Here is a 57,671-nt window from a genome sequence, read left to right as displayed (position 1 = left end):
CTTGCGCGCCACCTTGTTGATAACCTTTTAGTGCACATTGGTCAATCAACCAACCCGCGGCTAATTTTATATCACCACCTGCTGGATAATGCGGGATATTGGGATGCAGGGCGGCAATTGCGTTAAATTGTGTTTTATTGATGATCGGGTTCTTAAAGAAACTACCCGCATTACCCAGTTTATTGGGGTCGGGTAGTTTTTGTTGGCGAGTCAGGCAAACCTGTTTAAAGATCGCTAATGCCGAGGTTTTATCCCCTAAACTCGCTAACGGGCCATAATTTATTTTGGCAATCCAAGGTTTGTGCAATTTAATTCCGACCGCGGTGATCACTGCGCTGTCTTTAAGTTCACCTTTAAAAATACTGTCACGATAGCCAAATCGACATTCCGCTGGTGTATAACGACGTACCATTAAGGTGTCCGTATCTAGTACATCAACATAATCGCAGACATCCTTCAATTCAACGCCATAAGCACCAATATTTTGTACTGGCGCGGCACCGACGACACCGGGGATCAACGCTAGATTTTCTAATCCATCATAACCTTGAGCCAATGTCCATTGCACAAATTCATGCCAATTTTCACCGGCCGCCACGTGTAAGTACACCGCATCCTCAGCCGCTTCATTCACTGTAATACCCGTTAAGCAAATACGAATAACGAGTCCATCAAAGTCATCACAAAATAACAAATTACTGCCGCCACCCAGAATTAACCGCTGGGGCGCGGGAAGCTGCAGCGCTAACTTAAGCTCACTTAACGTCGTCACGGTGACGAACTGTGAGGCATAAGCATCAACTCCAAAACTGGTATAGGGTTTTAAATTGTGATTTTTTAGTATTTGCATGAAATAATTAACACTCATAAGGCATAATCCCTGCAGATAGTAACGTATCTGTAGGCAAAACCGAATAATAAAAGGTCACGAGATGCAGTTTCAATGGTTAAAGAAAATAGAGAACCCGCTAGTTAAGCCCTTCTATAAGCAATACCTACCCTATTCAAGACCCAATAAAGCCGAGCATATTGCCGTTTTAAAAGATAATAGAAAAGAGGGCAATACCATTATCGCCTGCGCGAGACTGCGCCCTATCGGTGAGTTATCTTTATTAACAGGGATGTTGGTATCGCCCGACTACCGTGGTCAACAACTCGGTCATCAATTATTACGCGATATGCGCCCGCACTTTGAGAATAATAAGACCTTTACTTTTGCCCTGCCTCATCTTGAACACTTTTATCGTCAGCATGATTTTTATCCCACAGTGCAAGCGCCAAACGATATCCAACAGCGTTTTTTAGCATATCAAAAACAAGGAAAAACACTGCTGTTATTAGGCTTTGATGATTCTAATCAAGCTGACATCTGATTATCTTTATAATAATATGAAATTACGTTAAGCTGATCACAGCCCATAATTAGACTAATAGACATCATGACAATTAAAACAGACGAACTTAGAACTACCTATATCGACCAGGTGATCACTCCAAGTCAACTGGTTAAAGAGTTTCCATTATCTGATAATGCCGCACAGCAGATCATCAACAGTCGTCGTGAAATCGAAGCGATTATTGCAGGCAAAGATAAACGCCTGCTGGTTATCATTGGCCCTTGCTCAATTCATGATACTAGCGCCGCTTTAGATTACGCTCGCCGTCTAAAACCATTGCAAGCGCAGTATAAAGACAGCTTAGTGATTGCAATGCGTGTGTACTTTGAAAAACCACGTACCATTGTGGGCTGGAAGGGTTTGATCAGCGACCCTGATTTAAACGGTAAATACCAAGCGAATAAAGGCTTACGTTTAGCTCGTAAACTGTTAGTTGATATCAGTGAAATAGGCTTACCAATCGCTACCGAATTTTTAGACATGGTCAACGGTCAATACATTGCAGACTTAATCAGTTGGGGTGCCATTGGCGCGAGAACCACCGAAAGCCAAGTGCACCGTGAAATGGCATCCGCGTTATCTTGTCCTGTGGGTTTCAAAAACGGTACTGATGGTAATACCAAAATTGCCATTGATGCAGTACGTGCAGCACAAGTACCACACATCTTCTACTCACCCGATAAAGATGGTTTCATGACGGTATACCAAACCCACGGTAATCCATTTGGTCATGTGATCTTACGTGGTGGTAAAGAGCCTAACTATGACAAATCACACATCGACGTGGCGACCAAAGCATTAATTGATGCAGGTTTAACACCGTCTGTCGTAGTTGATTTTAGTCACGGTAATAGCCAAAAGCTCCACACCAATCAGCTACTTGTTGCTGAAGATGTGATGGCGCAGATGCGTACCGGTAGTATGCAAATTTCAGGTATTATGGCTGAAAGTTTTATCGAAGAAGGCAACCAAGCCGTTGTTGCTGGCAAACCGCTTGTTTATGGTAAGAGCATTACCGATGCTTGCCTCCATTGGCAAGATACTGAAAAGTTACTGGCAGACCTTGCCCAAGCATCAAGTGATCGGATCGCCATCGTATAAGCTCAGAACTATAGTATAGAATCAGTATTACCTATAGAAAATGCTAAAAAGCCGCGTTCATCACGCGGCTTTTTATTGTCTAATCAATCACGCTTCTAATTTTATAAAATGATGCTTTGTAAATCTGCACTTTTGCGGTTAAGCATATGCGTTGATTGAATACGACGAATGGTGCCCGACTTACCACTAATAACCAAAGTTTCCGTCGTGGCAATATTACCTTTACGTTGCACACCTTCAACCAGATCGCCTTTCGTGATACCTGTTGCGGCAAAAATCACATTATCGGTTTTCGCTAATCTATCCAATGGTAAGATCTCACCCACAACCAAACCTAGCGCCTGACAACGCGAAATTTCAATTTCACCTGCCGCGCGGTTTTCAGGAGTATCTCCTTTGACATCATGGCGTGCTAATAATCGCGCCTGCATGTTACCGCCCATCGCCCGAATAGCTGCGGCTGAAATTACCCCTTCAGGCGCACCACCGATGCAATACATCATATCGACGTCACTGTCTGGCATACAGCACAAGATAGACGCGGCAACATCACCATCAGCTAATGCAAATACCCGTACGCCCATGGCTTGCATGGCTTTAATTTTATCATCGTGACGAGGTTTGGCTAACGTAACAACGGTTAACTCACGAATATCTTTATTCAATGCTTTCGCAACATTACGAATATTGTCTTCCAGCGATAAACTTAAATCAATGGCGTCTTTAGCGCCAGGGCCAACGACTAATTTTTCCATATACATGTCAGGTGCTTTTAGAAATGCGCCTTGTTCACCGACAGCTAATACGGCCACAGCATTGGATTGACCCATTGCCGTCATTCGCGTGCCTTCAATCGGATCAACGGCAATATCAACTGCGTCAGCACCGGCTATTTTGGTACCGACTTTCTCGCCGATATACAGCATCGGTGCTTCATCGATTTCGCCTTCACCAATAACAATTTCACCATCAATGTCTATTTTATTTAGCATCAAACGCATGGCTTCAACAGCAGCACCATCAGCAATATTCTTATCACCGCGGCCTAACCATTTATAACCAGCAAGAGCAGCGGCTTCAACAACACGCGAAAATTCAATGGCAAGTGTACGATTCATCTCTTAACTCCTATATATAAGTAGGTACATGTTAAAGTACCACCTACTTAATTACAATTTGAGAGTACTCATATTTAAAGCTAATATTAAAACTATTATCTAAAACCATAATTTAAAATTTGGCACTCCCAATACAACAGCATCATCATTATGCGCTAATCACCACATCCGTTTGTGGAATGCAGCTACACGCTAATATCTTCTTCGCCTTTTTACCATCATCCGTCAATGCATGGTCGGCAAGCACGCGCACTTCACCCGACTCTAACGTCACCCGGCAAACGCCACAGTAACCAGCACGGCAGTTATAGGGAATGTTGACGCCATTTTTTTCGGCTTGTTCTAATAACGTGGTTTTGTTATCACCAACAAAACTGGTATCCCAACTATCCAATAAGATATTCACGGGTTTACCCGGGGTATCAGAATGTTTATGATCGCCAAAACTTTCTTGGAACTGCTGGTCAGCAGGCACATTCAATGCAGTGAGTGCAGTCGCCATTGTCGTCATAAAGGCTTCTGGGCCACAGACATACGCAGAGCGCTCACTTATATCACGCACCACATCGGCCAACATTTGCTGATCAATACGTCCTCTTAAACCACTCCAATCGCTGTGGGTACTTTCAGCCGTCAGAGTCAGTATCAAGCGCATATTGGTATGTTGACGAGTCAGTAACTGTAACTCATCAAGGGCAATCAAATCCGCGGAGGTTTTAGCACTGTAGAAGAACACGATGTCTTTATCACATTCCGTATCCGCATAATAACGCGCCATCGATAACATCGGGGTGATGCCACTCCCGGCCGACAGCAGTAATAACTTTTGCGTTGTGGCAGTAAACGCATGGAAAGCGCCACGTGGTGATGACGCACCTAATCGACTGCCAACCGTTAAATTATCATTCAACCAATTTGATGCTTTACCTTCAGGTACGCGTTTTACCGTGATAGCTAATAGGTCCGGTCTGCTTGGTGAAGATGACAAGGTATAGTTGCGCATCACCAGATCCTGACCAATTTTTAAATTAAGGGTAATAAATTGACCGGGTTTATAATTTAATAGCGCGGCGGGTTCGACACGAAAGCGAAAGGTTTTAGTATCTGGCGTTTCATCAATAACCGCGACACAACATAGCTGTCGGGTTTCACCTTTACCCCATAAGGTTTTAGCTTGTTCCACCGCAGGGTGCTTCACTATCGCTTTCGGTGCTGACACCACGGATTTCTGTTTCGGACGATTGTCGGCATAAAACTTAGGCTGGTGATACTCCAAAACTTCGATACTGTCGCCAAGCTTAATCTCTGCCGTATTATGACTAATTAAATTTTGGCCGAAATCAATCCGACCATCGTTATCTTTGCGGAATAAATTTAATGTTTTAAGCGGTTCTTTATCGTCAGCAAAACGGGTTTGACCAGGACTCAAGGTCGTAAAGATACAGCGCTCACAAGCTTTGACTAATTCAAATTCAGCATCACCAATTTTGATCCGCTTCCAAGTATCTTCAGCAAAAGGCTCACAACCCGTTACGACCAAATTAGTCCGAAATTGACGCATATCTATTGGTCGTGAGGTGCTGCGGTTCAGTTCATCGAGGGAGGCTTGCGAAATTAATAACAGCGGGTAACCATCAGCAAAACCGACTTGTTTATCAACATTAGCAACTTGCCGAGACGATTTTTCGCCAAAATAAAGTAACTGGCAGTCAACACCCAAAAACTTAGTTAACCATCGATTCATGTCATCACTGCAGCGTTGCCCTTGAATAGCAGTCCCCCAAACAGTGACATCTGTATAATCTTGTTGCAGCTCTTTAAAGATAAAAGCAATCGGAGGCATGTGTGGCGCAGAAAGCATAATACCTTGTGCAGAAACTTCAATCTTGATGGTCGATATTTTAGGTTCAGTTCGACCAGTAATAAATTGTCCTTGCATGTCACTAATAATAAAGCGGCGATCATGCTCTAAGCCCATTTCACTGACTTGAGAATGCGTTAAGTTAATTGCTTTTGCCGATTTTAATGGATATATAGCAAGTGCTGATAAATTTATTTTAGCCACGAATTAATTCCCTTACTGTAACGACGTTAACACCTTCAGATAACTGTTCATATAACTGGTCATATAACTGAGAGCGCAATAAAATACTGAGCAAGATAATAGCTTACAATAATAACGCCATAAGCACTATGGAACTGTTTTTTAAATCTATCGAATGCCAGGGTCGCATCTGAACACAAGAATACTAGCGCACCAATAAAAGCATAAAAACTGGCGGTACTATCCAAGCTAAAGTAACGTTCGCCACTGATCCAAGCCATGATCACGATGATACTCATGTACACAAAAACAGGCGCTTTCATTGCCGCTAACGATGGCCATAGTATGGTTAAATACACCATTCCTATGAGGGTTAAGGGCAAGATAAGCGCCCAAGAATAACTCAGCTCAAGGTTCATCGAGAAAGCAATAATATACGCAATGTGGGCCACTAAAAAACTCAATAATCCGGGGATGAATCTGTCTTTGGGTAGCATAAGAAAGATATCGCCCATGGTTGAGAGCAATAAACCCAGTAAGATCAGCCAGACATAATCATTAAGTTCAGGCGCTAGATACCAACACAGCGCGGTAATGGCAAGCGTCGTGACGGGCTTGAATACATAGAATAACCATTTTCGGTCTTGGTAAGCACCATGCAGATGCAGTAATGCACACACAGAAATAATTACAGTGCTGATCATTAACGTCGTTGTAAGTTCCATTTAGACTCTTCCATTGTATCGAATAAATACTCGATTCTGAGTCATTCCCATCATGATACACAAGTATTAAAGTGCGATATATGTGCGCGGGTTAACACTTATAAACATAACAACCTGTAATATTACTGAAATGGTAGACAGAAATTAGCGAACTAGTCTAATTTATTCACTCATAAAACTTCGCATAAACATTTATGGAGATTATCATCATGGAACAGCAACAAGCATTACACAATCATCTTATCGCGATTGAAATGTATATTTGCCATTTAGGTAAAACATTTGAAGAAGCTTGTGAAGAACTGGATCTTGATATTACGGATCAGCTAGCCCTGAAAAGCATGATGGTGGCATAAGTAAGCTGTCAGTCGCTGAAAATACATGGATAACTCTATTCTTCTGAACCGGTTTTAATTTTTTTATTGATCGGTAATACTACATCGGAGAGTGGCATTTCAAAACCGAGTACACGTACAGTCTCGTCAATTAAGGCTTGTTTGGATATCGGTTTATTAATACAGCCTTGCATATCTACATGTTTGCACTTCACTAAATCAAACTTAACAGTATCTTCAGCCAGTGCAATGATAGGGGTGTTATTATTATCACTGCTACCAGAGCGCAGCACTTTCGAGGTCGCAATTCCATCCGTCCCCGGTATCTGCATATAAATAATATCAAACTTATACTTCGGAATAAGTTCGAGTGCTTCTAAACCTGTATTTGCGGTAAATACCTGCATGTGTAGTTGCATCATCATTTGCTGAGACACAATCTGATTAATCTTATTATCCTCTATCAGTAATACTTTTAAACCCGCTAATTTATCGACGGCGAGATCATTGCTGCCGACAATATGCTGGGTTCGTAATTGATAAGCTCGAGGTAATCTTAAATTTATTTTAAACTGTGCGCCGTCCCCTAATGTGCTATCGACTTGTAAACACCCTTGCATCAGATTAATGAGACGTGAACAAGTAGGTAAGCTTAGCCCCCCGCTTGGCAAATTATTTGATTTATGATGATAAGCCTGTTGCTTGCTATCAAATAAATCCGCCAGTTTAGTCACCGGTATGCCAATGCCAGTATCACTGATAGTAAATACCAGTTCCGCCATTTCATCCAGCTCATTCGTGCCATCAACATTTGTACAATCAACTTTAAGCTCAACAAATCCTCGATCAGTAAATTTCAACGCATTGGCAACTAAATTTACTAATACTTGCTGAAGACGAACAGGATCACCAATATAGAAACGATGCAAATTTTCGTTATAATTCAAGCTAAAGCGTACGCGTAAGTTATGACTGATTAATGGACGAAGCGAGGTATAAACTTGATCAAGTATGGCTAGCAAGTCAAAACGTACTTTTCCTAACTCTAAATTACCTGACTCTATTTTAGAATAATCAGCAACATCGTTAAGCACCATCTGCATGTGATTGGCAGAGTGTTTCATTAATTTCAAATATTCCATCGACTTCATGCCTTGCGACATTTCACACAATAACTCTGCAGTGCCCAAAATACTATTCATGGGAGTACGAATGTCATTCGTTAAACTCTCCACAAACTGCTGTTTAGACTTAGCTAAAAGCAATTTATTTACCTTAGGTTCAGTCATGGTTTGCAGCTGCGAATTTAATAAATCCACCACCCCATCTAACTCAATATAAGGCGAACTAAATGGTTCATAATGACGGTCATTATTCGTCGTTACAGCTTGGCATTTTTGTTGCAGAACCGCCAACGGATGAGAAACTAATTTTTGTAGTACGATCTTGGTGATAACCAGTGCGGCAAGTAATAGCGGTAATACCACAAGCAGTATATTGACTTTAAGCGTAGTCAATAACTCGGCGTGTAGCGGCGCGACTTGTTGACTCAGCACTTCAATAGTAATAAATATGCCGGCAATAACCGCTGCTAGCATAACGAGCAGTAGTGTTCGTATTTTGTTAAATAACGAAGATTGTAAAATGACTTTACCTGAATCAACCTTGTTTGCCCGCATAGCATATATCCTTCTATTCCCTATTTAATAAATTTAGCCAATATTGTCAAAATTGCTGCAATAACGCCTATTTTTTCACGAATAGCAAATCTGCAATGCGCTTTTAAAAGGGATAATCATTTATTTCTGCGAGCATGTTCCGTTTATACTGTACAATAGAACTAGTGACTAGAAAATAGGCTTGGAATTTGAGCTGTGCTCCTATATAGTTCTCGCCCCTAAATAATTTCTAGCAATTATTTTTATTCTATTTTAAGAGGTAGCTTCTTTGCGCTTTCAAGATTTCGGTATCGATCCACGTTTAATCAGTTCAATCGAGCATTTAGGATTTGAACAAGCAACAGAGGTGCAGGAAGCAGCTATCCCACTTATTTTAGGTGGCTGTGACATCATGGCTACATCGCAAACGGGTAGTGGTAAAACCATTGCTTATGGTCTGCCAATATTACAACGTATGTTAAAGCAACGTCGTTTCGAACACCGCGCAGTACGTGCAGTGATCTTAGCGCCAACGCGTGAGCTTGCGATCCAAGTACATGCAAACATGAAACATTTAGGCATGAGCCTAGATTATCAAATCCAATTGATTATTGGTCGTGAATCATTTCAGCACCAAGAAAAATTACTGCGTAAAAACCCAGAAGTATTAATTGCGACACCAGGCCGTCTGCTTGATCATATCCGTGAAAAATCAATTTCACTGGAGCACTTAGAATTCTTAGTGCTGGATGAAGCTGACCGTATGTTAGACATGGGTTTCCGTGATGACGTATCTGCTATTTCAAACAGCGCGCCAAACGTAAAACGTCAAACGATGTTGTTCTCGGCAACACTCGAGCACGTTGATGTCGCTAATATTTGTAACCAAGTATTACGTGCACCAGAACGTATCGAGATTAACCGCTCGAACGATCAACACGAGAAAATTGAGCAACGTCTATTTTTCTCTGACAACCTGACGCACAAAGAAGAACAGCTAGTTCATCTGGTTAAAAGTGAGGACTATCGCCAACTGCTTATCTTCACCGCAACAAAGTTAGATACAGAACGTCTGGCAAAACTATTAATGGATAACGATATCGATGCCACTTCAATTCACGGTGACATGTTACAAAATCAACGTAAGCGTACGTTAGAAGATTTCCGTCGTGGACGTGTTGGAGTATTAGTAGCAACAGACGTTGCTGCGCGTGGTCTTGATATTCGTACATTAAGCCATGTTATCAACTTTGATTTACCGATTAACCCTGAAGACTTTATCCACCGTACTGGTCGTACTGGTCGTGCAGGCGCAACAGGTATTGCAATCTCACTCGTAAGTCCAAAAGATTGGACTTCATTTGGGAAGATCCAAAGCTACTTGAAAGTTAAACTGCCTTGCACTATGTTAGAAGGTTTTGAAGCTAAATTTAAAGGCTTTAAACCAAAACCAGCGAAGAAACGTTTACCAGTAAGTAATAAAGGTCGTCCGGCTAAACTGGCGCGTAAAGGTGATAAAAACGCACCGAAACAAAAGCAGAATACAGCACCGAAACAAGATAAGAAACAAGGGATGCGCGATTCAATGGCAAGTGCCGTGGATGGTGGTTTCGCACCGATGAAGAGAAAGCCAAGAGCTGAAATCATCGACGATGGTCACGAAGAAGATTAATCCTAAAAACCTGCTCCCGAGCAGGTTTTTTTATTTATACTGGTTGTCTCTTTTTGTTTATTCCGTTTTATAAGACTTGTTATGAAACTGATTAACTCAATCAACAGTAATCATGAGTAACGATAGTGATCCATATACCGCCGCTACTCATTGACTCAAGCTAAATTAACACCAAACTTCAGGTTTGATAGCAATACTCATGTCGCCAGATAGCACTTGAATATCACCGTCTTGGATCATCAATTGTAATTCCATATTACGGCTATATAGCTGTGCCATTTGCTCTGCAGTTTCATCATTAATAAATTGAATGGATAAGTTATCTGCGCTGTATTTTAGCTTCTTAAACCATATTGCTGCACTGCGATCGCCATAGGTATAAATCGTCGCTTTCTGTGCTTGATTGCTGGCTTTTTTCAGCCGTTTTTCTGATGGCTGACCTAAATCAATCCAATGCTCAATCACACCAATATCAGATTTAAACCAGATATCCGGTTCTTCGTCTTCACCTAAGCCCTTAGTAAAGCTTAAACGCGCTTCAGCATCAACATTCAGCATCCAAGCAAGTAGACGTAACATCAGACGGTTATCCGTCTCAGATGGATGCTGAGCCAGCGTCAAGGGAATATCATTAAGGTAAACATGATTATCAAGATCAACGATTGATACTTTTGCTTTTAAAATTGTTGCTGTTAATGCCATGGAAGTCACTAATAAAGGGAATATGACAGGCATGATACACCAGTCTTTAGAGCAAGAAAGCGTAAGCCAAAAAAAAAGCCTAATAATCGCTGCTGCTTACACAACCTGCCGACTATTAGGCTTACTCAAACCATGTTAATTAATGTTTTACCACAGTATTAAACGATTTCGATTGGACCACCGAATGCATTAACCGCCGGTGCTTTACCTTTGAATTTCTCAAACTCTACCTGACAAGTATTGGCCGAGGTTGCTTGTGCCAGTTCAGAAGTACCCACATCCATGGTTAAATTGTTTGGATCGCCGTAAGTACACAGTGAACCGATGCTTTCATCTTCAGGGCTATACCAAGCACCCTCTTCAATACGGATCACATCCACCGGGTAGTTATCATCAATGACCGCACCCGCGAGTAACTGACCACGGTCGTTAAATACGCGCACGATATCACCATCTTTAATGCCACGTTTCTTGGCATCAGCCGAGTTCATGTAAACGGGCTCACGACCTTGCACTGTGTATGTGGCACGGAACGCTTCTGATTCACACATTTGTGAATGCAGGCGTTTGTCTGGGTGACAAGATTGCATCCACACCGGGAATTTATCCGACAATGGACCACCATGTGAACGTTCGTCTTTCTCGAACCACATCGGGTGACCTTTACAGTGCTCATAACCAAATCGGGCGATCTTACGGCTGTAAATTTCAATGAAACCAGATGGCGTACCCAGCGCATTAACTTCAGGATCTTCACGGAAGTCGGCGTGACGCGTCCAGTTTTCACCGTCACCAAAGTGGAAGTAACCTTCTTTCCAGAATTCGTGGAAGTCAGGCATATCCCATTTACCCGCATTGGCATCTTTAGACTCGTTATAAAGCTGCTCTAACCACTGCACCTCACTCTTACCTTGGGTATAGTCTTTACTCTTGCCCCAACGTTTCGTTAATTCAGTAAAGATCTCAAAGTCGGTTTTAGATTGGAATAGTGGGTCGACGAGTTTCTTCATACCCAACAAACCTTTGGCGCGGTATGAGCCATAGATATCGAGATCGTTACGTTCGTACTGCGTACAAGCCGGTAACACGATATCAGAGAAACGACACGTTGCTGTCCAGTTGTAATCAATCGCGATCACCGTTTCCAGTTTCTGGAATGCGGCTTTCATCTTGTTACGATCTTGATGACGGTGCCAAGGGTTACAACCCGTGAATACCATCATGCGAATATCAGGGAAAGTAATTTTCGAACCATTGGCATCGATCACTTTACCCGGGTTTAGCAAGGCATCAACAAAACGCGCGACCGGCAAGGTACTGCTTGCACCTCTAAAATCTTTACTTTCGTGACGAATTGGCTTGCTTGAATCAGGGTTACGTGGGAATGCACCCGCGCCAACGGCACCTGAGCTAGGCACACCAATCGAGCTATAGTGATGACCATAACTGATACCGCCACCAGGCAGACCGATTTGACCGATCATTGTCGCTAATACCGCGCCCATCCAATAAGGTTGTTCACCGTGTTGCTGACGTTGAATTGACCAACCAAATAATAATTGGGTACGACCATTGGTGATCAAACGAGCAAAGTCACGGATGTAATCCGCTGGCACACCACAAATTGCACTTGCCCATTCCGGGGTTTTCTCTACTTTGTCTTCCGTCTCACCTTGCACGTACTGCAAGAACTTATCGAAACCAAGTGCATAAGTATCAATGAATTTCTGATCATGCAGATCTTCTTTTACCATCGTATGGGCGACAGCAAGCATGAAGGGTACATCGGTGTGTGGGTTGATGTAACGGTGTTCATTGCCTAAGAAGTTTTGCGTTTTGTTCTTCACGGGATCAACACTGATCACTCGAATTTTGTTTTGTGCAACTTTGTCTTTTAGCTCATCCATGTACTGCATGGCATCATGGGTTTCACAGTTCCAACCTACTTGTAGGTTTTTCACTGGATCCGTTGCCCATAAGATAATGGTTTTACTGTTATCTAAGATCAACGGCCATGATGTGCCGGGAGCATATACTTCTGTCGAACCAAGTACGTAAGGTAGAATAGTTTGACCAGCACCGGTTGAGTAATCACCCACGTCTTTTACTGAGCTACCGTGCATGGCGATGGCACGTGCCATGTGGCTACCACAGCTGTGTAGTTGACCCGTTGCACGCCAACCGTTAGCACCAGTATGCAGACCTGATGGACCATAGGTATTTTGTACACGCTCTAACTCTTCATAGAACATGTCTAATGCTTGATCCCAAGTAACCCGGATGAAACGATTATCACCACGCTGTGAGGTATCACTCTTCTCACGCTTTAGATACCAATCTAAACGTACCATGGGGTAACGTACGCGTGATGGGCTATAGATAATACCTTCAATGCCTTTGAGCATATCAGTTGGGTGTTTATCTAATTCAAAGGCTTTAATTTCTGTCACTTTACCGCCATGGATCTTGGCACGGAACGCACCCCAGTGCGACCCCGTTAATTTCCATTCAGCACGCTCAGCCATTGTCGTGGCGTTAGCCATTTTTGGTACTAATAAGCTAGGACCAATAACCGCGACTGCAGATGTCGCCATCACGCCCTTTAAAAAAGCGCGACGACTGACCGATACATTTTCATTATTAGACTTTTTGTCTTTATTAAACATAGTCATAGTTCTCTTTGAATTAGTGAGCATCTTTGCTGTAATCAGATGAATGATTTTGTAAGTACTTCAAGATAACGTCATGTGTATCGCCATCTAAGTTTACAAAACCTTGCATGCCGGCAAACATACCAACCCACGTATTTGCATCGAAATGAGCTTCTGCTGGTTGGGTATGACAAACACTACAAGTTGTTTGGTAAGCGTCTTTCGCATAATCCCAAATGTTTTGTAGGTTTTCTTCATAACCTTTCTTATCAACCCATAATGTGAACGTTACTTGCTCCCACGGTAGGCCAGTTAAATCATCTTCTTTCTTATCACCACGAATGAATAGAGATTCATCTTGTGATGCTTCTTTTGATAATGTTGCTTGCACAATATTTTTAGCAAAATCAAAATACAGTACGCGACCGTAACCTTTGGCTTTGTGCCAAGTCACTAATTCAATTTCCAGACGTTTCCCTGATTCAGAAATCACTTTAAACTTAGTCGCAGGCGTTAACACACCTAGGTATTCAGGTTCTTTGTCGTCTTTGTAAAGTGGTGTTTGTACCAGCGAGTAGTACTCTTTACCAATTTCAAATGAGTGACCTTCTAGGTTTCTCGCCATTTTACCCAGTTCACTGATTGCAGACGTATCCATTTCTGGAAGCTGATGGGCAATACCTTTATGACAATCAAGGCAAGATTGATCACGCTCTGCCGCTTTACGCATTTGTACTTGCGCACGTTCAGACATTTTAGTGAAATCCATGCTCTTATAGTCATGACAGTTACGACATTCGAGTGACCCATTGGCCTTGAATCGAGCCCATTCGTTTTGCGCTAAATGTAAACGCTTAGATTCGAATTTTTCTTTCGTATTAACAGTACCTAACAACCAACCAAATACATCTTTACTGGCACGGGCTTTAGCTGCCATTTTGTCAGACCATTTGTGTGGAACGTGACAATCAGGACACGTTGCACGTACACCACTACGGTTAGACCAGTGAATGGTACTTTGAATTTCTTGATAGTTATTTTCTTTCATACTGTGGCAAGAAATACAAAATGCTTCGGTATTTGTTGCTTCTAACGCAGTATTGAAACCACCCCAGAAAATGATACCAGCAAGGAAAGCACCACAAGTAATAATACCTAAAGAGATATGCTTGCTCGGTTTGTTAAACACACGCCAAGAGCGCGCGATCATGGAAAATAATTTTTTCATTTGAGTGTTACCTGAATAGAATGTAATTGGTTAAATTTATGAATGACCAGGCAGGCCAAAAAGAATGTTACTCATCCACATAATAAAGCCATAACCAAATACACTAACGGTGGCTAGGATTGGAAATAAAAATACGGTTAAGAAGAGAAATAACTTCCACTCACCTTTTTTTTCTGCACCTGTACTGCTTGTTTGTTGTTTCATTTTAATTCCTGCAACAATGATGATCTACAAATAAGGGGTAATTATAGCGTTTAGAACAGTGTAAAGTAAGGTCAAGAAGAAAAAGATGTAACAGATCAAAGAAAACTTAATTTCACAAATGATTCATAAAACGATATAAAATTGCTTTAAATTACGTCAAATAGACATTAAATTGCGTCATGTTATGACAACTTATACTGACTTGTTACAATTTGCGTCAAGTTGTAACAAGTTGCGTCAAATGAACACAGGCGATCTCATCTCATGATAATTAATCACCACTTCCTTTTCGCATAGAGTAATAAAAATCTGTTGTTTGGGATGTGAAGAGAGCATGACGCATAAAATTAATAATGTTCTCATGCGAAAAAAGAGTACTGATATAACTACATTAGTTGCAAAACGCCCAAATATCTATGAGTTGGATGGTAATATTGTTTTTCTGAGAAGAAGCCTGTGCTTTTTGTTTTTGACTAAGTAAATTATAGAGTTTAGAGTGCTGTCATCTAGGTAAGGAAGATTAATCACTGTGGATTAGGCAAGTATCATCGCGTAATTTTCATCACTATTTTCTTCTTTGTGACAGCAAGAACACCACTAATAGGGCGTATATGATAGGTTCTATCCAGCCGGATTTGACTGAAAGATAGTAATGAACAGGGGTTAAAATAGCGGCGAGATAAATGAAGTTGTGTAATTTCTGCCAATTTCGTTTCATTTTACGACGCACCCACATTGGCGAGGTTAACGCTAATAACAGTAAAATTATAAACGCGATCATGCCGAGCCAAATATACGGTCTTTTTACTAATTCTTCGAGTAGTAAACCAATATCCCAGCCCAAATCGAGCCAAGCAAACGCCACTAAATGTAAACTTGCATAAAAGAAACAATATAAGCCAACAACACGGCGCGTCGAAATTAACAAGCCTTCTTTATAACGCTTTGCTAAAGGTGAAATAACCAAGGTGGCAAGTAATAAATTTAACGCGCCTTTACCTAAAAAGTGGATCACCGCTTGCACAGGGTCGCCACCCAATGCATCAGCATCAATGGCTAACCCTAAATATACTAACGGCATAATGGCCAGTACATGAATATAGGCCTTAAAGTAAGGCAACCGTTTATAGGTTAGCATTGGCATAATTAAATGTACCTCTTCAGATCCATACCTTGATATAAACCCGCCACGTCTTCAGCGTAACCATTGAAGGGTAATGTTTTTATTCGTTTAGAACTGAAAATACTGCCACTACCGATGCGACGTTCAGATGCTTGACTCCAACGCGGGTGATCGACTGCAGGATTAACATTGGCATAAAATCCATATTCACGAGCAGCAAGACGATTCCACGTCGTTGGTGGCTCTTTTTCTAACAAGTGAATTTTAACGATTGATTTGATGCCTTTAAAACCATACTTCCACGGCACAACCAAGCGGATAGGCGCGCCATTTTGCGGCGCTAGGGTTTTACCAAACGTACCCACAGACAACATAGTTAACGGATGCATCGCTTCATCCATACGCAGACCTTCGACATAGGGCCAATCCAGACTGCCACCGAGATAAGAAGACGCTTGACCCGGCATTTGTTTCGGATCGTATAAGGTTTCAAAAGCGACATATTTGGCTTTCGAGGTGGGTTTGGCTTTTTTAATAATTTCAGCTAGCGAGAAGCCTGTCCACGGGATCACCATCGACCATGCTTCCACACAACGCATCCGGTAAATACGCTCTTCCAGATCCGCGACTTTAAATAAGTCGTCGTAGCCTAAGGTAATTTCTTTTTCTACCGCGCCAGTGATGGTGAGCGTCCACGGTTCAACCTTAAAGTTCTGAGCATTTTTTTGTGGATCGGTTTTCGACGTACCGAACTCATAAAAATTATTATGTGAGAGTACTTTTCTCTCTGGTGTCCAAATCTCACCATTAGCGTAATCTTTACTGCTCGCGAGTGTCAGTGGTGATTGCACAAAGGCGTTCTTGCTGGTTTTGTTCTTATCACCAGAAAAAATATCAAAGATGCTGGCTTGCACTGGACTTGCCGCAGCTAAACCCACACCGGCTAAACCTAATTGCTTGAGGAATTGTCGACGTTGCTGATAGACCGGTTCCGCAACAACATCATTTTCACTCGCTTGAGATTTGTTTTTACACTTAATAATCATTCCGTTACCTGCTTGGTTAACTTTCCATATAGTAATCATGGCCTATTTAAGAAAATTGTTCATCACAGAATTATCACAAACTCGGCACAATTTGATCTAAATGCAACACAACCTTATATAAACACAGTATGAGTTCTCAGTTTTCGATTATGACTTTTTATAAGTCCGTTTTTTGGCTGGTTTTTTCTTAAACCGACCACCAGCTGGTTTACAGCTTGAAAGACCACGTAAACCATCCGGTAGCGTTGCTTTAGCCTGCTCAATCATGCCTGATAACTGTTGTAATAAGCCGCCCATGAAATGCTGATAACTCGCTTCTTTTTTACTGATGCCATCAAGAACCGATTCCCACTGCGCCGTCATATCCGGCAAAGTTGCTGATTCTGGCAACGCATTAATCAAGCCTTTGCCCGCGTCCGTGGATAAAATCAGTTTGTTATTACGTACCAGGAAGTTACGTCTAAATAACAATTCAATAATGCCTGCACGCGTGGCTTCGGTGCCGAGCCCATCGGTGTCTTTTAAGATCTTACGGATCTCACTGTCTTTGACATAACGGGAGATCCCGGTCATCGCCGCAAGTAAAGTAGCATCACTAAAATGTTTCGGGGGTTGAGTTTGTTTTTCAACACATTCAGCACGTTGACACAATACCTGCTCATCTTTTTTAATGGTCGGTAATTGCGCGGCTAATTCTTTTTCGGCTTCAGTTTGCTTAGCATTACTGGCAGCTGATTTCGGAAATAATATTTTCCAGCCTTGCTTTAAAGTCATTTTGGCTTTGGCGATAAATAAACCACCAGCGATAGTTATTTCTGCGACCGTGTCTGCGTATTCATAAGGCGGGTAAAACTGACACAGATATTGCCTTGCGACTAATTCATAAATATTTTTTTCACTGCTGTTAAGACGCTCGACGTGGCTACTTTTTTCAGTAGGGATAATGGCATGATGGGCCTCAATTTTACTGTCATTCCAGGCTTTGCTACGTAAACTTTGATCGGCATTTAAGGCCGCTTGCTGCAATGATGCACTGGTTTTGGCTATTGCGTTAATCACCCCACCACGATGATTGTAATGTTCCTTGGGTAAATAACGACTGTCAGAACGCGGATAAGTAATGAGTTTATGGCGTTCATATAAGGCTTGGCAGGTATCTAATACTTGCTGTGCACTCATACCAAAACGTTTAGCACCATCAATTTGCAGAGAGGATAAATTATATGGCAGTGGCGCGGCTTGTTGTTTATTTTTCTTTTCCAACTTAGTCACTTCGCCCATTTTACCCTGGACGCGACTGACTACATTCTCAGCCAGTTTTTTGACCAGTACCCGACCATCTTCATCCATATACGGACGACAAGCTTCACTCGGTTTCCACTTAGCGGTGAACATCTCTTGCTGCTGGGTTTGTAAATGCACCAACACTTCATAAAAAGGTTTACTGACAAAATTAGCGATCTCGATATCACGTCTCACCACTAAACCCAAAATCGGGGTTTGTACGCGCCCTACTGATAATACCCCTTGGTAACCCACTTTTTGACCTTGCAAAGTATAAGCGCGGGTCATGTTCATGCCATATAACCAATCGGCACGTGAGCGCGCCAATGCCGACACCGATAAAGGAATAAAGTCACTGTTAGGTTGCAGATTATTCAGCGCTTTTGTTACTGCCGCGGGGTTAAGATCGCTGATCAATAATCGTTGAGTGGTATTTTTCTTTTTCGCCGGGGTTTTCAGAAATTCAATCACCTCATCCACCAGCAATTGCCCTTCACGATCTGGATCTCCAGCATGCACAAGACTGGTGGCTTTTTTTACCAATCCTCTTAATACGGTCAGTTGTTTACTGGTATTGGGTTTTTTCTTCAGTTGCCAGGTTTCAGGCACGATAGGCAGGTGCTCTAAACGCCATTTTTTAAACGCGTCATCATAGGCATCGGGTTCTGCTTGTTCAAGCAAATGGCCAATACACCAAGACACCACATCACCGTTACCAACTTCAATATAACCTTGTTGTTTCTTGTGTGGTTTAGGTAATACGTCGGCAATAGCACGGCCAAGGCTGGGTTTTTCGGCAATATAAAGTTTCATAATGTGAGTAATTACGGACTGTATGAATAAACAGTTAATGTAGCGAATTTTGCTATCTAAGTCTATGGGGACGCTAGCTAATAGAGAAAATATGCAGACACTAAACCCTACAAGTTTAGATGGTAAAGCCACTAAACGGCGTTTTACACGCTTAATTTTCATGTCTACACTTAAAAATGTTATTTAAAGCGTAATGCACAACTCTTAATAACGCCTGCTTACAGTCACCTATTTTTAAACATTGAACGGAGTAACATCATGCTACTAAGTAAGGTGCGAACCACTATACCAAGCAAGATTAGCTTGTTATCAATTATGTTCTTATTATATCTGTTCGCGGCCAGTGCCAGCGCCACGCCAATTGTACAATTGAAACTACTGGTCATTACCACTGGATCTGCCGAGCAAGATCAGGGACTTGATTTAATCGATGATATGCTCGATGAAATGGGCGTGCCCTACGATGTCCTTGATGCAACACAGACAACGCTAACAACCGATTTGTTAGTGACAAATAGCCAAGGTAACTACAACGGTATTATTTTAACCGATAGCTCGTTATATAATTGGGGCACTGGCAGTGTCAATGGCTCTGCATTTACATTAGCCGAATGGAAAATATTACACGCTTACGAACGCGACTATCAGGTACGTGAATCAGTATTATCAGGCTACCCGATGTCGGGAGAATATTTCCGCGTCACTTATGATTTAGATTATGGTATGGATATGAGCTCTATGGCAGCTGGTTTCTCCTTTACCGGGGTTTGGCAACTCACCAATAACAATGACATATTTGAATACGTCAATCAGACCCACAATCTCCCAATTACCGATTACACCATAACGACACATCCAAACTTTGACCCAGATGGTCCCGTTGTCACCCCGCTACTCACCGATAAAACATCAGGTAAGATCATGGTATCGAAACTGGTATATGCTGACGGCCGTGAAGTATTGTATTCAAGTATCGCCAATGCCTGGTATTTGCTTTATTCACAAGTATTAAACTACGAATTTTTAAACTTTGCCACACAGGGGGTATTTATTGGTTCGAGGTATATTTATCTTGCCGCCCACATAGATGATGTTTTCATCCATGACGAATTATGGGATCCAGAAACAAATACCACAACAGGCGAGAAACGTTACCGTAATAGTGCCCACGATATCGACAATATTGTCAGTGCAAATAGTCAGTTTACGGATCAATACACCAACGTCAATAGCTTCAAGCTCGACCTCGCCTTCAATGGTGTCGGAGCAGCCCAAGCCTCACCAAGCCCTGTCAGCCTTATTTCAACAACAGCACTGTCGATTAACTCGGTAGACCAAGATAGTAATCAAACTGACGGTAATAAAATCAATGTCGGTACATCGTCCTCGATGCGAGAACGTGGGCTATTACAATTCGAATTACCGGATGAGATCAGCAATAATGCCGCAACAGCAACCCTAAAATTAACCACCAAGAAAGTAGCAGGTGGTACCGAAGAAAGTACCGGTAGTATCTGCCTAATGACAGAAACATGGACCAATGAAGCAACATGGAATGCAAGAAATACAGTGAATGCTTGGTTATCATCAGGCGGCTCTTTCGATCCCAATTATTGTATTGCTTATACCGTTAACAGAAATCGAATTAAACTTAATATTACCAGCTTAATTAATCACTGGAGAACCACGAATTTACCTACATTTGACTTACTTATTATGGCTGACAGTGGCACCCTCATTAAAGTATTTAACAGCGAGGCCAATAAAGAACGCAAACATCCTAACTTAAAAATCAGCTTCGCCGCGAGTGAGCCACTCACAGATGCGATAGTGACCAATAGAGACGAATTTCGATTTTTAAACCATACCTTTACACACCGTGATATGTATAAAAGTTCAGGAGCAACTTATGATATTGCGTTTCAAGAAATTAATGACAATATCGGCGTATGGCAACGGTTAGGCTTTCCGGAATTCACCGCCGAGATTCAAACGCTGGTGACAGGTAATCATTCCGGCTTAGAGGATTCAGAGGGGTCCAACCAAGCATCATCGATATCTGTTGATTACCCTGAAGGGCGTAATCCGGCATTATTTGAGAGTATGATGGACCTCGGTATTCGTTATATGGCATCAGATATCTCCCGTCCAAATCAAGATATACCTTCTTATGTCCCAGAGACAGATATTTTACTACTGCCGCGTTATCCAACCTCTTTATTTTATAACGTCACTACACCAGAGGAGTTAACAGACGAATATAATTATATCTTCTATGAACGCCACATTGAGGCGGGTGATAACCCCTGCACAATTTCGGGTGCGATTTGTCAACCTCGCAGCTACAGCGAGATCTTAGCGGCAGAAGCACAAACAACCTTCAGACATATGCTGACCTTCCGCCCTTGGCCCCATTACTTCCATGCGACGAATCTACACGATTATGGTAACGGAAATAGTCTGCAATATGATTGGTTATATGCAGTAACAGATTACTTTAATCAGTTACTCAACTTACCGATCATAAATATGGATTATTACAGCATAGGTGTTATGGTCGAAGAAAAGTTAGCCGCACAAAAAGCAAACCTGCGAGGCACTTGGGATCGTAATAATAATACCGTCTCCTTAATCGCCGATGATGCCATCAAAGGCAGAATAACAGGGATTGCCGGCGGTGATTTTTACGGTGGACAACATCTCATCACGACCGATATCGATAGTCTCGGCCGGACTTTTATTGTTGATCAAGCTAATGAGTAAACCATGAAAAACTTTCTTCTATATCTGCTAGCGGCCTTAATGCTGATCGGCTTCGGTAGCTGTTCCAGTGATGATAAGTCAGCAGATAATCTTCAGGGGTCAGAAATACCAGCACCCAAACCGGATCCGGTGCCAGATCCCGAACCTGAACCCGAACCCGAACCCGAGCCCGAGCCAGATCCCGAACCTGAGCCAGAGCCAGAGCCAGAACCCGATCTTCCCTCATGGTATCAGCCAGCAGTAATGTCCACTTGGCAATGGCAGTTACAAGGTAGTATTAATACTAGTTATAATGTTGATATTTATGATATTGATTTGTTTGATACCAGTATGCAGCAGATCGCAGAACTACACAGTCAAAACAAAAAGGTCATTTGCTATTTCTCTGCAGGCACCTACGAAGATTGGCGTGATGATGCGAGTCAATTCACCTCGTCCGATCTCGGCAACCCACTTGATGAATGGGAGGGGGAACGCTGGGTCGATGTTCGCTCTGAAAATGTCAGGAATATTATGAAAGAACGGCTAATCTTAGCGCAAAATAAAGGCTGTGATGGTGTTGAGCCAGACAATGTCGATGGCTATACTAACAATCCGGGCCTTGACTTCAGCGCCGTAGATCAACTCGACTATAACATCTGGATGGCAAGCGAAGCCCACCGACAAGCATTATCTATCGGTCTTAAAAATGATTTAGACCAAGTCAACGATCTGGTATCACATTATGATTTTGCTGTTAATGAACAATGCTTTCAATATAACGAATGCACAGTTCTCAGCCCTTTCATCGACGCCGGAAAACCTGTTTTAAATGCTGAATATAAGAAAATATATAGAGAGGATCCAGATGCGCGTGATGAATTATGCTTAGATGCCAACAATATGCAATTCAGCACCTTAATATTGCGCCTTGCGCTTGATGATAGTTATAGAGATAGTTGTTTATGAACGCTGTAACATAAAGGTTTGATATTCTAAGTCAGCAAATTGTTTATCTAATACAATAAAACCAATGATCGTGGTTAACAGCATGGTCAATGTAAAGCCATAACCATAAAATAGCGGTCCTAATTCAATACTTATGTGAGCCAAAATAAAATTACTCAACGCCATAAACACAGTTAATGCCAAGGCGGCATAACGTTTATCAAGGTAATACATAATATTTAGGATCGCCATGACTAATACTTGAAAGCTAACTCCAATCAGATCAACATAAAGTAAATGTAGATAGGCAAGATTAATATTCAGAGCAATAAGGATATCTTCAGCCCAGAGCACTAACAGAACAAGCGTCATGCCTTGTACTTTAAATATTTCATAAATACTGTGTCGACATGCCAATACCATTTTATCTTTTAATCGATAAATATCACTTAACGTGCCCCCATCCCGCACCGCATCATAAAATTTCAAACACGCTTGTGAAAAATCAGTTTCCATTCGCATAATAAACACTGCCATGCCAGGCACAATCGCCAGGTAAGCAATAAAAATGGGCAAGTCATAAATATAAGACGCATTAAAAATACTAAATACTTTATGTGATGTTTCTTCTCGACTCCAAAATACAAATTTATCTAGCCATACCCCTAAATTATAAAAGAAACCACAAAATAGCAGTGAATAAAATACCTTACCAGGTTGTAAAAAATCGAATGAAATTAATTGCTTGGCTGGATAATTCCGCACTATATGATAAAGAAAAATAAATGTCAGTAATGCCTGACATAACGTAAAAATACTAATTAACCCCGTCAGGCCATAAGCAGGCACTGTCATACATAACCCAATCATCAAGCCATAACACATCAGCATCGTCATAAATACACGGTAATACTCTTTGGTACCGCTCAATAAAATCAGTATAAGCCACTGGTTGCAAAGAATAATAAAGGCTGAAAATATAATAACTTTAGTCAACGGATTAATCTCTGAGGCCATCGCTAAAACAGCGCCAGCAAGCACTGCCGACAATAAAGTCATCACTAACATAGCACCTAATAAATTAGGAATAATACGATTTTCTTGCTTAAGGTAAATCAAATCAGAAATGAAACGTGTTAATAACAATTGAAACAAACCACTAACAATCAACGATCCCGCCATTAAATAGGTGACAAGTATCAAAAATTGCCTGAGCACATAAGATTGAAACTCGCCCAAACTCACAATGCCAATCATCAATAATGCCAAAATAGATAATACCCAAGGACCTGAACTGATCAAACCTGCGAGGCCATAGGCTTCAACAATGGATAATAACGTCTTTTTTTTCAGTATTTTTCTTAACTCAAAGCCGATACCCGCCATCAACAGCTCCTCTATATAAGCGTCGATACGAATCGTACATCAACGTCTGATCATAATATTTTGCCACCCTTACCTTGCCAATATCACCCGTTTTTCGCCATATATCTGCATCTGAGAGTAAATTAACGATCGCATTGGAGCCTTCTGAAGGGTTCGCAATGGGAATTATTGCACCACACGAGCCCAAACTCGCATCTTCACCTGCAACACCATCAAGGATCTCACGACAAGCGCCTACTTCAGTCGCAATACAAGGGATACCTGATGCCATGGCTTCAAGCAACACCAGAGGTTGCGCTTCACTAATCGAGGTCAGCATCATAATGCCAAGCTCAGGCATTATCTCAGCAACATCTTTACTGCCTAACATTTTAACTTTGCCTTCCAACCCTAAACTTTCAATTAATAGTTGGCACTCATGGGCATAAGCTTCATTCTCTTCCGCCGGACCAATAATCCAACCTTCAATCGTGGGGATTTTTTTGGCTGCACCACAGATAGTGCGTATAAACGTTTTAATATCTTTAATTGGTACCACCCGACCAACTAAACCAACAACCATAGGCGGAGAGCTAGGACGACGAACGTAGGCCTTGGCAAAGCGCTCCATATCAATACCATTGGCAATGACTTGCGTTTTATCATTATCCGCACCATCTTCATGCTGCCGCTGTCGGTTTCCTTCAAACAGCGCAACAATACGATCTGCTTGATGATAGGCAGATACACCAAGCTGTTCAAAAAAACGTATCCAGGTTTGTCTGGTGGCATCCATATCCTTATGCATACTGACATCAATCAAGTTATGTTTATCTTTTATCCAACTGGCTTGTGATAAATCTATTTTTCGCTCTTTAGTATAAATACCATGCTCAGTAAGCAAAAATGGACGATTACTTTTCTGGCGACAGAGTGCACCTAAAAACCCTGCGTATCCTGTTGATACACTGTGATAGACCTGCGCATTAGGCAATGACTGAGAGATACTTGCTAACACAAATAGGGGCTGATAAATATTTCGATAAGTCCAAAAATAATCGACAAAAGATTGGTTAGCATCCTGTTGAAAATAATGATTAGTAAGCACTTCCCATGATGCACGACTATTAAGAAAATCGGTCAAGGTTAGTCTATTTTTTTGGCCTATAAAATCAGCGATATTACTTAATAATTCACTCGGTATCGGTTCTCCACGTTGATCAAAAAAAGATAAAAAATGCTGCCATGATTGAAATAGATTGGGTGAGCCAGCGGTTGGTGTTGGCATCACTTTATCGTCAGCCGCTAATAAATAATGCATTTCAAAACCGACAACATTATCGGGAAGTTCATATGCAGGCTCGTCATATAATTCAGGCGAACTGCCAAGAAAAATAATATGAAAAGAAAATTCAGGTAACCCCTTAATGATCTGATGCATCCAGGTTGATACCCCACCACGTACATAAGGATAAGTACCTTCCAACAATAAACAAATATCAACCTCTTTGGTCATAGCCAGTACTCCCTCAGTTGCTGTAACCGGCCTTTTTCGAATGCAGGTAATTGCGCCATGTAATATTTGGTTAACTCATAATTTCCAAGTGCAAAACTTGCCTCTGCTAAATAAGGGATAACTTGTTCTTTTAATAAACCAGCATCAAATGCTTGAGTTAAATATATCAACGCTTGTTTCGGATCTGATTGCGCCAACATAATACGTCCAAGTAACAGATTACTTGCTGCATTTTCAACAAGTTGATTAGAACGCATAAGATAAATAGAGGCTTGTTCGAGGTAATGTGCGCACAACACACTTTCAGCTAAACCGAGGTAACATAACTCCCAGTATTGCTGAGCAATATTAAATGCGAGACTAGGCTCTTGATAATGTGTGAACTGCGCCTTTAGCAATGAAATCGAAAGATTAATTTTAGCTTCTATCGTTTCTAATGACGAATAAGAAAATAATCGTACATCGTCTGATAAATCTTTTAACGCCAATTGTAACAGCGGTATAGCCTGCTGCTGAGGTAAATAACAAACAGCATTCACCGCTTGTAACCGCCGAACAGGATCGAGATCATGCGTTAATATTTCACGTAATCCACCAATACTGGTTCGCGAAGGTCTAAACTCATCAGATTCTTTCACGAGTGAGGGCCGCTCACATTCAACCCAGGTAACCTCTGCAGGTGTATTTAATCGATATAAGCCCAACAATAATGAAAAGATCCCCCCGATCATGCCAAAAAGCGGGATACAAAACGAAAAACAAAATAGAAATAAACCAGTATGTATTATCGGAAACTTATAACGATGTGGTAACAGTAACCATGTCCCACACGTAAAAATAATGCTCGCGGCTCCATGCACAGCGATATAATAGGCCCAGTTAAACCACGAAAAATCAGCACCAAGTAAGATATGAAAACTGAATAACTCAGCTGTTAGCACAACTAGGAACAAGCATGCGATCATTATTTGGCCCCCATATTTTAATTATGCTATCAATATCATGCTTACTGTCTTCAAAAGAAAAAGGGCCAATAATATCAATATCATTGCAGTGTTCGCCCAAGGCATTAAATAATATTTGTTGCATTCGGGTGATAAATAGCTGGCTATCAGTGGCCGTTGTTAATGGTAACAACACCATCAAGCATAATTTTTTATTCGGCGGTTGATATGTCCAGTAGACGTCACTGCCTCGACGGTGATTGGTCAATGCATCGAGTTCGTGCGAGTTCTCCCCCGTGTGATCATGAAAAATAATTAAACTACTGTCGATGGCATATTCGCGACTATTGTAATGTGCTCGTTGCACATAACGCATAAATAAATCATCTTGATGCGTCGCTAATACCGGTGTTAATAACTCATCACTTAATAAATCAGCCGCATTATCCGCAATAAGAGACAGCAACACGACATTAGCGGGGGTTAATAAAAAGAATTTAACACTCTCAGCTAATACCACTGCCTGCAATACGCCGGCTGTATCTACCAGTGGAATACATAACTGATAGCATGATTCATGCTGAGCATGAAATGTGACAGGTGAAAGCAGTTTTTTGTTCACCAGCATATCTTGTAACATACAATCATTAATATTAAGCGTATGACTATCGCCTAATACGGCATAAGGTTGCGCCTCAACTTCATTGTTCGTCACCTTATAAATACCAGCAACATGTATGCCGCCAACATGGGCGAACAAGGCTAACAAGGGTTCGCCAATATGCGCGAGACGTCGCTCGCTATATTGTAGGGCGATACGCTGCAATGAATTTATTTCTGCGCGCAGACTAGCAGGCTGCCCCGCGTTACGTAATTCCAATTGATCATGGGAAACTTTGAGCAGATGATAATTTTTAGTAAAACTAGTCAATTCCTGCTGCATATGTTTATGCTCAATGCCATATTTATCAATGCTACGCTGCCAGTGGTCGCGAAATTCCCCAGCGATCATGACAGAAAAAAAAGTACCGACAATTAACGAAAAAGGAAATAATGGCAACATGCCACCGTCTTTCATTATCGATACTAATACTGCCGTCATACCAAGCGTACAGATGAAACCTTTAGCAAACCCGTAGCGCAATGCAATAAGAAGTGGTCCTAATAGCGGCCAAAAAAAATGATTCGCCTCCACCCCTACTGGTAATGAATAAAAATAGAGCCAACTAGTTGCAGAAATAGCCGTGATAATAATGATTTCTATCCAAACAAAGTTATCACCTTGAAAAGGTTTTATAAAAATATCCAGTAATTTATTCATAGGCAAGTCCGACTACTCTGTAGTGGCAGCAGGGGCAAAATTGAGCCCATTCACTAACGTTTCAACAACGACGATGCCGGCGCCACTGACGCTTTCTCTCCCCCAACCGACACGACTACCGCTCGCTCGCCACAAGGGCTGGTTATTGGTTGCGTTTTTAATTTCTAGCGTCAATCCGACTGCAGGCTCTGCATCTAAGCCATTTTTATAATGCCACTCTTCGACAGAACCGGTAATAATATAATCGGCGGGGTATGTGGCTAACCATGCTTCAGCATGTTTATACTTCGAGGTCTGATCGAGAATATCGGTTAAACTCTTGAGTGGGGTTTTTGGATAGATCACCGCATTAATGCCTTTACGATATAACTGAGAACTTAATATCTGCTCCGCTTTTTCTGCTGCGAGTGGGGTACTCGAGTTATTTTGTAACGGCATAATAACCCAAACAGCAGAGGCATTTAGTGGCGGACTATCAGGTGCGTTATAAGTTGAACACGCCGATAGCGCTAATATCATGGTGAAAATTAATGTCAACTTCATTCAAATCCCCTTTATTAAAAAGAATAAAAGTAACCAACAGATATTTCCAATGACTGCTCGCCGTTACGATCATGGCTTTGCCAATCAACATGAAAATAGAGTTCATCGTTGCCAATAACAGGCCACCCAAGTCCCAGACCTAACAAGAGTTCAGGGTCTGAAGTAACAAAATTATAACCAACGGCAGTATCTAACCAGTAACGGGGTTGAGCTAAGCCATTGAACTGTCTGAGCTGTTCAGGTACACCTGTCGCCCCTCTATATAACCGCTGGCCTATCGCTAAGCGTTGATAACTTGAACTAATAAAATCATTACTGGTTATTGGCTGCGTGCCTTGCAACCAGTCCGAAATACCAAGCAGTGGCCCTGAATTTAAGTCCGTGTCATGCATACTATAATCAGCATATATCTGCCATGCAGGTGAACTAAAAAACAACTGCTCAGCGACACGTAATGAGCCACTCCAGCCAGTGCCTATCTCATCATCAAAACGTGTCGACATTTGGTGGTAGCCTAACGTTAATGCCATATTAGTACGATTGCTGGGCTGATAATAAAATCCAGCGTTAACCACATCATCACTGCCTGCAAGTGCCAATGCTTGACTTGCACGAATATCATTGTTTAACCCTGCGCCTAATTCTACCCGCCACATCCGATCAAACTGATGAATATAATTTACATTAAAACCAAGACGTTGATCGCCCAAACCGTCTGCAATATCCACCCCAAATAACCATTCATTACGGTTAAATTGATAGCGAATCAGCCCACTTAAACGAAACTCATCATCAATGCTGCTATCAGAAAAAATGCCTGATGGCTCTGCCGTTTGATAATAACTACTGAGTTGCCAATCTCCGTGTTTAAGAAGTTGATAATAATCGAGTTGTAAGGTATTTATATCCCACGTGGTATTGGCTATGTATTGGCCTCGCCATGCAGAGCGACCATGCATCACGGTAATATAGCCATCTTTACCACTATCATCTTGATTGCCCCGGGAAGGCTGGGATAGTGAGGCGTACTCCTCACCATATTGATAATGGCGCGCCGATATTGATGCTGTCGTTAATGTGTCAAGCTGCAACTGACCTTGATCATTCGTCGCATTTGCCAAAAAGTAATCCGCTAATGAAGTACGCTGCTGCCAAAATCGCATCGCATCGCTATTACCGGAAAGCTGCTGATATTGAAAAAATTGCGCGACTGAATTTACACTTGGGTTTAACAATGCCCGTGATGTGGTCAGCACAGCGGCGGCGGCATCACCCGCAACCAACTCTAATAACGAGTATTCGGGTACATAATCACTTGGTAACGTATCAAGTGTCTGTGACAGATTTTCTGCAAAATAACGACGTAGTTTATAAGCATGTTCGTATAACTTTAACTCTTCTAGTAATGAAGCATAGTGGATCAATACCGTAATATCCGTCTTATCCGTTTTATCATTGGTGATTAAATATTTTCGATACCACATATCAGCATGTTGGCGATTAGCGAGCTGTTGTGTTAGCACCGCAAAGGTCAGCTCAAATTCCGGATTATCCCTTAATACCACACCGTATGTATCATACAGTTCACGCATCGTATTAATGTCTTGGATCTCAATAGCCCACCATATATAGCTGTTTATCGTGGGGGTAAATAAATGCTCTGAGTTCAGTGATAACCGAAAGAAATGATGCGCATCTTTATATTGCTGTTGCTGAACAGCATACATAGCACGGTAATAATAAACATCAGCTCGATCTTTCATCGCGTCATTTTGTAATGCCAGCTCCATCAACGCTTTCAAACCAAAATCACGTTTCACCGTGCGACCAAAACGAGAACCAGCCGAAACCTCAGACTGATAGGCAATATTGATCGCCTCCAACAGCAACGCTTGATTTTCAGTTTTGGCATATAACTGCACGAGTGTGGGGATATCTTGTTCGGTAAAAGGGCTGTGCAACTGGATATAACGATATACATCTATATTGTGATCCGAGCGCTTCATCAATGCTTCCTGACTTGCTAATGCCAACGGTTTTTGACTCAACTCCCATGATAAAAATGCCACCATGCGTAAATATGCGTCATCCGCCTTCAACCAATTAACAGGCTCAACGAGCACTTTCAGCGCATCCTCCGGTTGATTAAGCATAATATAAGCTTCAGCAAACCGGACAGCATCAGAGGAGCCTAACGAACGCTGTTTTTTGAGTTGCTGATAAAGTTTGATCACGCGAGAATATTCATTGGTATAGCTATACAAACGGGCAAGTTCAATTATCAAGGCCGTATCATCAGGGTGTTTACGCATTAACTTTTTGACACTTAATACCGTTTCGGCTGTGCCTTGTGATTTTTCTAATGCGTTTAACCAATCTGCATATTCATCAGGTAATAATAGGTCTATGTCGGCAAGTTCATCATAAAATCGTCCTTCATGATAGATATCACAAAACGCTTTAGCCTGTTGGCTTGCATCACGAAATTGTGGTTCCGAAGGATATTTGTCAACCAGCAATAAACTTATTTCAAATGCTTTCGTTATGTGTCCCTGCCAGCGATAAATTTTATTTAGGCTGAGTAAGTCATCTTTGATTTGTTGTTTATTGTGCGGGCTATTGACCTTAACATTCGCCGCTATACCACTTTTATCATACGTCAAACCCAGGCTTTCAGAGAGCAGCGCTAACGCTGTCGTATAATCAGAAATTTGTAATGCCAACGAGATCAACTCGTCATAACTAATTTCATCACTACCTAAGTGTGGCTTCAATATAGTTAATGCGTATATCGGCATATTCAATGAGAGGGCAAGATCAGCAAACCTGCGGGCTAACATCACGTTGGGAATGTGGTTGGTATTATCAAACAACAGCTCAACTTTACTAATTGCATAGGCATTTAACAGGGGCTTTTCCGAGTATGCACCAGCCATCACAGCATCTAAATAAAGCGCATGTGCATGCCAGTCTTTGTTACTTTCAGAGCCGTTCAGCAGCGGTTCAATGACATCAATGGCCCCTCGAATATTCCCTAATTGATGAATATTTTTCGCTATCAGCAATTTTATTTGTCGATTATCAGGCTCCCTATCTAACATCACAGTCAAAAATGACAAGGATATTTCAGGGGATGTCGATCGCGAAATGAGTGTCAGTAATGTCGCTTTCGTCGGGGCAATTAACCATAACGCATAGACTGCGGATAGCACGAGCAAAGTAAGCGGGCCAAGTGCTAAGATCCGAATACGTGTTCTGGTTTTTTTGGGGTTTACTTCGTTAGAACTACTTTTCATAATAGACCTTATTTATCTAACATCTGTTATTTATCTAACATCCCTTACTGAGTTAACGTCCCTTATTTACAATATATTGAGCCAGAGAATTGCCCTGACTGTGACGATTTTAAAACCAATGTTTTATCCGCCAGTCGTGATAATTTTAATGGTTTATTCGCCTGAACTGTACAGTGGCTGGCATTGGCAATTTCCAACTGAAATGGTACATAACTGTGAAATGCCCAGTTAATATGATCACTATTTTCAACCCATTTAGTCAGTATTCCGTTGGCACTGGATAATCGCACTTGTTGATGATTTTTGTCTGAAAGTGTCAGCTGTGTTCGAGGTGATATTAAGGTAATGTATTTACCATCAGGTCCATTTGCCCAACCTGCTATATTGCTCTGATTTATAACCGGAAAACCGAGTTGATTGGCTAATCTAATACTCCGTACGCCAGTGGAGTTAACCAACCAACGACCATCTAAGGTTTTCGCCAAACTGGTTTCGTACAGTTGTCTTGCTCTTGCAGAATACTCGCTGATATATAAAGGGTTCACTTTTTGGGCCAGTGCCCAATCATATACTTTAATCAGACTATTTAATGACGCGGGGTAAGCGCCTGAATACATATGATAATAAATACTAATGGATTTTAAGCGACGTGGATGACCTAACAAATCAAACGTTTCAATTGTTCTCTCGTAACCATCATGGTTTTCACTCCATAAATTGGTATACAAATTTTCATTTAATACCGGCGCATAGACCTGCACACTAGAAGGATACCAAACGATCGTGGGAGACACGCTTGACCAATCATTATCACCGGCCACTGCAAAGGTATTACCGCCGTTTAAATTAAATAATCCCGCATTATCAGCCATGGCGAGAGTCGCTTCATCAGGGTCTGCTTTCCCTGACCATAAGATAACGTTCACTTTTTTGCCTTTAGGTGCTAGCGTCTCCCTAATGTAACGAATTGAACCCAGTACTTCTTGTTCATAATCAAGCTCGTAATTTGGGATCGGTAAATGTTCACCGTATTTTTTAGTGACCTCTTTATGACTGTTATCCCAAAAAAATGGATGACTAAAGGTATGTGACGCAATTTCTATGTGTGGTAATTTAAAAATATCACGGGCGATTGCTTCAAGTTTCGGGCTTTGTTTTGGATGTAAGCCACGCATGCCAACCTCCCCTTCAATTACCGACACGGTTTGCGGAAAGGTATAAGGCTTAAACACATGATCACGCAATACTTCGGCGGTATAAGGGTTACCCGGAAACCAACCTTTAGATAAAAAACCATCGCCATCAACATGGCTGGTTAAAATCCGCCGACCCGATTCGGTCGTTACATCTGGCGCAGGAATAATAGGTAATTTCAGCGTTAATTTAAGTAGCTTAAAAGGATCAAGCAGCCACTTTTCTTTATGGTTAGCTAAGTTAGATACCGGTAATGGTGCCATAATCGCCCCACCCCAGTCGGCACTGAAAAATAAGGTCGATGTGTTATTATGCGCATCAGCAACCGTAACATACTGCTTCAGCCCATCACTCTCAACTTGCCAGCGAGGATGCGCATCAAATTCACTGAACGACAGTGGATAACGATCTTCAAGCCATTTCTTGCCCTTGGTTATCCTTATTTTACCCTCAAGCAGCCCGTTTAACCGTATGCCTAATTTAGCCAGTAATGCTTTATCCGTTGGTAATGAACTGATAAATAAGATTGGCCAACGATATAATTCTTGCATTAACCACTGCGATAGTTTGGGATATTGATTATAGACAGCTTGATCTAACCAAATAACGGCACCGGCATATTTACTGGTATCAATATGACTAAAATCAAGTGTATTAATATCTTTACAGTCAAGCACATAACCTTGATATTCAATTGGCATCGAGACTAAACGATGACAATATGAATCAACTTTACGTTCGTTTTTCCCATTATATAAACCAAATATCCGCTTAGGTATAGGTTCAATCGTACTCACCCCAAACTCATACAATAAACCATCACTGACGTAAGGTGTGTAGCCAGCACGAATCAATCGCTTAGCAAGTTTAATTTGTGCTTTACGTGAACGCGTCGGTAAATAATCAATAACGATGGCTTCAATGCCTTGCGCTTTGACCGCATCGAGTTGGTCTTGTAACCAGCGACTGTCACTCTCCTCGACAGGATGATATATACCTTTTATCGGGTCATAACTCTGCCACAATGATTCTGCTACAACCGCTTCAATCGGCTTTTCAAGTTGCGGTACGATGGCAAAACCACGATTAAGGATCAGCCGAGATTGCGGCGTTAACTGCTGAAAACGTCGAACAATATTAATTAAGGCATCTTGCTGTTCTTGCTGCGCAACACCCTGCGCAAATAACATGTAGCTATCGAGTGTATCTAAAAATAAGCCATCAAAACCTTTATCTAAATACGCTTGTGCTTGCTGGAGCAAATGGGATTGCCAAATGGGATCGGTGAGATCCATGGCGTAACTCTGCCAGGTGGTATTTTCAGTCATGACAGCATCACGTAATGATGCGGGCAATTGAGCATTGGCAAATTCACCAACGCTGATATAAGCAAATACCCTCGTTTGTACAAGATGCAGGGTTTTAAGTTGTTTTTCGCTGATAAGACGGGGGTTAACCACGACACGGTCATAGCTCATCAATTCACGAACAGAATCAATGGCATTGTAGTAAAAAGCGATAGATTTAGGTTGCTCAACGGCGTTAGAAAATGTGACGACATCAGCAAGTGAATTAGCGTGAGAGTTTGCGCTTAAAAAACACCACATAATAAATGGTTTTATATACCTTATTAATCGCATAGATAACCTTAATTGTAACCAATACACAAGTTCACAATTAGCTGCGAGTACCGTTTTGGCAGATAATAATGTGGTTAAACTGTATTTTTTGATGTTATATTTCGGTTATCCATGACCAAAAAGCATATTTGATTAAATGATAGACACAAATTGTATATCTGCCAACGACGCAGAAGCAGAATCAGCCAATTCTATAAATATGCACTTTTAAGCGCTTGAATTACTTATTTGGAGAGGGTTAAAAAAAAATATATAAATATTGGACGGCGCTGAGATAACGAGGCAGGAGGTATCAATGTGCGCCTTTATTTTTACGACACACAACATCTATACCCAAGCTACTGCAAGATGCTCGCCTCCCGTAGGGCAAACCGAATGAAGGTAGCTTGGGTCTATAATTTACTTATACGATTGCGCGGCCTAAATATTCAACTAAGGCCTCAGAAAGCTCTGACCATTCATCTTCAGGCACATATGCACTTGGATCATCTTCATCATACTCACCAAATTCTTCCCAATACACTTCACGTACTGCACACGCAAAGTCATTGTTTAATTCAGCCATGTCGCCAATGCTGCCAAACCAAATAATATGGCGTAAATCGATCGTTAACTCATTCACGTTTTCGATCCATTCCGCATCTGAGTACGCTTGCTGTTGCAGTACTTTAAAACGCTGTTTCGCCGCATGCACTAACGCGCCATCCATCTCGCCGGTGTCGGCCAAAATATCCAGATACTCATCATAAATAAACTCAATGGCCTGTGCACGGCTATTACACCAGTGTAGCTTAGTGCCTCTGCTGCCTAATACTGATGCATTGTAAGAATCATCAATATGCACGATAGCCCAGCTATCTGTAGATCTACTCATGGTTTTCTCTTTAGTTTATGTAACGACAGATTATCAATCGCTATTATAACCAAAAATCGTTACGCTTGTATCTAACTAGATAATACAGGCAACTGATATGAGCACAAATAAACAACCGAAAATTGCAATCATAGGCGCGGGCTGGTTAGGTAAACCGCTAGCACGACAGTTATTATCGCAAGACTATCCGCTTACAGTCAGTTGCAGCCATACAGAAAAAGCAGCAAGTTTAGTTGCTCAAGGTATCCCAGCAGTAAGCGCCACCCTTAGCGATGAACCACAAGGGGATTGGGCAAGCTTGTTAAGCAATAAAGATATTGCCATTTGCCTGCTGCCTGCCAGTAGAGGCAATCATGCCAGTGCACCATTAGCGGTGCAAATTGCACTGTTGTTAGCGCTACTTAAAAAATACCAAGTGGACAAATTTATTTTTATTAGTTCCACCAGCATTTATCACAAAACAGACCAAGCATTGACCGAAACATCACCCTTAAATTCAAGCAGTACTGTGTATGCGGCAGAACAGTTAATTCAGCAACAACAGGATATTGATTGCACCATTATCCGCTTTGCCGGGCTGATTAGCGCAGATAGAAATCCAACGCGAAGCTTATCGAAAAAGAGTAGCGACGGACATATCTTTGATGCGGGAGAATCACCGATAAACCTAATTCATCAACAGGATGCGGTTGGAGTCATTGAGCAAGTGATCAAACAACAATGTTGGGGAGAAATTTTCAATGCCTGTTGCGATCACCATGCCAGCAGACAAGATTTCTATCAGCAAGCGGCCAAACAACTCGGTATTACCATGCCAAGCTTTACAGCTAAGAACAGTAAACCACATTGCATCATTGCCAACGAGAAGTTAAAGCAACGATTAAACTACCAATTTAGCCATCAGTCAGCTACAGATTTAGTAACTTAGGCTTTGGCATTTGACTTGGTTTCAGACTATCAAAACAATATAACGACATGAGGATAGGATGACGAAACCAAATGCGCAGGCGGCCCCAACGAGAAATAGTCTTTACTTGTTTGGAGACAACTGGGGTATAACATACAGCAGTGCAGGTTGCACAGGTGGGTTTTTCGATACCGCTTTCACAAAATGCCAATTTACGTGCGGTCATTTGTTGTAAACGCTCGCACTCACGACACACCTTGCCTTGGTAAACATGATGCTGCTTACAATACATAGTGATCATTGCATTTTGTAGGCGCATTTCACGGTTTAAACGTGGCTGCGCTAAAATTTCAGTAACTGTTTTCATCGTATATCTATTTTATCTGTTCGCCAATTTAACGATTTAATACATTCGTCAATCACTTGGTTCAACAATAAAATGAGTCTTGTATAAATTCAGAAGAGCGCAATTAGAACAGCAAAATAATCGAACTGCAAGACAAAAAGCCAGGCGTTTAATTTCCATTCGCTTTTGCCTTGCTCCGCTTATCACGCTGCAATAACGCTGCAATAACGCAACAATGTGTCTGAATTACTGCCCTGCCTGCAGCAACCCGATAGTAACGATATCTTTGGTTAATAACTCCGGTAATAACTTGCCTTGTGGTAATGCCGGACCAAACACCTGATTAAATGGGATCGCATAACGGCCATGACGTTTGAGATAAGCTTCAATTTGACTATCCGGTTTAGTCCAGTCTCCTTTCATCGCCACCACATTATCCGCATTTAGACGGGCGATAATATCACTACGTTGCAACACTGCACGTTCATTCACCACACAGGTAATGCACCAGTCAGCGGTAATATCGATGAACACGGTTTTTCCTTCCGCTACATAACCCGCAATTTTTTCTGGCTCAAATACCTGCCAATGAATTTCTGATCCAGACTGAATATCATTACGCTGTAATAACGTCTCTGATTCAGGCGACCAAATGATTGTATTCGCCAACAGCAGATATATTGCAAATGTCGTGACCAGTGATTTAGGCCCAGGTTTCACGATCAAGAGTATCACCATGGCACAAATGATGATGCTAAAAACAACCCACAACATCATGCTTAAATGTGCTTGCAGTAGCCAAATCAGCCACACTAACGTCGCGCACAATAAGGCGGCTAAAAACTGACGAAAGCGTACCATCCACAACCCTGGTTTTGGCATTACTTTCACGCTATTCGGCCACATCGCGATAAGTAAATATGGCAGTGATAAACCCAAGGCTAAACCACTGAATATCACCATGATTTGCCAACTTGAACCCGCCAGTGCAAAGGCCACCGCGGTACCTAAAAAAGGCGCAGAGCAAGGCGTTGCTAATAACACCGCAAAGATGCCTTGATAAAAATGGCCTTTATTAGAACCGGATAATTTATCCATTAAACTTTGTGGTAATTGCACATCAAATTTATCCAGGAGATTTAATGCGAATAGCAGCAGCACTGGGATCATAATCAATAAAAATGCGGCTGACTGGAATTGCACCCCCCAACCAAAACCAATACCGAAATACTTTAAACCTATAAAGAGTAATGCCAGCAACCAAAACGCCACAAAAATACCCGCGGCGCTTAATAAAAAGTTAACCCGTCGTTGCGCACTCGACTCGCTGACCGATTCAACCACACCTAATAATTTAATCGACAATACCGGTAATACACACGGCATTAAATTAAGAATAAAACCACCTATAACTGCCAGCAGCAACATGTATATCCAACTTGGTAAGGTTTGTTCAATCACGGTGGGTTTAATGGTATCGGTAAATGTAATGCCTCCGTGGGCATTGGTTAGCGTCACTTTTAACGCTTGCTGAGGATCTAAACGAGCAGGCGTGCCCGCCATGTCTTCAACCCGTATAATTAAACGCGTCACTCCATCTTGCTGGCTTATTTGCGGCTGACTAAATAAAGTAAAATCCACCCCTTCAACAAAACCATCAAGCACTGGCGTGGTTAGCCCTGCCACTTCAATTAATAATTGCGATGATGCACTGTCCCAGCCAAACTGTTGGATAGAGGCCGATGTGGCACTAATATCCACCGGCACATTGGCGACGTAAGGCTGTAGCTGCGCACTTGAGGCTTTATCAATACTGTTTGCTGTCGCGGGGAGATTTAAGACCAGATCCACTTGCGCACGTATGCACACTTCACGACACACTAACATGGTCGTTTTAGCTTGTAACGCTAGCGCTTTACTGGGATCAATAACGGTGACTTGCAGAGGATAAATAACTTCGTGTTTGTAACCATACGTCTCAACGTCATACACCATCATGCGCTGCGGCACCGGCCATAACCATTCAACATCAGCTAAATTTTCAGATCCTTGCCAGTCAATACTCGGGGGTGCGCCGGCTAGCCCTGGTGAACTCCAATAGGTTTTCCACTCATCATCTAAGGTTATTTTCAAGCCCATAGACAATATCGAGGCACCATTAACGCCATTCGCCGTTGATAATAACTGCGCACTAGCCACTTTCGCCGCAGGATCAAACGCAGTTGCACTTTGCTCGGCATAAACGAAAGAAGAAAGTAATAGGCAAATTAAAATATAAAATCGCATTCAATAAGTTCCCAATTTTGACACTACACCTATCTTAAGTCAGCTGCCTTAAGATATATACCCAAGTTACTTCAAGATGCTATATCAGAGACGAACGAAGGCTCCTTGAAGTATCTTGGGTATAACATTAAAAATTCATTCATTATCTAACCCCGCCAGAATTAGATATACTTCTCGCCGAAGACGTCACTAACACGCGTATTAAGGCGATATTAATTTTATTCCCTTAATCGATTTAATCACATCACTTTTTACAATGGGCAATTAAAATGGATTACGCATTTGTTAAACACATGCACATGGGCATGGCTTACCTTAGTATCACTTTCTTTATTTTCCGTTCAGTTTTGTCGGTCACCGAATCCGCATTATTACAGAATAAGGTAATCAAAATATTACCGCACATCATTGATAGCCTACTTATCTTGTTAGCAGGTCACTTAATGATGACAATCCAACAATATCCGTTTGCTGATGCTTGGTTAACAGCAAAATTAATCGGCCTTATCGCTTATATTATAGTGGGTACCATTGCCATTAAACGCGGTAAGACAGCGATTATACGTTTATGGTCAAGTGTGGCCGCGGTGGCGATTTTTGCTTATATCCTTGGCGTAGCAAAAAACCATGATGTGATGTCGTGGTTAGCGCTAGCTTAAGGGGTTAAGATGACAGCATCGGCTCTATTACAACAATACAGCACCTTGTTCCAGGCGTCAGGTAAACCGGTATTGGATTTAGCCTGTGGCACGGGTCGCAATGGTTTATATCTGCATCAACAGCAGATACCGACTATTTTTGCCGATCAAAGTCCGACTGCATTAACCAGTATAGCGGCTGCGTCTGGTGTGAGAGCCGAGCAATGCTGGCAAGTTGACTTTGAAAATGGTGAACAGCAATTACCCGCTAATCACTATCAGGGCATAGTGGTGTTTCGATATTTGCATCGACCACTCATTGACGCTATCAAGCAAGCGGTATGTTCTGGTGGTATTGTGATCTATGAAACGTTCACTGTCGAGAACAGACAATTTGGTCGACCTAATCGTGATGCATTTCTATTACAGTTAGGGGAATTAAAAGCGATGTTCAGTGACTGGGAATGTTTACATTATTTTGAAGGGATTGAACGAGATCCAGATCGTGCAATTGCACAAATAGTCTGTAAAAAACCATAAAAAAAGCGCCATGTCGAATCATCAACATGGCGCTCTTATCACAAGTATAACAATCCGATATTAAGCGCGGATGAAATCAATGTGTTGAACTTTTGGCTTGAACGCGTGGCGTTGCATAGCTTTAACTGTAACAGCCATTTCAGTACCGTCAACTACAAGCGTAATAACTGAAGAGAAGAACTCTTCGTTACGTTGTGCGTTGTTAACAACATCGTGCTCTAATTCGATAGAGATAGCTTCTTCGCCTTTACCGTAGATTACAGCAGGGAATTTGTTAGCGTGACGTAGGCGGCGGCTCGCACCTTTCCCAAGGTCTGAACGTACTTGTGCTTCAAAAGTGAAAGACATAATCTTTTCCTAATATAAGTAGTAATATTTAGATCTGGACTGAATCCAGATAAGTAAGCGTCTTTTAACTGCTGCCTGCGACCGGGCAACAACAGTATAATTAACGGGTGCGGATAATACCATGCCAGCCTTATCACAACAAGTAAATGCACATAACTAAAAGCATCAGGATTCATTGAGCATTGAGGAAAGAAGAAAGAGGAAAGAGTCGTTCTATAAACGCAAACATCGAATTTAACTATCTTGGCTCGCTATTTTTGTAAGTAAGTAATGAACAAGTATCAACATAGAACCGGTATCTATAATCCACCAACAAAATAAGATAAAGAATAATGTGTTTCAATAAGTATCAACTACATTATTCAGAAAACACATTACAATATATCAATAAACAGCTATAACCCTCTCTTTAATCAGAGTTAAAAACCAACATATCAGCACGTGACGATACAATGAATCGATTTGTTAAAAAAGTCAGTTTAAGATCACTAAACCGAATATTTCAATAAGGTAATACTACTTTTGGCGAAGTTTATACTGCTATAATCGAGAGACTAATTCCCCCTAATAGCAACGCTAATATTTTAGGATCTTGTATGCTGGACGCAGAATTAATTAGGTTAAGCGAAGACAATAATCAAGTCGAAGTTCGTCTGATCCCAAATAAACACGCGCCACTAACAGTTCCGAATTTACTGGGCTTGCTCCATGTTGAGCCTTTCAATCAATTATCCCCTATTCTTGCGAATCTTGAAGAGGCCGTCGCCCAAATAAACAAACTAACGGGTAAACCCGCTGGTGCTGAAGAGTTTTTATTTATTTTAGCAGAGCGAAATAACGGTAAGATTGAAATCATACTGAACAAAGATAACATGCAAGCGGAAGTAAATTTAACCGCGGGCTGGGGCGATCATCAAATTGCACTTGCTGATATTTTAGATGAACTCAGTAACAATAATATTCATATCGGTATTGATAAGCAAAAGATCACCGAACAACTCAAACAACTCTCGATACTATCACCCGGTGAACAAGTTAAGATTATTGTTGCTGAAGGTCAGCACCCTATCCATGGTAAAAATGCCGAATTAAAACGCCAAGTATCATTGGCCAGAGAACGTTTATTACAACCGCAAATCAAAGCGGATGGTAATGTTGATATGCGTAATCTTGGTGAAATCAACATGGTACAGATGAACGATGTATTAATCGAAAAAATACCTGCTGATGATGGCACCAAAGGGTTTGATCTACTCGGTAAAGAACTGTTACCCAAATCAGGTAAAGACACCAAGCTACAAGCTGGTCCAGGCACCTGTATCGACCCTCATAATCCATTAAGATTACTTGCCACCATGACAGGACAAGCAGTCGAGGTCAGGGGCGTATTGCAAATTGATGATATGCTGACAATTAAAAATGTGGATGTCGGCACAGGTCATATTGAGTTTAAAGGCAGCATCCTAATCACAGGTAACGTTGATGCCGAAATGATCGTTAAAAGTAGTGGTGATATCACCGTGATGGGATTTGTTGATTCCGCGACCTTAGAAGCCAAAGGCGATATTATTGTCAACAAAGGTATTTTAGGGCGGCAATTAACCAATAAAAATAACAATTACAATCATCAACTCGCTACCAAAATTAGTGCTCAAGGGCAAATACGCGCTCAATTTGTACAATACTCAGAACTAACCGCGACTGGGGACATCACCATCACCAAGCAGTTACTGCACAGCGTTACCCATACTAAAGGGAAACTTACCGTAAGCGATGGCTTTAATCGTCGGGGCGATATCGTGGGAGGCAGTGTTAATGCAAATAATGGTATTAACGTGGTCAGCATTGGCGCCACATCAGGTACAAAAACTGAGATTTATTGCGCAATGCAAGAAGATAAGGTCCGGGTACAAGTACAAGACCGTAGCGAAGAATTAAAGACCTTAGTCGAAGAAGATAACTCACTGTGGATTAAGATTAATAATCTACCGCCCAAAGAACAATGGAAACACGATCACGGTGTCGTTACTGAAATAAAAGAAATGTTGTATGAAAAAAATAGATTCAACCAGCAACGCGTTGATGACGAGGTAGAGTTACAGCAGTTGCAACTTGAGCTAGACCAATACTACCAAGTACATCACATTAACGTCGGGAAATGTATTTTTGATAATGTAACCTTACATATCGGCTCAGCAACAACAATAACCCAGCGTGAATACGGCCCTTGTCGAGTGATCCATAAAGATAAGCAAATTGACTTTGATTATAGCAAGCACGACTAGGTAACGATCAATAATTCATATCAATTAATAGCATCATAACAAAAAGGCCTAAGTGATCACTTAGGCCTTTTTTCAATACAGTACTAACTTAACAGATTTAAAGACTAGCTAATGCTTGGGTAAAGTCTGCCAGTAAATCATCAGTATCTTCAATACCAATCGAACAACGGATCATGTTTTCACTGATACCCGACTCTTGACGTGCCGCGAGACCGATTTCATGGAAAATAGTTGGCGCAACAGGCAGTGCTAAGCTACGGTTATCACCTAAATGTGTCGCGCAAATTACCAGTTTCAGTTCATTCAAGAATTGGCAGCAATCCAAGCCTTCTTTTAAGTCTAAACTTAACATTGACCCAGATGCACGAAATAGTGATTTAGCACGGGCATATTCAGGATGTGATTCCAGACCTGGATAATAAACACGTTCAACTTTTGGATGATTCTCTAACATTAATGCTAAAGCCAATGCCGAACTTGACGATTGTTTGACACGCAGCGCCATTGTTTCTGAGCCTAGCGCTAATTGGCCAGCCGCTTCAGAACTCAGGCAAGCGCCCATGTCACGCAGGCCTTTCTTCTTCATTTGCGCATAGCCCCACATAGCAGGATCACCTTTACGGTACGCTTCAAAGATATTTGGATAGTGTGACCAATCAAATAACCCCGTATCAGTGACAGAACCACCGATAACATTACCGTGACCACCAAAGTACTTGGATAGTGACGTAACAATAAGATGGCATTTCACCGTTTTAGGCTGGAATAAATAGGCTGACGTTAGCGTGTTATCAACAACATATAGCAGTCCTTTAGCATCACATAATTCGCCAATTTCGGCTAAGTCACAAACTTGGGTCGCCGGATTAGCAATGGTTTCTACAAACACCATTTTGGTATTGGCTTGGCAAGCCGCAGCAACGTTAGCCACATCGGTAGCATCAACGAGTGTCACTTCAATACCAAAACTTTTTAAGGTACCAAATACACTTGAAGTATTACCAAATAAGAAACGGCTGGCAACAATATGATCGCCACCTTTTAATAACGTCAGAAATACCGCGACAATCGCCGCCATACCAGAGCTAAAACATAATGATGCTTTACCCTGCTCCATTTCGCAGATCATGTTTTGTAACATATCAATCGTTGGCGTCGCTTGACGAGCATAGGCTTGGCCAGCTTGGCGGCCTTGGAAGATATCGATAAGATCGTGAATGTCATCATAACCATAAGTGGCAGAGTTATAAATTGGTGCGTGAATAGCCCCAAACTCTAAATTTTGGTTGTGATCATGATGAACTAAATGAGTAGTGAATCCCTGCTCTTTCATTGTTATTCCTTCATACAACAAATTGACGTTAACCTCATTATTGATCAGGATGAGGCTAACTTATAGCATTTATCTCATTTATAATTAGCGGTGAAGGTTATGGGTGAACACCACGACTAATTGGGTTTTGTAATGAGATCAATGTTTCGGTCGACTGTACTTCTTCAATCTGTTGAATTTTATCAATCAGTACTTTTTGTAGTTCATCAATCGAGCGCGTCATCAATTTAACAAAAATATTGTAATTACCCGTTGTGTAATACGCTTCAACGACTTCATCTAACGCTTTTAATTGCGCCAACGCAGAAGGGTAATCCTTTGCGCTCTTTAGATTAATACCAATAAAACAACACACGTCATAACCGAGTTTTTTCGGGCAAACTTCAACTTTAGTGCCTAGAATGACACCTGTTGTTTTCATTTTTTCGACACGAACATGGATCGTACCCGCACTTACGTTAAACTTTTTCGCCAGTTCAGCATAAGGTACACGCGCGTTAACCATGAGTGCATTAAGGATTTTTTTATCTAATTCATCAAGATTAGCATTAAGCGACATTACAACTTTTCCGATCATAAGTAACAATACAAGAAGTCGATTATAACGCTAAAACCCTAATCATCTAGCGTATAATTTGAATATTCTTGAAAAAATAGCCCCTTTTTGACTGCATAACTGCAATTTTGTCACTACATCATTCATTAATACCTTAATTTACCCAAATTAAATGCATTTTATGACAAAGTTAAAAAGACTGTTGGTCACATAGCCTGCTTGAGTTACCATTTCGGTCTGCACACAGCGCAATTATTTATTCAGGTAACTTAATGTCTCAACAACAATACAACCTTATCGTCGTACTCGGCGCAACAGCATCGGGAAAGACACGTTTAGGTGTCGACCTGGCGAAACAATTGAACGGAGAGGTGATCTCGGGTGATTCTCGACAGGTCTATACTGGCCTCGATATTGGTTCCGGCAAAGATTTAGCTGAATACGGTGATGTGCCATATCACTTGATTGATATTATCGAACCCGGTAAAGAATATAACGCCTTTCAATTTCAGCGCGATTTCTTCAACGCATTTAACGACATTAACCAACGAGGCAAGTTACCCTTGCTTGTCGGTGGTACCGGTTTATACATTGATGCTGTCGTAGCCGGTTATGAATTTGTGCAAGTCGATAAAAATATTAGTCAGCGTGAGCAATTTGCCGATATGCCATTAGCAGATGTACAACAAATTTTACTTGAGCTAGACAACGATGCGTATCAGGCCACTGATATTACTGTGCGCCCACGTTTATATCGCGCCATTGAAATAGCCCAGCATGAAAACTCACTGATTACGCCCCCGATAAAAACAGCACTACCCGATATTAAACCACTCTATTTTGGCATTAAATGGGACCGAGCCGTATTACGTCAACGCATTACCCTGCGTTTAAAAGAACGCTTAGAACACGGCATGATAGAGGAAGTAGAAGGCTTATTAGCGCAAGGCGTAAGCCATGAAAAACTGGAATACTTTGGTCTTGAATACCGTTTTGTCAGTCAGTATGTTGCAGGCCAGATAAATTATGAAGACATGTTTGATAAACTCAATGTCGCCATCCATAAATACGCGAAGCGTCAAGATACTTGGTTTAGAAGAATGGAGCGCCAAGGTGCAACAATCCATTGGTTAGAGGGCACTGGCGATATCAACCAACAAGCGCAAGCTGTATTAAGTCAATTTAAAAAAAGTTAACGCCTCATCTCGAATAATAAATTTAAACCATCACTGCCAATTACAAAAAAGCCACACCGTATAGGCGTGGCTTCTGCTATTACTGATTTAAGAACATATTATCTATACGTTTATGACTTTGTCACTTGATGTTCAGGGTTATATTTATCCATCACCACGGCACAAACAGCATCACCGGTAATATTCAATGCGGTACGCACCATATCAAAGATACGGTCTAACGCGAATAATAGTGGTAAACCTTCGATTGGAATGCCCGCCGCTAATAATACTGCAACCACAAGGAAAGACGGTCCTGGAACACCCGCTTGACCAATCGCACCTAATGTCGATGTAAAGATAATCGCAGCATAAGCCGCCATCCCTAATTCAACATTAAACATTTGTGCAAAGAACACAGCGACTAGGCCGTAATAAATAGCATTACCACTCATGTTGATCGTCGCACCTAGCGGCAATACAAACGATGCCGTTGAGTTAGCTATGTTTAATTCTTTTTCACATACTTCCAACGTCACTGGCAATGTCGCCATTGATGACGCCGTCGATAATGCTAACGCTTGTGGTTTCTTCATTGCTGACATGAATTTCAGTACTGGTGTATCAGAGAAGAATTTCACTACAAGTGGATAGAAGATAAAGCCATAGATAATGATCGCAGCGATATAAACAACAAATAGTTTCATCACCACAGCTAGCGCACTAAAGCCAAACGTACCCACCGATTCCGCCATCAGACCAAATACACCAATTGGAGCAATAACCATCACACAGTTAATCATCCAAACGAATGCATCAATAATGGTCTGTAAGCCATCCATAATAGGTTTTGCACGTTTACGTTCAACTTTCGTTAATGCAATACCAAAGAAGATACTGAATACTAAAATTTGGAGAATGTTACCACTGCTTAACGCACTAAATACGTTAGTGGGGATCATGCCAATAATAGTGTCAAATATACCCGGTAATGCACCCTGTTCAGCCGTTACGACAGCTAAACCTGCAGCATGTTGAGAAAAATCAACACCAGCGCCGGGTTCAAATACCGTCCCCATCACTAATGCAAGTGCCACTGCAATCGCAGACGTCAACATGAAGAATACAAATGTACCTACACCAATTTTACCGGCAGAAGGACTATCACCTAGATTCGCCGCACCCGCAATAATCGAAACTGCAACAAGTGGGATCACTAACATTTTGATCAGATTAATGAACAAGGCACCCAATGGCGCAAAAATGGCCGCGCCTTCACCCATAAAGGCACCAACAGCAGCGCCGATAATCATAGCGACTACAACTTGAAATCCAATATTTTTAACTATTCTTTTTTTATCCTTTAGCAAAACACTCTCCCAATAAGGCCTTAAGCAATATATTATACGTTGACGAAAAACGCGGCGAAGATAACACAGCAAGTTAGCCATAAATGTGATCAAACGCTAACTTTTTAACTGTATATCTGCAATATCGATAACAAAGCCGTGCCTTTTTAGGATAAATGATAATCGAGGGTCTAAATCTACGATCCATCAATCTTGATTGAGTAACGCCATTAATCCACTCACGCGTTCCGTACGTAATTTAATCGCTTTTTTCAGTACTGTGACGTTGGTAAATATGTCTAGCTTCTCTTTTGCACGGGTAATACCGGTATAAACCAGCTCTCTGGTCAGCACCGGATTAAAACGATTTGGTAGTATCATTACCGTATGTCTAAATTCAGAGCCCTGCGATTTATGGATGGTCATCGCAAAGACCGTTTGATGTGGCGGCAATCTGCTCGGTAGAAAAGACTGCACATTACCGTCCGCCATTTCAAAATAAACCCGCATACGCTCATCGTCATCTTGCATGCAAATGCCAATGTCACCATTGTATAAACCGAGGCCATGATCGTTATTGGTGATCATAATCGGTCTACCCGCATACCATTCAGACTTATTTTTACGGATCTTACGAGCCGACTGTAACGCCTTTTCGATGCGTTGATTTAAGCCATGTACTCCAAAATCACCTTCTCTGATCGCCGTTAGAATTTGAAAATCATTAAAACTGCGTAATATCGACTTAGCTTCGTCATCACTCGGTGATACCACCACCTTAGCCAAGTAATCTTGATAACCTTGCTTCGCCATTGTAATTAGCGCGTCGTAAGTTTCTGTGGACAACGGGTGCAAGTGAATATCATCGTGCTGATTTTCCCAAACACGATCAAATTCATTCAGATCACCTCGATTCACCGCGCCAGCTAAACAGCCAATACCGGATTCGGCATCAAAACGATAACTCTTACGTAATAAACATAAGCTGTCATAAATCGCGGTTGCATCAGAGGCTTGATATTGACTCAGTTCATAGTCAGTGATCTTCGATAGCCAGTTAACCTGCTCTGCCGAATAACCGGATTCGGCATAGGCACAAATATCCGCCAATACAGAACCCGCTTCAACCGAGGCAAGCTGATCTTTATCGCCCAACAATATCAAGCGAGCATGCGGTGGTAATGCCGCTAACAACTTTGCCATTAGTGGTAAGTCGACCATCGAGGCTTCATCAACCACCAATACATCAAGATGTAAGGGGTTCTCTTTATTATGCCGAAATGCTTGTCGATTCGGGATCACGCCTAACAATCTGTGTATCGTGCCCGCTTGCTCAGGGATCAGATCGGCAACGTTAACGGGTAAATCGAGTTTACCTTTGGCGCCCGCAATTGACTCAGTCAAACGCGCAGCCGCTTTACCCGTTGGCGCAACAAGCTTAATGGTTAAGGCTTGCTGAGCCAGTAAGCCTTGTTCAATTAATAACGCTAATAACTTGGTTACTGTGGTGGTTTTACCTGTACCCGGTCCCCCAGAAATAACAGAGAAGTGACGCGTAGCAGCAACCGCCACCGATAATTTTTGCCAATTTAAACAGTATGCTTCTGGTATTAAACTATCTAAGGCATGTAGTTCTTGTGCATTTTTAGCAGTGAGTAGTACCTGCTCAACATCCTGCCAACTAATTCGACCTTTCTTCACCACATCGAGATATTTAGCCACAAATGTTTGCGCACTAAAGTTCGCTTCTCGTTCCTTCGCTAAAATAGGAAATAGAAAACCATAATCACGCTTGAACAAACGATTTAGACTGGTGCTTAGATCGGGTTGCTGACTTTGTTTTGCTAGATTTTTTAATTGCTGCGCAACTTGTAACTCGTAAGCCCAGTAGCGCTGCAAATATAATTTATTGGCATCGTGCACAAACTGTAGCGGAGCCGACTCGCCAACCACCGCTGAATTTGCTAATAATGTCGGCCAAGTATTGCTACGGCTAGGGACCTCAGCCAGTAATAAATGTGAACGTGTTAACTTCAAATCAAATAACGCGTTGGTGTCTATGCTTGTTAAATCAATACAGACGTGCCCTTTACCCAATTGATAGCTGGTTAAGCACGCCAATAAAATAATAGCGGGCTCGGATTCATAATTACTGATAAAACGAGCAAACTGGTAATCTAACTGACGAATTTTATTTTCGTTGGCTAACTCTTTGAGACAATTAAGTACACTCATGATGCGAGTTCTCCTAAAAATAAGTCATCTAATTGCATAACAAAGTCGAATGATGGTTTAGTAAAAAATATTCCATATTGATCACCCGTTTCGACTTGCATGCCACGTAAGAACAGGTAATAAACCCCACCGAAATGCTGCTCATAGTTATAATCTGGAATACGTGAGCGTAAGAAACGATGTAACGCTAAGGTATACAGTTGGTACTGCAGTTCATATCTGTGTTCAACCATCACCTGATTAATCGCATCACAGGTATAATCAGCTTGGCTATCACCTAAATGATTGGATTTATAATCCAGTACGTAATAACGTCCTTCATAAACGAACACCAAATCGATAAAACCTTTTAACATGCCACTGACTTGTTGAAAATCAAGCTCGCCAGCTTGCTGAGAAAGGTCATCATGCTGCTTTATCAATGTATTTAAATCATCACAGTTAAGCGATGAAATCGGCATGAAAAATTCCATCTCCACTTTTTTCTGGGTTGGCGTTAATTGACGTAAACTAAAACCATCCTGTAATGGGCAGTCTAATACCTGATTAACCAGTTTAAGTAATACCGGTAACCAAGCTAAGTCATACCCTTCACGCTCAAGCAGTTGTAATATTTGCTCGGTGAGCATGTCCTCGTCAACATTGGCAAAATCAATGTGCTCAAACACCGTATGTAATAAGGTACCGGCCGCAGCACCACGCGGGAAACTAAAAATATCCCAACTGGCTTCATGTTCATCTTCTTTTTCGGTATCCACTTCCGCATCAAATCCCGGCAATTCCAGTGATGCGTCATAACTAGAATGACGATTACCATGGCTATGGCGAGATAGTGCAGAATAACTCGTTACCCACCAGTTTTTACTAATCGGATTGGTCATCGTCCTAGCTTGATAAACCACAGGTGGTGCAACGATGGGTTGATAAGCATCGACCGCCGCTAACGGAGGAGACACGACATCAACACAAGTCTGCTGTTCGGCAAGTTTTTCGACACAGGCTTTAAATTCAGTATCTTTGCATTCTTCACCTTGCTGTAATAAATAGCCCATCGCATTTAAGTGCATTTTGTTATGAGAGTTACCCATTTTAACCGCACCTAAGCCTAACCATGTTGCATAAACACCCCGCGTTAATGCCACATATAACAGCCGTAAATCTTCAGCAAGACGCTCTTGATCAGCTTGTTCTTTCGCTGACTCTAACGCCTCTTCATCATCTAAATCAAGATGAACATAAGTATGACCATCCTGATGATAAAGTGGCGTTGACGCTTGTCGTGTAGCACAAATAAATGGCAGGAATACTAAGTTATATTCCAGTCCTTTTGATTTATGGATCGTCACTACTTGTACGAGATCGGCTTCACTTTCTAAACGAACCAACTGCTCTTGTGCATCACTATTTGGGTTTTCAATTTTTTCACCAAACCAGCGGAATAGACTATACTCGCCATCCAATTCTAAGCTTGCTTCTTGCAGTAATTCACCCAAATGTAAAACATCCGTTAAACGTCGATCACCACCTTGACCAGAGAGCATGATCGCGGCAATATTCTGTTGATTAAGCAATAATCTTAGGGCCGGTAAGAAACCTTGCCACTGTAGGGTATTTTGGTACTGCTTAAACTCGGCAACAGTTTGTTCCCAGACTTTTTCATCATTACTCAGCTGGTCTAACTCAATCGCAGGTTTCTCAAAAATAGACGTCGCTAACGCTGCCCGCAATAACCCCTCATCTTCGGGATTCAAAATAGCCGCAAAAATATGATACAACTCGCGCGCTTCACGGGTAGCAAATACACTTTCACGATTCGACATATAAACACTAGGGATAGATAAAGCATCAAGCTGGTCGCGGACTAATCTCGCTTCTGCCCCCGTCCGTACAAGAATAGCAATATCCCCCGCTTTAACTGCCCGACCCGATAACATCGCGTTACCTTGCTGTGCATCTGTTAATAATGTCGCTATCTGATTAGCCGTCGCTTTGGCGTAGACTTGTTGATACAGACCCTTGGTAATATTTTTCTGACCTTCTTCTTCGTGTAACCAAAGCTGCAGCGCAGCAGGCTCAACACCATTCAATAACAAGGGTTTACTTTTACCTTGCGATTCAACCGGCTGAAAACTAATACTGTCTTCATAAATGAAAGGCTTATTAGCATGTTCAAAAACACGGTTTACCGCACTGACCATCGCTGTCGAAGAACGCCAATTTTTGGCTAAGGTATAATGATCATCAACATTTTCACGGGCTTGCATATAAGTAAAAATATCCGCACCACGGAAACTATAAATGGCTTGTTTCGGATCGCCGATCATAAATAAACCAGCACCATCTTGGTTACCGTAGATAGTATTAAAGATATCGTATTGCTGTTGATCGGTATCTTGGAATTCATCAATCATGGCAACTGGATATTGGCTGCGAATACATTCAGCCAAACTCTCAGCTTGCTCGCCCACTAATGCTGCAGATAATCCCGACAACAGATCATCAAACGATAATAACTGTGATTGATTTTTAGTTTTCATCACACGCACACGCACGTACTCAACCGCTTTCACAATAAAGCAATCTTTAAGTGATAATGGCTGCTCTAATAACGTTTCAATATCGCTAAACACTGGATGCTCTGGCGATTGTTTACCTTTTTTAGTTTTAGCGGTTAAAGCATGCTGGGCAAATTTAACGATACTATCGGGTAAATCATTTTGCTTGGTTTCTGATTGCGACCAGCTGAGCATTTCATTGAGCCACTTTGCCACACTAGCAACACGATAACTGTTGCCATTCAAGTTACCCGCTTGAATTAATTCACAGAGATCACTGGCATTTTTAAACCATGCGTCTTTGACCAGTTGAATCGATGAAATTAATTTATCGTAATCCTGCTCAATATCATTGCTGCCGGTTTTGGCAATAAATTCGATATCGGTATTAGATAAGTACCCAGAAATGTCGCGCAGTAGTGCTTGTGGTGATGACCAAAAGCTATGCACCATATCAATCATACCGTCTTTATAACGATAGAAATGACTACGCCAAAAATCAGCAATAGCATTAAATTTTAGCTGCGATTCATCAGTAATAAATTCGCTTTCAAATAATGCCCCGGACTCAAATGCATTTTGCTTCAGCATACGCTGACAAAAGCCATGAATGGTATAAATAGCCGCTTCATCCATCTGTCTTTCTGCGGCCAATAATGATTTGGCACAACGAGCATAATCCAGCTCATTAATATCAGTCAGTAACAAACTAATCACCGGATCATCACTATTACCAATACTAAAGGCAATACGTGCTTGATGAATACGCGCCCGAATGCGATCGCGTAATTCAGCCGTGGCAGCTTCTGTAAATGTGACTACCAATATTTGATCGACATTTAACGCTTCGATTTGACCTTCTTTGTTATAAGCATTATCGCCGCCATGACCCAATAATAAGCGTAAATATAAACTGGCAATGGTAAACGTTTTACCTGTACCGGCAGATGCTTCGATCAGGCGTTCACCATAGAGGGGAAACGTCATCGCATTAAGGATATTTACGCCAGCCATTATTCAACATCCTCTAGATATTCAAAGATTGGAAATAACACAGACTCTGAAGATGCAGACATTAATTTATATACCTCATCATTTAAGCGTGGAAAGCTACGTTGTAAATAGTCATCGGCATTTTCACCCATACGGTTATAGCCACCTTCGAAATTCAATACAGCTTCCGCTCTTAATTTATAATCATCAAGCGCTGCGGTTGTACATTTGGTTTTTGCCCAACCCCAGCCAGTTTTAGGGAATAACGCCAAAGGCTGGCAGCAGCCATCGTTATAAACCTCAAATAATTGAAATAGTAATTCTCTCGCTCGAGATTGATCAATGACTCTAAGTCGTTGCACAACGGGTTTACCCGCTGTTAAGTGGACAAGCGTTGTCGCCGCTGGATTTTTAATGCTAATACAGAAACATAAATGTTCTAACCAAACCTGCAGATAATCTTTACCATTAAAGCCACTCGGCTTATGTCGTACTAAACCACCGTTATATATGTGTTTTAACCAACCAAATAAACGTCCAGAAACCAAAGGAATGTCGACCTCGATATCATCATTACTATTGGTTAATAACGGCATTAATACCTGAGCAAGCTGACTAACAGTACTGACTTCTTTATCTAGTGAAATTTTGCCAAAACGTCCAAGAGGAAGACTACCTGATGCAACCAACCGTTCAGTCACCAGACTAATGTCGCCGCCCATCAATTCCGTTTCCAGTAATTGCGCTTTAAGATGATATTTTTCTAGGTTATCGACATCAAATGGTTCGTCATCAAGCACATCAAGGCTGGCCTGATTAAAATAAACTTTTAAACGTCGGTTAAAGAAGTACTTAGTCGGATGGCGATAAAAACGTAATAGTTCAGCTAGCTCTACCTCTTGCATATCATCATTGGATATTAGCGCAGGTAAAGGCTCAGTTAGAAATTGTCTTAACTCCACAACAGGGGCTAACGCAGGTAACCACTCTTTGGCAAAAGAGGTCGGTGCTTGCGGATTAAAATAGCGTGCATCGAATGGCTGTAAAGCATGATGCTGGATTAAATGCGTCAGTAATTGTGCAGCAGACTCATCAGGAGATAGACCCTCATCACCGGTAATACAAAAACTTTGCTGACAATATTGTAATAACTCCGTGATCAACACAGACGGTAGACGCTCACTCTTATCACGAATACTACTGCCAATATAGCTAATATATAATTTACTTTGGGCTGAAATGAGCGCTTCCAAAAATAAATAGCGATCATCATCACGACGGCTACGATCACCTTGTTTAAGATCATTGGCCATTAAATCAAAACCCATTGGCGGAATTGAGCGTGGATAAACACCATCATTCATACCGAGTAAACAGATAACTTTAAACGGAATTGAACGCATCGGCATTAGGGTACAAAAATTAACTTGACCCGCGAGAAATTTTTGACTGGCACCAACTTGTGATAACGCATTATTTAAATAATGACGTAATACTAACGGAGTGATGTGTTTGTCATAACTGGCACTTTTTAATTGCTCATCTAAATGTGAAAAAGCATCTCGGATCATTTTTATTGATTGCTCATCATCCACATCAATTTTATAAAAATTATCTATCAGCGTATTACCTAACTTGATCCAGTCTGCTATCGATTTCGGATCTTGTAATGAGGTAAGACTATCTAATAATGCTTCAATAAAGTGCGCTAATTTACCCAGTAGTTCAGCTTCAATCCCCTGTACTTCTTGATAAGGCAATATGCCTTGATAAATATCATCACCACCATAAGCGTAACCGAGCAACATGCGGTGTAAACCAAATAACCAAGTATTTTGTTTCATCCCAGGTAAGTCAAAACGAGTGGCATCATCTTCATCTAAGCCCCAGCGAATACCAGATTCATCAATCCATTGACGTAATCGGTTAAACTCATCAGGCGTAATAGCAAAACGCGCTAATACCGCAGGTACCTCCAGTAACGACAGTAATTCAGAGACGTTACAACGCGATAAAGGTAGCGTCAGTAATTGTAAAAAGCTGAGTAAAATAGGATTATCATACTGCGCGCCACTATCTGAGATAGAAAACGGAATATACCGTTCATCATAACGGTCCATCGCACCAAACACCGCTTGAATATAAGGACTGTAACCATTTACATCGGGCATCATGATAACCACATCTCGGGGATTAAGATCTGGATTTTCCGAAAACATAGTGAGCAAATTATTATGTAATACTTCTATTTCACGCATTGGGCTATGACAGCTGTGCAGTTCAAGTGAAGAGTCTGCAGGATTAATAGGGAGTTTATAACGACTATCGCGTGTATTGGTATCCTGTTGCGAAACATTAAACTCTGCCATACTGCGATCAGCCAAATCTAAAATATCGCGCTGAATACTTGCAAGTAGTCCATCATCGGTCGGTTCCACAAAAACATCTAGCTCCTGACAACCAAAACCCGTCAATAACGCTAAATTATCGCGACCCAGTTTGCCCATAGACGCGAGTAGTGGATTACCCACTTTAAATGCGTCATCTTCATCAAAGAGAGCGCGAACGGTTTGTTCATCATTGGCACTCACCTTATCACTCATGCCAAGGGTTACATTATGATGATTAACCATGGTACGTTGCTTTAACAGCCACTTAGGGTCTATCAGATCACCCCAGTACAAGCGGCAAGGGTTCGATAACATAAAATGTATTTCAGTATGCATAGCAAGTGCTTGTAATGCATCTAAATAACGCGGTGGTAATGCAGATACCCCGAATACAAATATACGATCAGGTAGCAGCTTGGCATCAAAAGTTGAACTATTGAGGCGTGCGATAAATTGATCATATAAGTTGGCTCGATGATAATGAGATTGACCCAACACTTCTGTTTTAGCAACTAATTCACGCCATAGTAAGGGCTGCCAAGGGTGAGTATCGGCATGCATATTATCACCACCTTCCCATCCCGCGATCCACTCAGGTCGGTACACTAAATATTGGTCAAATGTGTCCGATATTTTTTGGCAGAGTTGAAATAACCGGTAATCATCTTGATCATCCGCTAAATAATGCTTTAATGATTCGAATTCAGCTAGCACTAATAACTCAGGCAGGATTAGCATCAACTTCCAAGACATCGCCTCTTTATTAAATGCACTTTTGTCGGGAATGTCAGGCAATACCTTTTGGAACATCTTCCAAATAAAAGAAGCAGGCAATGGAAAGGTAATATTAGCCGATATGCCCATCGACTTCGCCAACTCCATTTTCACCCATTGCGCCATACCTGGACTTTGAACCAAAACTTGCTCTTCGACAAAAGGGTCGGCAAGTGGATCTTTCGCAATAAAGTGAGCCATTAGCTCTTTTAAAATATCTAATTGATTCGAATGATAAAGATTAAACACGGTAACTCCAGACTGATAACCTACTGGAATTGTGGAGCATACGAACTCACTATGCAATGCAGAAAAAACGACATGTTGTTTTTTGCGACAGAAATATGAAAACGTACATCTAAGTGAAACGAAAAGCTCAGAGATTAACGGTCTTTATCATTTAAAAGGTAAACATTGCTAACCCCCAAATGCACAACAGCCAGCCGTAGGCTGGTTTTTATGCATTTGGAATACTTTAATCACGACATATATATCAGCTGAAACTCGCTGTCTTTAATGCAATCGCGTCACTATCGTAAATTACAGACACAAAAAAGCCGATATCATTGCTGATATCGGCTCTCTCTAATTTGGCGCTTGGCGATGCCCTACTCTCACATGGGGAAACCCCACACTACCATCGGCGTTATTACGTTTCACTACTGAGTTCGGAATGGAGTCAGGTGGTACCGCAACACTATGGTCACCAAGCAAATCTGGTTTGCTTTCTATAAGAAAATTAATTTCTATTGTAAATCTGAAAAGCTATAAATAAAGAAGTCTTTAAAACCTAAAGTGTTCTGTCTATTCTTAAGTCGTATTTCAATTAATCATACTTTAATTTGTATGGTTAAGCCTCACGGGTAATTAGTACAAGTTAGCTCAATGCCTCACAGCACTTACACACCTTGCCTATCAACGTTGTAGTCTCCAACGGCCCTTCAGGGAGCTTAAAGCTCCAGTGAGAACTCATCTCGAGGCCTGCTTCCCGCTTAGATGCTTTCAGCGGTTATCAGTTCCGAACTTAGCTACCGGGCAATGCCATTGGCATGACAACCCGAACACCAGTGGTTCGTCCACTCCGGTCCTCTCGTACTAGGAGCAGCTCCTCTCAATTCTCAAACGCCCACGGCAGATAGGGACCGAACTGTCTCACGACGTTCTAAACCCAGCTCGCGTACCACTTTAAATGGCGAACAGCCATACCCTTGGGACCAACTTCAGCCCCAGGATGTGATGAGCCGACATCGAGGTGCCAAACACCGCCGTCGATATGAACTCTTGGGCGGTATCAGCCTGTTATCCCCGGAGTACCTTTTATCCGTTGAGCGATGGCCCTTCCATTCAGAACCACCGGATCACTAAGACCTACTTTCGTACCTGCTCGACGTGTCTGTCTCGCAGTTAAGCTGGCTTATGCCTTTGCACTAACCACATGATGTCCAACCATGTTTAGCCAACCTTCGTGCTCCTCCGT

40 protein-coding genes and 2 rRNA genes (1 of these 42 running past the window's edge) are annotated in these 57,671 nt (G+C 41.6%); 11 read left to right on the top strand and 31 right to left on the bottom strand.

Translation table 11 applies throughout. The annotated features are described in order from the left end of the window. On the bottom strand, window positions 1–868 hold the 5' portion of the coding sequence (murB, locus tag PE36_RS14265) for a UDP-N-acetylmuramate dehydrogenase (protein ID WP_006032744.1). The gene continues 182 nt to the left of window position 1, outside the view; the window shows 868 of its 1,050 coding nt (coding positions 1–868); the start codon lies at window positions 866–868; its stop codon lies beyond the left edge, outside the window. Window positions 869–932: 64 nt separating this feature from the next. On the opposite strand from murB, the gene PE36_RS14260 reads away from it, so the two are divergent. Both PE36_RS14260 and PE36_RS14255 read left to right on the top strand, forming a co-directional pair. Further along, entirely contained in the window at window positions 933–1,373 is a 441-nt protein-coding gene (locus tag PE36_RS14260) for a GNAT family N-acetyltransferase (RefSeq protein ID WP_006032743.1), read from the top strand. 66 nt (window positions 1,374–1,439) lie between these two features. Continuing rightward, on the top strand, window positions 1,440–2,498 hold the full coding sequence (locus PE36_RS14255) for a 3-deoxy-7-phosphoheptulonate synthase (protein ID WP_006032742.1): 1,059 nt from the start codon (window positions 1,440–1,442) through the stop codon (window positions 2,496–2,498). Between the two features lie 101 nt (window positions 2,499–2,599). Here PE36_RS14255 and glpX read toward each other — a convergent pair whose 3' ends face one another. The 3 genes from glpX to PE36_RS14240 form a co-directional block, all read right to left on the bottom strand. Beyond that, entirely contained in the window at window positions 2,600–3,616 is a 1,017-nt protein-coding gene (gene glpX / locus PE36_RS14250) for a class II fructose-bisphosphatase (RefSeq protein ID WP_006032741.1), read from the bottom strand. A gap of 148 nt (window positions 3,617–3,764) precedes the next feature. Then, on the bottom strand, window positions 3,765–5,681 hold the full coding sequence (locus tag PE36_RS14245; protein WP_006032740.1) for an MOSC N-terminal beta barrel domain-containing protein: 1,917 nt from the start codon (window positions 5,679–5,681) through the stop codon (window positions 3,765–3,767). Window positions 5,682–5,740: 59 nt separating this feature from the next. Further along, on the bottom strand, window positions 5,741–6,385 hold the full coding sequence (locus tag PE36_RS14240) for a lysoplasmalogenase (RefSeq protein ID WP_006032739.1): 645 nt from the start codon (window positions 6,383–6,385) through the stop codon (window positions 5,741–5,743). 209 nt (window positions 6,386–6,594) lie between these two features. On the opposite strand from PE36_RS14240, the gene PE36_RS24595 reads away from it, so the two are divergent. Continuing rightward, on the top strand, window positions 6,595–6,741 hold the full coding sequence (locus tag PE36_RS24595) for a hypothetical protein (protein ID WP_174216931.1): 147 nt from the start codon (window positions 6,595–6,597) through the stop codon (window positions 6,739–6,741). Between the two features lie 35 nt (window positions 6,742–6,776). Here the strand turns inward: PE36_RS24595 and PE36_RS14235 are convergent, their stop codons facing one another. After that, window positions 6,777–8,399 carry a hybrid sensor histidine kinase/response regulator gene (locus tag PE36_RS14235; protein WP_006032737.1) on the bottom strand — a complete coding sequence of 541 codons (1,623 nt, stop codon included), beginning with the start codon at window positions 8,397–8,399 and terminating at the stop codon, window positions 6,777–6,779. A gap of 268 nt (window positions 8,400–8,667) precedes the next feature. On the opposite strand from PE36_RS14235, the gene PE36_RS14230 reads away from it, so the two are divergent. Continuing rightward, window positions 8,668–10,050, top strand: coding sequence for a DEAD/DEAH box helicase (locus PE36_RS14230; protein ID WP_006032736.1), 1,383 nt, complete (start codon window positions 8,668–8,670; stop codon window positions 10,048–10,050). A 165-nt stretch (window positions 10,051–10,215) separates the two neighbouring features. Here PE36_RS14230 and PE36_RS14225 read toward each other — a convergent pair whose 3' ends face one another. The 7 genes from PE36_RS14225 to PE36_RS14195 all read right to left on the bottom strand — a co-directional run bounded on the left by PE36_RS14225 (window position 10,216) and on the right by PE36_RS14195 (window position 19,101). Then, complete coding sequence (locus PE36_RS14225; RefSeq protein WP_006032735.1) at window positions 10,216–10,752, bottom strand: YaeQ family protein; 537 nt, start codon at window positions 10,750–10,752, stop codon at window positions 10,216–10,218. Between the two features lie 158 nt (window positions 10,753–10,910). Beyond that, on the bottom strand, window positions 10,911–13,424 hold the full coding sequence (gene torA / locus PE36_RS14220; protein ID WP_006032733.1) for a trimethylamine-N-oxide reductase TorA: 2,514 nt from the start codon (window positions 13,422–13,424) through the stop codon (window positions 10,911–10,913). A gap of 13 nt (window positions 13,425–13,437) precedes the next feature. Beyond that, on the bottom strand, window positions 13,438–14,631 hold the full coding sequence (torC, locus tag PE36_RS14215) for a pentaheme c-type cytochrome TorC (protein ID WP_006032732.1): 1,194 nt from the start codon (window positions 14,629–14,631) through the stop codon (window positions 13,438–13,440). A 36-nt stretch (window positions 14,632–14,667) separates the two neighbouring features. Next, window positions 14,668–14,835, bottom strand: a complete 168-nt coding sequence (locus PE36_RS14210) for a periplasmic nitrate reductase, NapE protein (protein WP_006032731.1) — start codon at window positions 14,833–14,835, stop codon at window positions 14,668–14,670. A gap of 565 nt (window positions 14,836–15,400) precedes the next feature. Further along, window positions 15,401–15,979, bottom strand: coding sequence for a protein-methionine-sulfoxide reductase heme-binding subunit MsrQ (gene msrQ, locus PE36_RS14205; RefSeq protein ID WP_006032730.1), 579 nt, complete (start codon window positions 15,977–15,979; stop codon window positions 15,401–15,403). Window positions 15,980–15,981: 2 nt separating this feature from the next. After that, window positions 15,982–17,004 (bottom strand): protein-methionine-sulfoxide reductase catalytic subunit MsrP, encoded by a 1,023-nt coding sequence (gene msrP / locus PE36_RS14200; RefSeq protein WP_043994548.1) that lies wholly within the window; start codon window positions 17,002–17,004, stop codon window positions 15,982–15,984. A gap of 147 nt (window positions 17,005–17,151) precedes the next feature. Continuing rightward, window positions 17,152–19,101 (bottom strand): DNA topoisomerase III, encoded by a 1,950-nt coding sequence (locus tag PE36_RS14195; RefSeq protein WP_006032728.1) that lies wholly within the window; start codon window positions 19,099–19,101, stop codon window positions 17,152–17,154. Between the two features lie 258 nt (window positions 19,102–19,359). Here PE36_RS14195 and PE36_RS23760 point away from each other — a divergent pair, with 258 nt between their 5' ends. Both PE36_RS23760 and PE36_RS14180 read left to right on the top strand, forming a co-directional pair. After that, window positions 19,360–21,864, top strand: a complete 2,505-nt coding sequence (locus PE36_RS23760) for a hypothetical protein (RefSeq protein WP_052298090.1) — start codon at window positions 19,360–19,362, stop codon at window positions 21,862–21,864. Window positions 21,865–21,867: 3 nt separating this feature from the next. After that, entirely contained in the window at window positions 21,868–22,812 is a 945-nt protein-coding gene (locus tag PE36_RS14180; RefSeq protein ID WP_006032726.1) for an endo alpha-1,4 polygalactosaminidase, read from the top strand. Here the strand turns inward: PE36_RS14180 and pelG are convergent. From pelG to PE36_RS14140, 8 genes are all read right to left on the bottom strand, one after another. Further along, window positions 22,807–24,177 (bottom strand): exopolysaccharide Pel transporter PelG, encoded by a 1,371-nt coding sequence (pelG, locus tag PE36_RS14175; RefSeq protein WP_006032725.1) that lies wholly within the window; start codon window positions 24,175–24,177, stop codon window positions 22,807–22,809. The two genes, PE36_RS14180 and pelG, sit on opposite strands and share 6 nt — an antisense overlap. Then, entirely contained in the window at window positions 24,158–25,672 is a 1,515-nt protein-coding gene (gene pelF / locus PE36_RS14170; RefSeq protein ID WP_006032724.1) for a GT4 family glycosyltransferase PelF, read from the bottom strand. Before pelF ends, pelG begins: the two co-directional genes overlap by 20 nt. Further along, window positions 25,669–26,637 (bottom strand): HEAT repeat domain-containing protein, encoded by a 969-nt coding sequence (locus tag PE36_RS14165; RefSeq protein ID WP_043994547.1) that lies wholly within the window; start codon window positions 26,635–26,637, stop codon window positions 25,669–25,671. The genes pelF and PE36_RS14165 overlap by 4 nt, the downstream gene beginning before the upstream one ends. Next, a complete protein-coding gene (locus tag PE36_RS14160) occupies window positions 26,600–27,937 on the bottom strand; it encodes a PelD GGDEF domain-containing protein (protein ID WP_006032722.1) in 1,338 nt (445 codons plus the stop codon). The genes PE36_RS14165 and PE36_RS14160 overlap by 38 nt, the downstream gene beginning before the upstream one ends. A gap of 12 nt (window positions 27,938–27,949) precedes the next feature. Next, window positions 27,950–28,480 (bottom strand): hypothetical protein, encoded by a 531-nt coding sequence (locus tag PE36_RS14155; RefSeq protein ID WP_006032721.1) that lies wholly within the window; start codon window positions 28,478–28,480, stop codon window positions 27,950–27,952. Window positions 28,481–28,494: 14 nt separating this feature from the next. Beyond that, window positions 28,495–31,776 carry a tetratricopeptide repeat protein gene (locus tag PE36_RS14150; protein ID WP_006032720.1) on the bottom strand — a complete coding sequence of 1,094 codons (3,282 nt, stop codon included), beginning with the start codon at window positions 31,774–31,776 and terminating at the stop codon, window positions 28,495–28,497. Between the two features lie 62 nt (window positions 31,777–31,838). Then, a complete protein-coding gene (locus tag PE36_RS14145; protein ID WP_198138619.1) occupies window positions 31,839–34,610 on the bottom strand; it encodes an endo alpha-1,4 polygalactosaminidase in 2,772 nt (923 codons plus the stop codon). A 403-nt stretch (window positions 34,611–35,013) separates the two neighbouring features. Then, complete coding sequence (locus PE36_RS14140; protein ID WP_006032718.1) at window positions 35,014–35,484, bottom strand: hypothetical protein; 471 nt, start codon at window positions 35,482–35,484, stop codon at window positions 35,014–35,016. A 97-nt stretch (window positions 35,485–35,581) separates the two neighbouring features. Here PE36_RS14140 and PE36_RS14135 point away from each other — a divergent pair, with 97 nt between their 5' ends. After that, a complete protein-coding gene (locus PE36_RS14135) occupies window positions 35,582–36,412 on the top strand; it encodes an NAD(P)H-binding protein (RefSeq protein ID WP_006032717.1) in 831 nt (276 codons plus the stop codon). Here PE36_RS14135 and PE36_RS14130 read toward each other — a convergent pair. Then, a complete protein-coding gene (locus tag PE36_RS14130) occupies window positions 36,393–36,758 on the bottom strand; it encodes a nitrous oxide-stimulated promoter family protein (protein ID WP_006032716.1) in 366 nt (121 codons plus the stop codon). The two genes, PE36_RS14135 and PE36_RS14130, sit on opposite strands and share 20 nt — an antisense overlap. A 225-nt stretch (window positions 36,759–36,983) precedes the next feature. Continuing rightward, complete coding sequence (locus PE36_RS14125) at window positions 36,984–39,023, bottom strand: protein-disulfide reductase DsbD (RefSeq protein WP_006032715.1); 2,040 nt, start codon at window positions 39,021–39,023, stop codon at window positions 36,984–36,986. Window positions 39,024–39,292: 269 nt separating this feature from the next. On the opposite strand from PE36_RS14125, the gene PE36_RS14120 reads away from it, so the two are divergent. Together PE36_RS14120 and PE36_RS14115 are read left to right on the top strand one after the other, a co-directional pair. Beyond that, on the top strand, window positions 39,293–39,682 hold the full coding sequence (locus PE36_RS14120) for a SirB2 family protein (protein WP_006032714.1): 390 nt from the start codon (window positions 39,293–39,295) through the stop codon (window positions 39,680–39,682). 9 nt (window positions 39,683–39,691) lie between these two features. Further along, window positions 39,692–40,201, top strand: coding sequence for a methyltransferase domain-containing protein (locus tag PE36_RS14115; protein WP_006032713.1), 510 nt, complete (start codon window positions 39,692–39,694; stop codon window positions 40,199–40,201). A 60-nt stretch (window positions 40,202–40,261) separates the two neighbouring features. Here PE36_RS14115 and rplY read toward each other — a convergent pair whose 3' ends face one another. Then, entirely contained in the window at window positions 40,262–40,549 is a 288-nt protein-coding gene (rplY, locus tag PE36_RS14110; RefSeq protein ID WP_006032712.1) for a 50S ribosomal protein L25, read from the bottom strand. Window positions 40,550–41,145: 596 nt separating this feature from the next. Here rplY and PE36_RS14105 point away from each other — a divergent pair. Beyond that, on the top strand, window positions 41,146–42,834 hold the full coding sequence (locus tag PE36_RS14105) for a DUF342 domain-containing protein (protein ID WP_006032711.1): 1,689 nt from the start codon (window positions 41,146–41,148) through the stop codon (window positions 42,832–42,834). Window positions 42,835–42,931: 97 nt separating this feature from the next. Here PE36_RS14105 and PE36_RS14100 read toward each other — a convergent pair whose 3' ends face one another. Next, on the bottom strand, window positions 42,932–44,167 hold the full coding sequence (locus PE36_RS14100) for a cystathionine gamma-synthase family protein (protein ID WP_006032710.1): 1,236 nt from the start codon (window positions 44,165–44,167) through the stop codon (window positions 42,932–42,934). A 97-nt stretch (window positions 44,168–44,264) separates the two neighbouring features. Further along, the gene (asnC, locus tag PE36_RS14095; RefSeq protein WP_006032709.1) at window positions 44,265–44,726 is read right to left on the bottom strand and encodes a transcriptional regulator AsnC; all 462 of its coding nucleotides are present in this window, start codon (window positions 44,724–44,726) and stop codon (window positions 44,265–44,267) included. Window positions 44,727–44,995: 269 nt separating this feature from the next. On the opposite strand from asnC, the gene miaA reads away from it, so the two are divergent. Next, entirely contained in the window at window positions 44,996–45,919 is a 924-nt protein-coding gene (miaA, locus tag PE36_RS14090; RefSeq protein ID WP_006032708.1) for a tRNA (adenosine(37)-N6)-dimethylallyltransferase MiaA, read from the top strand. A 110-nt stretch (window positions 45,920–46,029) separates the two neighbouring features. On the opposite strand, the gene PE36_RS14085 is transcribed toward miaA, so the two are convergent. From PE36_RS14085 to PE36_RS14060, 6 genes are all read right to left on the bottom strand, one after another. Continuing rightward, window positions 46,030–47,268, bottom strand: a complete 1,239-nt coding sequence (locus tag PE36_RS14085) for a dicarboxylate/amino acid:cation symporter (protein WP_043994546.1) — start codon at window positions 47,266–47,268, stop codon at window positions 46,030–46,032. 186 nt (window positions 47,269–47,454) lie between these two features. Next, window positions 47,455–49,482: an exodeoxyribonuclease V subunit alpha gene (gene recD, locus PE36_RS14080; RefSeq protein WP_006032706.1), complete on the bottom strand. Its 2,028-nt coding sequence runs from the start codon at window positions 49,480–49,482 to the stop codon at window positions 47,455–47,457. Then, a complete protein-coding gene (recB, locus tag PE36_RS14075) occupies window positions 49,479–53,051 on the bottom strand; it encodes an exodeoxyribonuclease V subunit beta (RefSeq protein WP_006032705.1) in 3,573 nt (1,190 codons plus the stop codon). Before recB ends, recD begins: the two co-directional genes overlap by 4 nt. Next, the gene (gene recC, locus PE36_RS14070) at window positions 53,051–56,443 is read right to left on the bottom strand and encodes an exodeoxyribonuclease V subunit gamma (RefSeq protein WP_006032704.1); all 3,393 of its coding nucleotides are present in this window, start codon (window positions 56,441–56,443) and stop codon (window positions 53,051–53,053) included. The genes recB and recC overlap by 1 nt, the downstream gene beginning before the upstream one ends. Before the next feature lie 346 nt (window positions 56,444–56,789). Beyond that, window positions 56,790–56,905, bottom strand: a 5S ribosomal RNA gene (gene rrf / locus PE36_RS14065). 135 nt (window positions 56,906–57,040) lie between these two features. After that, a 23S ribosomal RNA gene (locus PE36_RS14060) occupies window positions 57,041–57,671 on the bottom strand; the annotation flags it as partial.

The sequence above is a fragment of the Moritella sp. PE36 genome (assembly GCF_000170855.1).
Taxonomy (GTDB): domain Bacteria; phylum Pseudomonadota; class Gammaproteobacteria; order Enterobacterales; family Moritellaceae; genus Moritella.
Note: the sequence above shows the minus strand (reverse complement) of the source record. Positions and strands in the feature narration are given on the sequence as shown.

What these genes read in the sequence shown, in the direction of transcription:
- PE36_RS14240 (WP_006032739.1), bottom strand. Translation starts at nt 6,385, where the DNA reads ATGGAACTTACAACGACGTTAATGATCAGCACTGTAATTATTTCTGTG.
- torA (WP_006032733.1), bottom strand. Translation starts at nt 13,424, where the DNA reads ATGACTATGTTTAATAAAGACAAAAAGTCTAATAATGAAAATGTATCG.
- PE36_RS14120 (WP_006032714.1), top strand. Translation starts at nt 39,293, where the DNA reads ATGGATTACGCATTTGTTAAACACATGCACATGGGCATGGCTTACCTT.
- PE36_RS14115 (WP_006032713.1), top strand. Translation starts at nt 39,692, where the DNA reads ATGACAGCATCGGCTCTATTACAACAATACAGCACCTTGTTCCAGGCG.
- PE36_RS14150 (WP_006032720.1), bottom strand. Translation starts at nt 31,776, where the DNA reads ATGAAAAGTAGTTCTAACGAAGTAAACCCCAAAAAAACCAGAACACGT.
- PE36_RS24595 (WP_174216931.1), top strand. Translation starts at nt 6,595, where the DNA reads ATGGAACAGCAACAAGCATTACACAATCATCTTATCGCGATTGAAATG.
- PE36_RS23760 (WP_052298090.1), top strand. Translation starts at nt 19,360, where the DNA reads ATGCTACTAAGTAAGGTGCGAACCACTATACCAAGCAAGATTAGCTTG.
- PE36_RS14225 (WP_006032735.1), bottom strand. Translation starts at nt 10,752, where the DNA reads ATGGCATTAACAGCAACAATTTTAAAAGCAAAAGTATCAATCGTTGAT.
- torC (WP_006032732.1), bottom strand. Translation starts at nt 14,631, where the DNA reads ATGAAAAAATTATTTTCCATGATCGCGCGCTCTTGGCGTGTGTTTAAC.
- PE36_RS14125 (WP_006032715.1), bottom strand. Translation starts at nt 39,023, where the DNA reads ATGCGATTTTATATTTTAATTTGCCTATTACTTTCTTCTTTCGTTTAT.
- PE36_RS14260 (WP_006032743.1), top strand. Translation starts at nt 933, where the DNA reads ATGCAGTTTCAATGGTTAAAGAAAATAGAGAACCCGCTAGTTAAGCCC.
- recB (WP_006032705.1), bottom strand. Translation starts at nt 53,051, where the DNA reads ATGGCTGGCGTAAATATCCTTAATGCGATGACGTTTCCCCTCTATGGT.
- PE36_RS14160 (WP_006032722.1), bottom strand. Translation starts at nt 27,937, where the DNA reads ATGAATAAATTACTGGATATTTTTATAAAACCTTTTCAAGGTGATAAC.
- PE36_RS14105 (WP_006032711.1), top strand. Translation starts at nt 41,146, where the DNA reads ATGCTGGACGCAGAATTAATTAGGTTAAGCGAAGACAATAATCAAGTC.
- PE36_RS14130 (WP_006032716.1), bottom strand. Translation starts at nt 36,758, where the DNA reads ATGAAAACAGTTACTGAAATTTTAGCGCAGCCACGTTTAAACCGTGAA.
- pelF (WP_006032724.1), bottom strand. Translation starts at nt 25,672, where the DNA reads ATGACCAAAGAGGTTGATATTTGTTTATTGTTGGAAGGTACTTATCCT.
- msrQ (WP_006032730.1), bottom strand. Translation starts at nt 15,979, where the DNA reads ATGCCAATGCTAACCTATAAACGGTTGCCTTACTTTAAGGCCTATATT.
- PE36_RS14140 (WP_006032718.1), bottom strand. Translation starts at nt 35,484, where the DNA reads ATGAGTAGATCTACAGATAGCTGGGCTATCGTGCATATTGATGATTCT.
- PE36_RS14135 (WP_006032717.1), top strand. Translation starts at nt 35,582, where the DNA reads ATGAGCACAAATAAACAACCGAAAATTGCAATCATAGGCGCGGGCTGG.
- PE36_RS14165 (WP_043994547.1), bottom strand. Translation starts at nt 26,637, where the DNA reads ATGATCGCATGCTTGTTCCTAGTTGTGCTAACAGCTGAGTTATTCAGT.
- PE36_RS14155 (WP_006032721.1), bottom strand. Translation starts at nt 28,480, where the DNA reads ATGAAGTTGACATTAATTTTCACCATGATATTAGCGCTATCGGCGTGT.
- PE36_RS14255 (WP_006032742.1), top strand. Translation starts at nt 1,440, where the DNA reads ATGACAATTAAAACAGACGAACTTAGAACTACCTATATCGACCAGGTG.
- asnC (WP_006032709.1), bottom strand. Translation starts at nt 44,726, where the DNA reads ATGTCGCTTAATGCTAATCTTGATGAATTAGATAAAAAAATCCTTAAT.
- PE36_RS14235 (WP_006032737.1), bottom strand. Translation starts at nt 8,399, where the DNA reads ATGCGGGCAAACAAGGTTGATTCAGGTAAAGTCATTTTACAATCTTCG.
- PE36_RS14195 (WP_006032728.1), bottom strand. Translation starts at nt 19,101, where the DNA reads ATGAAACTTTATATTGCCGAAAAACCCAGCCTTGGCCGTGCTATTGCC.
- glpX (WP_006032741.1), bottom strand. Translation starts at nt 3,616, where the DNA reads ATGAATCGTACACTTGCCATTGAATTTTCGCGTGTTGTTGAAGCCGCT.
- recD (WP_006032706.1), bottom strand. Translation starts at nt 49,482, where the DNA reads ATGAGTGTACTTAATTGTCTCAAAGAGTTAGCCAACGAAAATAAAATT.
- PE36_RS14210 (WP_006032731.1), bottom strand. Translation starts at nt 14,835, where the DNA reads ATGAAACAACAAACAAGCAGTACAGGTGCAGAAAAAAAAGGTGAGTGG.
- PE36_RS14100 (WP_006032710.1), bottom strand. Translation starts at nt 44,167, where the DNA reads ATGAAAGAGCAGGGATTCACTACTCATTTAGTTCATCATGATCACAAC.
- miaA (WP_006032708.1), top strand. Translation starts at nt 44,996, where the DNA reads ATGTCTCAACAACAATACAACCTTATCGTCGTACTCGGCGCAACAGCA.
- rplY (WP_006032712.1), bottom strand. Translation starts at nt 40,549, where the DNA reads ATGTCTTTCACTTTTGAAGCACAAGTACGTTCAGACCTTGGGAAAGGT.
- msrP (WP_043994548.1), bottom strand. Translation starts at nt 17,004, where the DNA reads ATGATTATTAAGTGTAAAAACAAATCTCAAGCGAGTGAAAATGATGTT.
- pelG (WP_006032725.1), bottom strand. Translation starts at nt 24,177, where the DNA reads ATGGCGGGTATCGGCTTTGAGTTAAGAAAAATACTGAAAAAAAAGACG.
- PE36_RS14145 (WP_198138619.1), bottom strand. Translation starts at nt 34,610, where the DNA reads ATGCGATTAATAAGGTATATAAAACCATTTATTATGTGGTGTTTTTTA.
- PE36_RS14180 (WP_006032726.1), top strand. Translation starts at nt 21,868, where the DNA reads ATGAAAAACTTTCTTCTATATCTGCTAGCGGCCTTAATGCTGATCGGC.